This window comes from Leucobacter sp. UCD-THU (assembly GCF_000349545.1).
GTDB lineage: Bacteria > Actinomycetota > Actinomycetes > Actinomycetales > Microbacteriaceae > Leucobacter > Leucobacter muris.
Map to the genome: position 1 here is coordinate 284,760 of NZ_KB714601.1, position 57,671 is coordinate 342,430.

The window sequence follows — 57,671 nt, forward strand, 5'->3', positions numbered from 1 at the left end:
GCGCTCATCGACTTCGAGTCGTTCAAGGGTCTCACCGACGCGGTCGGCGGCGTCACCGTGCGCAACGACGTCGCGTTCACCTCGCGGCACGGCGGCTTCGCGTTCGAGCAGGGCGACGTCGAGCTGAACGGCGAGCAGGCCCTCGGATTCGTGCGGGAGCGCTACGCGTTCGCCGACGGGGACTACCAGCGGGCCCGCAATCAGCAGGCCTACCTCAAGGGGCTCACGCAGAAGGTGATGAGTTCGGAGACGCTGCGCAATCCCGGGCGGCTCGTCGACACCTTCCAGGCGCTGAAGCCCCACCTCATCCTCGATCAGGGCCTCGACCTCGGCGCCGCCGTCGCCCTCGGCTACGACATGCGCGATCTGCGCAGCGACGACATCGAGTTCTTCACGAGTCCCACACTCGGCACCGGCACCTCGGCCGACGGGCAGTCGATCGTGCTGCCCGATTGGGCCGAGATGGCGAACGTGCGGGCCGCGTTCCAGAGCGGCACCCTCGACGAGTACGCGGCGACGCGCGCGGCGGGGTCCGAGCTGCCGCAGAGCTGAGGCGGCGCCTCACCGGCACTCCCCCGCGCTCGTTCAGTCGGCCCCTTCGTACCGAGTCGGCCTATGATTCGCGCGAAAAGCAGGCCCTCTCGGCACGAGGAGGCCGTCCCGACGGACGAACGCTATCCCTGCAGCACGGCGACCGGGGCCGGTTCGAGGCGCGCCGCCGGCGTCTCGAGCAGTTCGAGGGCGCGACGCAGCGCGGTGCTCGAGGTGTGCGCGGTGTAGGGGAAGTAGACGACCTCGACGCCCACCCGGGCGAAGCGGCGCTCGAGCTGCAGCCCCTGCTCGGTGCCGCGCCAGTCGTCGCCCTTGAAGAAGTGGGTGAATCCCACCTCGCGCCACACCTCGAGCTTGTCGGGCACCCGCTCGACGTAGACCTCGTCGACGAAGTCGACGTGGCGCACGATCTCCTCGCGCTCGGCCGTGGGGATCACGGGCTCGCTGCCCTTCACCTCGCGCAGCATCTCGTCGCTCACCACTCCCGCGACGAGGTAGTCGCAGTGCTGCTTCGCGTGCCGCAGCAGGTTCAGGTGGCCGATGTGGAACAGGTCGAATGCTCCCGCTGCATAACCGATGCGCGTCATGGTGCTCCCCTTCGCCGAGCGCCGGCCGCCCCGTCGCGTACCGCGCGCTTCACGTCAGCGTAGGTTCGACGACGGCCGTTCCGCATCGGCGGGAACTACGTAACCTCCGCCCGCGGCGCGGGGCTCGGTCGCGGCGCGGGGCTCGATCGCGGCGCGGGGCTCGATCGCGGCGCGGGGCTCGATCGCGGCGCGGGGCTCGATCGCGGCGCGGGGCTCGATCGCGGCGCGGGGCTCGATCGCGGCGCGGGGCTCGATCGCGGCGCGGGGCTCGATCGCGGCGCGGGGCGCGCCTCCGCCGAGGCGCGCCACCGCCGACGGCTCCTCCCTCGCGGCGTCGCCTCCGCCGTCGACCTCGTCGTCCCGCTCCCGCAGCGCGAGCGCCGCCACCGCGAACGAGACGATGAGCCCGTTCGGCAGCAGACCGTAATAGGCGCTCTCGACCAGGGTCACGAGCTGCACGGTGTGCAGCACGAGCACCACGGGGCCGCGCCATCGAGCGGTCGCCACGACCAGCCAGGTGAGCGCGAGCATGAAGCAGAGCAGCGCGGGGAGGCCGTGCGAGAACATCACCATCCACACGTGCCCCTGGGTGCCCACCGACGGCGGCGAGGTGAAGGAGGGGCGCGGGGCGCCGTAGCCGAAGAGGGGCGAGTCGAGCGTGCGCACCCACGTCTCCTCGTAGATCATCGAGCGCGTCGTGGTCGATGCGCTCACCTCGACCCTGTCGGAGAGGCGGGAGAACAGGTCGAGGCCCACCGCGAGGCCGATGCCGAGCACGCCGAGCGCACCGAGCGCCAGCACCTCGCGCGTGCGGCCGGCCAGCACGAAGCGCACGAAGCAGTAGACGCCCCCGACGGCGAGGCCGATGAACATGCCCCGGTTGAGCGAGAGGATCGCGGGCACGAGCGACACCGGCACGGCGATGAGCACGCACCAGAACCGCCAGCCGCGCCGCACCTCGTCGAGGTAGGCGATCGCGAGCGGCAGCGTGATGGAGTACACGTTGCCCCACGCGTTCGTGTAGAGGAAGGGGGCGGAGGGTCGGGGCGCGAGCTCCAGCCAGCCGTCGGGGTTGTACTGGGCGGTGCGCCGCACGGCCATCTCGTCGATCAGCTCGTTCTGCAGCAGCGACTGCGGCAGCACGTAGGCGAGCGGCGACTTGAAGGAGAACTCGGGGAAGAACACCCCGGCGTAGCCGCCGAGCCACGTGTAGATCCAGAACGCGGTGAAGACGCCGAGCACGTAGCGCCTCGTGAGCTGCTCGCGCGCGTTGTAGACGTACACGAACACCAGCGTCACCACGAGGTAGAGCATCGCCCGGTAGACGAAGCCGATCAGACGCCCGCTCGTGTCGATGCCGATCACCGACACGAGCATGAGCACGAGGAAGAGCAGCCAGATCCCGAACCCGCGCGGCGCCCGGATGCCGCCCCGCCGGATCATGAGCAGCAGCATGCAGGCGGCGAGCGGGATCCACGCCATCTCGGCGATGCCGAGCACCCACCAGAGGGGGAACCAGACGATCATCGCGGTGAGGGGCCATCTCGGCAGCAGAGCGCGGTCGGCGCTCGCCCCGCCCCCGCTCACGGCCCCTGATCGCATGCTCTTCCCATTCCGCTGCTTTCCCTTAGGATAAGCACACCATCGGGTTCTCGGGCGGTTTGCCCCGAGATCCCCTGCCGAAGGAGGCGGAGAGTCAATGGGCGGCAGCGCAGCGTACGAGCAGACCCTCGGGGTCTCGCGGTATCTCTCGGTGCTGCGCCGGCAGCGCCGGGTGGCCGTCGCGGGCGTCGTCTTCGGGGTGCTCGCGGCCTGCCTCTACCTGCTGATCGCCCCGCACACGGTCACGGCGACCACGGCGGTGAACCTCAACGTGATCACCACCGAGCCCTTCAACCAGCAGCGGCCCGCCTCGGGGCTGCTCGACGCCCCGACCGAGGCCGACATCGCGAGCTCGCACGCGGTCGCCGAGGGGGCGGCCGAGCTGCTGGGCGGCGAGCTGACGGCCTCACAGGTGCGGCAGTCGTCGCAGGTCTCGTCCTCGGGCGGCGCGTCGGTGGTGCGCGTCGCGTTCACGGCGCCGACCGAGCAGGAGGCGGTGCGCGGCGCCGACGCGATCGCGCAGGCCTATCTCGAGTTCCGCAGCGATCAGGCCGAGCAGCGCATCGACACGATGCTGACCAGCATGAACACGCGCATCGAGAAGCTCAACGAGGCCCTGCTGCAGGCCAACCGCGAACTCGTGTCGGCCGAACCCGGCACGACCGACTACGCGCAGGCCGTCTCGCAGCAGCAGCAGATCCAGGTCGAGCTCGACAGCCTGCTCTCGCAGCGCAACGCCCTCACCAGTGTCGACACGACCGGGGGCATCGTGCTCACCTCCGCGCGCGACAGCCAGTTCGAGCGGAGCCCGTCGAGCAGGATGGCGCTCGCGACCGGGCTCGCGGGCGGGCTGGTGCTCGGGATCGTCGCGGCCTTCGCGCGCAACCCCTTCGATCGGCGGCTGCGTTCCTCGACCGACGTCGCGGAGGTGCTGGGGGCGCCCCTGCTCGCCGACCTCGAGCCGCGCAAGGGCGAGGTGTCCGACGACGACGCTCACGAGCAGATGCGCGTCATCTACGAGCGGCTGCGCAGCCTCGACTCGTCCGGCGGCCCGGTGATGGTGTTCGATGCGCGACGCTCCTCGGACGAGTCGCGCGCGCTGCGGCAGCTGCGGCAGATCTCGGACGGCGCGGTCGAGTTCGAGCGGATCGATGCGGGCGCGAGTCGCGCCGACGGCCTCGCGATGCTGCGGGAGGCGGCGGCCGTGCTGGTGCTCTGCTCGCATCGCACCGCGCTGGTCGAGGATCTGCGCTGGATCGCTCAGGAGGCGCAGCGCGCGGGCGCCCCGGTGGTCGGCTTCGTCTCAGAGGCGTGACCGCGCAGCCGAGGCTCGGGGACGGCCGCCGCGCAGCCGACGCGGCGGCGAGGCCGCCCGATCCGGCGTCCCGGATCACGCGGCCTCGCCGCGGTGCCGGCCCGGGTGACGGGCCTCAGAGCGCGCGCAGCTTGCGGTACTTGCGCCGCATCGACACGGCCGCGTACACGGCGTTCACCGCGAACAGCACCGCGTAGACGGCTGCGAACACGGCGGGCAGGCCCCACAGCGCGAAGCTCCAGCAGAGCGTGCCGGTGTCGGTCGGGATGAGGGCGATCGACTTGCGCACCCCCGACGGCTCGGGGGCCTCGCCGCCGCGCTGGCGCACCAGCTGCTCGGCGAGGATCTGACTCATGAACTGTCCGGCCGAGACCACCGCGTAGGCGAGGGCGACGCCGGCCAGCCAGATCAGTTCGGGCCGGTGCGCCGCGATGGCGACCGCCACCGCGACGTGGGTGAGCGGCGTGCGGATCGCATCGACGACGTGATCCACCCACTCCCCGGCCGGTCCGCCCGCACCCGTCAGTCGGGCGAGCTGCCCGTCCGCCGAGTCGCAGGCGAAGCCGAGCGCCAGCAGCAGCGCCACCGCGACGCCGACCCCGAGGCCGGGCTCGGCGACGACGAGCAGCACGAGCCCCGCCAGCGAGCAGAGCGCGCTGACCGCCGTCACCCCGTTGGGGGTGAGGCCGATCACCGCGGCGGCGGCCGCGATCCGGCGCCCGAGCCAGCGGTTCACCCAGCGCATGTAGGCGGGCACCCCGGCGCCGCTCTTCTGCGCGCTCCGCAGGGTCGCGACGCTCTCGCGGTACCTCAGCGGGCTGCGTTCGAGCATCATCTCACTCCTCTTCGGGAACCGCGGGGGCGGGGGCGATCAGGAATCGCCCCCAGCCCTCGGGCGAGGGTCCGCCGGCAACCGGGGGTACGGCTGGGGAAGATGCGGCGGGATCCTCTGTCTCCTCGGGTGATTGGGGGACCCGAGGGGTCGGGGTGGTCGGGGTTTCGGCCTGGGGCGCGACGGGGGCGGGTTCGCCGCCCTGCGTCGCGTCGGGCGCGACCTCGGCGGGCGCCTCGACCGGGGCCTCGGCCGGGGCCTCGAGCGGCGCGGGCGGCGCGACGGCCGCCCGCAGCGGGGTCGGGCTCACGGTGCCGATGGCCTGCAGCTCGAAGCTGTGACTCGGCGTCGTGCGGTAGCCCGAGTGCACGGACACGGCGATCACGTTGGTGCCGGTGACCAGCAGCTCGCCCGGAACGGTGATCGTCACCGGGTTCGCCAGCGCGGTCGCCGCGTTCGGCGAGCTCGTCGCGTAGTTGTTCACACCGGCCGGGTTCGCGGTGACGTTCTGCCGCCCCACTTCGGTGCCGTTCACGTAGACCACGATGCCGTCGTCGGCCCGGGTGGTGACCTGCATGGACTCCACCCTGGTCGCGTCGGCCACCTCGAAGGCCTTGCGGTAGAAGGAGGCGTAGGGCATCGGAGCCGGCGCCGACAGCGGCGTCGCGATGCCGGCGTGCCCCCAGCCGAACGGGGCGAGNTCGAAGGCCTTGCGGTAGAAGGAGGCGTAGGGCATCGGAGCCGGCGCCGACAGCGGCGTCGCGATGCCGGCGTGCCCCCAGCCGAACGGGGCGAGTCCCGTCGACCAGCCCGTCGTGTCGGCTCCGGCGCTCACCCAGTCGCCGCTCGGCCCGGCCGCGCTGTACAGGTACGCCCACTCGGAGGCGGGCGCCACGTACGAGACCGTCTCGTTGCGCACCGGCTCGGTGCTCAGCGTGCCGATCGCCTGCAGGTCGAAGCTGTGGCTCGGCGTCGTGCGGTAGCCCGAGTGCATCGACACCGAGACCACGTTGGCGCCCGCGACCAGCAGCTCGCCCGGAACGGTGATCGTCACCGGGTTCGCCAGCGCGGTCGCGGCGTTCGGCGAGCTCGTCGCGTAGTTGTTCACGCCCGCAGGGTTCGCCGAGACGTTCTGCCGCCCCACTTCGGTGCCGTTCACGTAGACCACGATGCCGTCGTCGGCGCGCGTGGTGATCTCCATCGACTCGACCCGCGTCGCGTCCTCGACTTCGAAGGCCTTGCGGTAGAAGGAGGCGTAGGGCATCGGAGCCGGCGCCGACAGCGGCGTCGCGATGCCGGCGTGCCCCCAGCCGAACGGNTCGAAGGCCTTGCGGTAGAAGGAGGCGTAGGGCATCGGAGCCGGCGCCGACAGCGGCGTCGCGATGCCGGCGTGCCCCCAGCCGAACGGGGCGAGCCCCGTCGACCAGCCCGTCGTGTCGGCCGAGATGCCCGTCCAGCCCGCGCTCGGGCCCGCCGCGTTGAAGAGGTAGGCCCACTCGTCGCCGGAGTTGATGTAGTTGACGGTGTCCGGCGTCTCGGGGGGCTCCTGCGCCAGCACGGCCGCGGTCGAGGCCGACTTGTTGCCCGCCGCGTCGACGGCTCGCACGAAGTACTTCGCCCCCGACGCCGCCGGCGGCAGCTCGGCGCTCGTGCCGGTGACCGTCGCGACGACCCGGTCGTCGCGCATCACCTCGTAGCCGGTGACGCCGGTGTTGTCGGCCGCCGCCTGCCAGCTGAGGGAGACCGCGGTGACGTCGCCGGTCGCGGTGAGCGCCGTGGGTGTCTCGGGCGGCGTGACGTCTCGCTGACCGTGCCGCGTGAAGCCGCTCGTCCACTGCCGCACGTAGCCGGCCCGCGTCGAGTACGACCAGTCGCCGCCCTGCCAGAGGGTGCCGTTCGAGTCGACCATGAGCGCCCAGGAACCGGCGCCGCGATAGGTGCTGAACGTTCCGTTGAACTGGGGGATCCGCTCGCCCGTGCTCGCGCTCCACGCGCCCGTGCCCCAGACCGCGTTGGCCGAGGTCCAGCCGGTGCCGATCTCGGGCCACCGGGTCTCGCCCTCGTACTGCGTCTCGAAGCAGTGGCAGCCGCCGTAGACGACGCCGTTGTACTCGGCGATGGCCTGGAAGTCGCCGCCCGCGTTGCCGATCGTGGTGCTCAGCAGCGAGAAGTCGTCGCGCGAGTAGCTGAAGAGCGAGTGCTCGGCGCCACCGAGCCACACCCGGTCGCCCACCTCTTTGACCGCCTGCTGGTAGCCGGTGCGGCCGCCGCTGCGGTTCGAGAAGAGCACGTTCCAGGTGAAGAGGTCGGTGCTCGTGGCCGAGATCGCGGCGGCCTTGTCGGAGTCGCGTCCGCGCGACTTGTTGAAGTGGCCGGCGAAGTAGGCGCGGTCGCCCCTCGGGGAGGCGTCGACTGCCATCACGGTGCCGTTGAACTCGGGGTTCCAGAGGTCGGGGGTGCCGTCGGTCACCGAGAGGCGCCCGCCGGCCCGCATATAGCGCTCCTGGGTGGTGGAGCCGCCGGTGCCGTGGGTGAAGGATCCGCCGACGTACAGCCAGCCGTCCTGCACGTCGAGGGCGCGCACGAGCGGGAAGCCCCCGCTCAGGTGGTTGATGAGCCGCCCGGTGAACTGAGGGTCGAGCTGGCCCGTGGTGCCGTTGAGCACCGCGAGGCCGTCGCGGGGCTCGCCGTTCACCTCGGTGAAGAAGCCGCCGACGGCGATGCGGTTGCCCGGCAGGGTCGCGAGGGCCCGGATCGCGTTGTTGAACGTCGGCCTGAACGCGGGATCCCACTCGCCCGTGTCGCGGTTGAACGCGGCGAGGTAGGACTGCTGCTGGGCGCTGCCTCCGGCCGCGGTCTTCTGCACGGTGGTGAAGTTGCCCCCGACGTAGACCTTGCCGTTGTCCTCGGTGAAGGCGGCCACCTCGTTGTTGCCCTCGATCGAACTGGGACCGTTGCCGATCCCGGCGACGCTCCACGGCTGCGGCAGCGCGAAGCTGTCGGCGACCGACGTGGTGGTGACGGCGGGGGTGCCGGTGTCGGGGATCGCCTGGTAGATGTCGCTGCTCTTGAGCTGGGGCCTGATGAAGACCTGGGTGAAGGGCCGCGCGTAGCCGGTGGAGGTGTCCTTCGACCAGAGGTAGCTCGTGGCGGCCGGGTTGCCGCGGATCTGGGACCCGAAGCCGAAGCCCATCTTCCATCCCTCGTTGCTGCCGGTGACGGTGCGCACCCGGTTGTACGAGTTGTCACTGCCGAAGTTGCTCGTCTCGCCGCCGGTGCGGGTCGTGCTGCCGATCTTGTAGCTGGCGACGCGCTGCTTGTTGTTGAACTGCCAGGTCCAGTCGGCGCGGGGGCTCGCGAAGGTGAAGGTGAGCTCCTGCCACGAGGTGCCCTGCTGGTTGGTGGCGCGCACGAGGCGGATGCCGTCGGGCAGGTTCTTGATGGGGGTGTTGTTCGCGAGCTGTCCGATGAGCTCGGACGAGAGCTGCCGGGGGAGGAACGCCTCGGTGCCGGTGACGGCGCTGCGCACCTGCTCCGGGGTGCCGGATCCGGCGTTCGCCACACCCCAGCCGTCCCTGCCGCGACCGACGAGCACCCAGCCGCCGCCGGCCCGCTCCTGGTCGCAGTAGAACTGCTGCGCTCCGCCCATGGCCGGTGTCGCGAGCCAGTAGACGCCGCTCGGAGCCGAGGGTGTGGTCTGCTTGATCTCCCAGCAGGACGCGGCGGCGGTCGCCTCGCTCAGCCCGTCGATGACGGGCGGAGTGGGGTCGGCCGCTGCTGCGGCGGTCGGGGCCGCGAGCAGGCTCGCGGCGAGCGCGCCGGCCAGTGCGAGGGCTGCGGTGAGCCTTCCCGTCCTCCAGCCCGGCAGGGGAACCGCCGGATTCACCGGCGGGGCTCCGCGGCCGTGCGCGGAGTGGCGGAGCAGGCGCTGCCCCGGGGCTGAGCCTGTCAGCGGTGTGCGGTTGTCGAACATCGTCGTGTCTCTTTCCTTGCTGCGGCTCAGCAGGCCGGATCGTCGGGGAAGTCGTGGTTCGTCACGCGCCAGACGTCGTCGTCTCCGCGTGTGAGGGTGAAGCGGTGCAGGGCGCGGTTGGTGCTCGCGGCGTCTGCGCCGATGGGGACTCCGGCCGAGTCGAGCATGCGCACCGCTGTGGCGTCGACGCAGCTCACGGCGACGGCGCTGCGCTCGTCGGCGGCGGTCTCGACCGAGGTCTTGACGATTTCGGGCGCGCCGGAGATGCTCCAGCCGTTGACCACGAGCTCCTGCCACTGCGCTTCGAGTTCGGCGGCGTAGGCGCCGGCCGCGAACCCCTCGATCTGCTTGGCGAGGGCTCCGTCGTCCCCGCTGCGGGTCAGAGGTGCGCTGATGGCTGCCGCGATGAGCTCGCTCGCGGTATCCTCGGTGATTGAACCCGCATCCCCCGAGCCGCCCGCAGTTTCAGGGGAGTTCGGCGTCTCGGAGGATGCGGGGGCTTCGGTGGGCGAGGCGGTGCCCTCGGTCTCGCGCTCGGTCCCGTCGACGGGTGAGGCGGATCCGTCCGGCTGCTCTGCCCCTGCCGTGCTCAGCCAGATGCCTCCGGCTGCGACGGCGAGTGCGGCCGCAATGGTCGCGGTCAGTGCCCACCGCCTGCGCGGGGGCCCTGCCGGGCCTGCTGGTTCGTGGTTCATGGTGTCCCTGATCTCTGCGTGTGGTGGTGCCGGGCGAGCGGATCGCCGGCGGTGGATTCCGGAGAGGTTCACTCCGGAGCTCTGGGGCCCCCCGGCAGTCTGAGCCGGGCTCGGGCGAGGCGGCCGCAGGCGGCGAAGAGCGCGAGACCGACGCCCGCTGCGACGACGAGGCCGACGAAGCCCGGTCCGAGCAGCAGCCTGGCGAGCAGGGCGGGGGCGCCGACGCTGCCCAGGCAGACGACGAAGGCGAAGAGCCCCGCGGCGGGGGCGATGCGCAGCCGCAGCACGAACCGGATCTCGCACCAGGCGAGCAGCGCGTCGACGACGCACGCGATGGTCCAGGCCCACGCGGCTCCGACGATGCCCCAGGCCGCGACGAACGGCGGGATCAGCGCCACGTTGATGGCGACGACCACGGCCTTGTTGATGGCGGCGAGGCCGCTGCGTCCTGCGGTGAGCAGGATCGTCTGCACGTTGCCCGCCAGGAAGGCGACCAGCGCGCCGAGGCACATCACGGCGAGCGTCGAGGCGCCCGAGACGAAGTCGGGGCCGAGCACCGCGAGGGCGACGGGGGCGAAGACGGCGAGCAGTATGAAGACGGGGGCGCTGAAGAGCACGAGCCAGCTCGTGGCGGTGCGGTGCAGCTCGCGCACGTCGTGCTCGGCTCCGCGGTGCTGCATGCGGCTGAAGATCGGGGCGAAGACCACGCGGATCGCCGAGTCGACGATCATGCCGGCGGCGACGAAGCGGCTCGCGGCGCCGTAGACGCCGGCGGCGGCCGGACCGGCGACGGCGCCCACGACGAGCACGGAGATCCAGAGCAGCATCTGCTCGAGCGCGGCCGAGATCACGCGCGGGCCGGCGAAGCCGAGGGTGCGGGCCGGCAGCGCGGTGCCGAAGAAGCGCGCGCCCCGCCCGTAGCCGAGGCCGCGCATCTGGCGCGCCACGACCGCGAGTGCGATGGCGAGCGCGGCCGCCGCGGGCAGCGCCCACGCCAGCACGACGCCGCTCAGCGTGAGGCCGAGCAGCATCGCCGCGAGCACCGCCAGCAGCCGGGCGGCGGGCAGCCCGACGCTGCCGATCAGCACGTACTCGGCGATGCGTCCCAGCGCTCGGCTCACGGCGAGCGACGTCAGCAGCATCGCCGCGAAGGGCAGGAGGACGGCGCTGATCCGGATCGCGGCGGGCAGCGGGTCCGAGGGGTTCGCCTCGGCGGCGAGCGCGGCGCCGATCCACACCGCCGCGGCGCAGACCGTGCCCGCGACTCCCGAGACCGCGATGAGGAACCAGGAGGTGGCGCGCACCTGCTGCGGCTGGTCGTCGGCGAGGCGCGGCAGCAGCCACACCGCGGTCGAGTCCATGCCGAAGCGCGCGAAGCCGAGCGCGATCATGAGGACCGCGATGGCCTGCAGCACGATCCCGGAGTCGGCGTCGCCGAGGAAGCGGGCGAGCACCACGACCAGCAGGAAGCCGAGCAGGGCGCTCGTCGCCGAGCCCGCGAAGCTGAGCATGCTGCGGCGGCCCAGGGTCCGCTCCTCGCGCAGGGGGGCCGCGACGGCGGTCATGCGATGCTCGCAGTCAGGCGCTGCCGCGCGAGTGCGGCGATGAACTGCACGTTGCCGAGCAGGTAGCGCTTGGCCAGACGCCTCGGTTCGAGGCCCAGCCGCCAGAACCACTCGAGCCCGGCGCGGATCATCCACCGCGGCGCGCGGCGGTTCGAGCCGCTCAGCCAGTCGAACAGCCCGCCGCAGGTGAGCACGGCCGGCGGCAGCAGCTCCTCGTGCTCCTGCACCCAGCGCTCCTGCACCGGGTCGCCCATGCCGACGAAGAGGATGCCCGTGCCGTGGTCGGCGATGTCGGCCGCGATGCGCGGCACGTCGTGCTCGCCGAAGTAGCCGTGGTGGGTGCGGATCCGCGCGCCCGGGATGCGGGCGCGCAACCGTTCGGCCGCCGCCTCAGCCACCCCTTCGGCCGCGCCGAGGAAGTAGACGGGGATGCCGGCGTCGGCGGCGGCCCGCAGCACGGGCTCCGCGACGTCGGTGGTCGCGAGGCGCTCGGGCAGGCGACGGCCGAGCAGACGCGCCCCCCACACGATCGACTGCCCGTCGGCGTACGTGGTGTGCCGCTGCAGGAAGCCGCGCAGCTGCGCGTCCTTGCGGGCCAGGTTGCAGACGTGGGCGTTCACGCCCACGGCGACATCGACGCCCGGCTTGCCGGCCCACTCGATGACGGTCTCGGCGAACGAGCGCTCCGTGAACGAGTCGACCGCCACGCCCGCCACCTCGACCGAGGCGCTGCCGTGCGGGTGCACGTTGAGGTGCGACATGATCAGTACGCTCCTTCGCGGTGCACCATGACGCGCGCGGTGCGCCACATGATCTGCAGGTCGTTCATCAGCGACCAGTTCTCGACGTAGCTGAGGTCGAGCCGCACGCTCTCGTCCCACGAGAGGTCGCTGCGACCGCTCACCTGCCAGAGGCCCGTGATGCCCGGCTTCACATAGAGCCGGCGCACGACGGTGCCGTCGTAGGCGGTGACCTCGGCGGGCAGCGGCGGCCGCGGGCCGACCACGCTCATGTCGCCGCGCAGCACGTTCCAGAACTGGGGCAGCTCATCGAGCGAGAGCTTGCGCAGCACCCGCCCCACGCGGGTGACGCGCGGATCCTGCTTCATCTTGAAGAGCGGGCCGGATCCCTCGTTCCGCTCCCGCAGCTCCGAGAGGCGCTGCTCGGCGTCGACCGCCATGGTGCGGAACTTGAACATGGTGAACACGCGCCCGTCGCGCCCCACCCGCTGCTGGGAGAAGAACACGGAGCCGGGCGAGTCGAGCTTGATCAGCAGCGCCAGCACGGGGGTGATGAGCGCGATCGCGGCGAGCGCGAGCGCGGCGACGCTCACGTCTAGGCCTCGCTTCAGCAGGTGGTGCCCGCCCTCGTAGGAGGGGATCTTGATCTGCAGCATCGGCAGCCCCTCGACCGGGCGGAACGAGATGCGCGGGCCGACCACGTCGGTGACCCGGTTCGAGAGCACGAGGTTCGCCGCCGTGCCCTCGAGCCGCCAGCTGAGCTCGCGCACGAAGGAGGGCGCGTTCTCCGGCTGACTGGCGACGATGATCGTGTCGGCCCCCGCCTGCGAGGCGACCGCGGCCACCTGGTCGGCGCTGCCGCGCACCTGGTAGCGCCGGCCGCCCACGACAAGCGGGCCCCGGTCGGCGCCGAAGAGCGTGGCCGCGACCACCTGGTAGCCGCTGCCGCGATCCGCCTGCAGCGTGCGGATCACGTACTCGACGTCGGCCCGCTCCCCCACGACGAGGGTGCGCGAGGCGTAGTGGCCGATGCGGCGCTGCTCGCGCAGCCAGCGCCGCCACTCCCAGCGCGAGACGAGCAGCGCGACGAGCCCGATCGGCAACGCGGCGAAGATGAGCACCCGGTCGCCGCTCCAGTCGGCGATGAGCGCGGCGATGGCGACCGCGCCGAAGGCGAGGCCGGTGCCGTGCGCCACCCGGCGGTACTCGAGCGCGCCCGCTCCGAGGCAGCCGAGGTCGCGGCTGCGCATGCCGGTGAGGGCGAGGATCCAGAGCGTCACGAGCGCGACCGCCACGACCGGGGTCGAGCGGCTCGTGCCCACGAGCAGCGACTGCAGCAGCAGCGAGGCCCCCACCGAGGCGAGGATCACCAGCGTGTCGGACGTGCGCAGGCACCACCGGAAGTTCCGCTCCCAGCGCCGCCTGCGCTCCAGCGTGGGCGTGCGCCGCGGCGACAGCGCCACCGCTCCCGTGAACGTATCCAGCCCGCTCTCCACCAGCATGCCGACTCCCCTAGCTTGCACTCCGTCGTGAAATTGGGATCATGCTAGGAAGCGGCGGGGGCGCCGCGGGGGCAAGTTACGCAAGCCCTACGCAGGGGTTCGGCGCGGTTCCCCGAGACTCTCGCGGGGAGTCCCCTCCCGCTACGCAATCCCCCGGCCCGGCCTCTACGCACGGCCTTCGATATGGGATCTGCCGAGAATATGACAGTTCCCGCCTCCCGGGCCATACACACGGCAGATCCCAGAGGAACGGCCGTTCCCGGAGCTCACCGAATGGAGCGCTCCCGCGCCTACCGGGAGACGTGCTCGCGTCGGAACCACTGCCGCAGTTCGTCGCGACCGCTCACCCGCAGCTTCGTGAACACGTGCCGCAGGTGCGTGTCGACCGTGCGCACCGAGAGGTGGAACTGCTCGGCGATCCATCGGCTCGAGTAGCCCAGCGAGGCGAAGAGCGCGATCTCCCGCTCCCGCGACGACAGCTCCTCGGTGAGGGGCAGCGGCATCCAGATGCCGTATTCCGTGAGCCGTCTCGACGCGGGGGTGTCCCACCCGTCCCGCCCGTCCAGCAGCTCCTCGCAGTGGGCGAGCAGGGCCTCGCCGAACGGGGGGTCCATCGAGGCCGCGAGAGCCTCGATGCGCCCCCGGTAGGGCGCCGCCTCGGCGCGATCCTCGACCGCGAGCAGGCGCAGCGCGCGCAGTTCGATCGCCTCGAGCTGCTGCGTGCGCGCCCACGAGGCGAGTCGCAGCGCGAGCTCCGCCTTCTCCTCGTCGCCGTTCCACTGGCGGGCCTGCAGGGTCAGCAGCCGCAGGTACCCGGTCACGGCCTGAGAGATGCCGGAGTGCCGGCTCTCGGCGAGGCGGATCGCCCGGCGGCTCGCCGCGTGCTCGCCGAGGGCGGCGAGCGCCAGCGAGAGGGCGGCGTTCACGAGCGCCGCGACGCCGTGCCGATCGTACGCCGCGAGCCGCTCGCGCAGGCGCTCCGCCCGCTGCGCGGCCAGCCGCCACTTGCCGTCGGAGAGGCTCATCAGCACCGCGCAGGTGTCGACGAGCCCCGAGTAGTGCACGTCCGAGAACGACTGCCGCACGGCCTCGCCGAGCATCTGCCGCGCCGACTCGAGGGCGCCGCAGCCCCACGCGCCGATGAAGCCGCAGAAGCGCAGCAGGTCGGCGCTGTCGATCTGCGGCTGCTCGCCGAGCGACGCGAACGACTCGGCGTACTCCGCCACCTGAACCGCGTCCTCCTGCCGCCCGCGCTGCGCGAGGATCAGCGACGAGATCGCGCGTCCGAAGGTGCGCTCCCACTCGATCGGCATCGTGCCGAAGCGGCCGGGATCCGGCACCAGCTCGGCCGCTTCGCGCAGGCGTCCCGAGCGTCCCAGGAAGAGCACGCGGGCGTTGCGCACGATCTCCACCACGCGCGCGTCGGCCTCGGCGAACTCCCGTTCGAGCTCGTCGAGCAGCGCCTCGGCGCCCTCGGCGTCCTCCCGGTCGAGCGTGAGGTGCTCGACGAGCGCGAGCCGCAGCTTCGCGCGCAGCAGCGCGGGCACACCCGAGACGCGTCGCGTGCGTTCGACCGCGGTGCGCACGTGGTCGAGGGCCTCGGCGAGACGGGCGCGATCCCCGATGAAGCGCGCGATCTGGCTCGCCTGCTGTGCGCCGATGGTCAGCTGCAGGGTGGACGCGTCGGGGTGCGCGGCGACCGCGAGCGCGACGCGCAGCCGCAGCTGCAGCTCGTGCCCGCTGCGCAGGATCTCGAGCGCCTCCCACAGCCAGCCGAGGGGCACGCTGCGATCGGCGTCGAGCCCCATCGCCACCATGCGGAACAGCAGGCGGGGCGAGCGGTACGGATCCTCGGACCCCAGCTCGTCGTGCAGCGCGTCGAACAGCTGATTGCTCACCTCGACCAGACGCGCGGGGGTCATCTGCTCCCGCACCGCCTTGGTGAGCAGCTGGTGCTTGAGGCTGAGCGTCAGCCGGCCGCTCGGCCCGGTGCCCGCGACCAGCAGTCCCTGCTCGGTGAGGTGCGCCACGTGCACCGGGTCGAGCAGCTGGATGAAGGCGTTCTCGAACATGGGCTCGACGTGCGCGACCAGCTCGAGCGTGCGCAGTTCGGCTGCGGTGCACGTGCTGTGCAGGAACTCGCGGAACTCCGTCGGCACCGCCTCGGCGCCCGGCAGCTCGTAGACGACTCCCCGCTTGCGGCCCACGAGGCCGCGACGGTCGAGGGTGAGCGCGAGCAGCGTGAGCGACAGCGAGTTGCCCTCGGTCACCCGGTACCAGCGGCGCAGCGTCTGCAGTTCGACGTACTCGGCCCCGAGCAGCTGCACGATGAAGCGCTGCGCCTCGGCCACCGAGAGCGGGGGCACGGAGATCTTGCGCACCTGGGGGTCGCGGGCGAGCTGACCCGCGGCGCCGCTGAGCTGGCGGGTGGTGCCGACGACGCGGATCCGATGCGAACGCACGAGCCGGTCGAGCATCATGGACGCCATCGGCGAGTACTGGTCGAGGCCCTGCGCGATGAGCAGCGGCGTGCCGTTCTCGCTGTCGCGCTCGACCGCCTCGATGAGCCGGGCGGCCAGCACCTCGGGCTCCTCGATGTTGAAGTGGTCGCTGTTCTCGAGCGCGTCGGAGGCGCCGAAGAGTTCGGGGAAGTGGAAGCCGAAGTGGGTGGCGATACCCGTGAGCGGGCTCGGCGGCGGCTCCAGCGCGATCACCGAGACCGGCTCGCCGAGCCGTCCCGCCAGGGCGCCCGCCGCCTCCTGGGCGAGCCGGTTCTTGCCCGTTCCGGCCTCGCCGATCAGCAGTGCGACGCTGCCGGGCGGCCCGAGGGCCTCCAGCAGCATCTCGAGACGTTCGGGAGTGCTGCTCTCCTCGACCGTCGCGCGCGATTCAGCTGAGATCGTGAATTCGCGCTCCACCCCGTCTGCATTGAATAGTTCCATCACTCGACTCCCCCAGGGGAGCCAGTCGGCCCCCACTGCCGCCCGAAAGCCCCCTCAGAGTAGGCCGAGTTTTTTCACCCTGCACTCGACATTACGTGTTTCGCACGTACGTAAGTCTCCGCCCGGAACTCGCGACACGTCAATGGGGGTTTTGGGAAATTGTTAACTATGTGATAAATGCGTCATGCTTTCGCAGCCAACGGTGGGCGGACATGCAAAGATGAGGGCCCGGTCATCACGATTCGAAGGAGAGTCATGGCCCAGCACGCAGACAGCGGCGAGGGGGCCGCGAGCGCCGAGCAGGCCGGCTCCGCCGCCGCGCGCGAGGCGGCGTCGCACCGCCCCGCTCACGCGGCGGGCTCCGCGCGGCCTCCCGCGGCCCTCGTGATCCTCAGCTCCGTGAAGTGGAACTTCGCCTGGCAGCGCCACCACTCGCTCGCTCGCGCGGCGGCGGCGTCGGGCACGGCGGTCGTGTTCGTCGAGCCGCAGCTCAGAGACGCGCGGCAGGTCGTGGCCCGGCTGCGGCGCGGCAGCGGTGCCGCTCCCCCGACGCAGCAGGTGCCCGAGGGCGTGCGGATCCTGCGCTGGTCGCCGGTCGACCTGCTGCCCGGCGCGACCCTGCGCCGCATCCGTCGGCTGCTGGGCTCCGCTGCGGCCGACGAGACGATGGTGCTGCAGTACGTGCCCTCGCGACGAGGTCTGGCGCTGGCCCGGCGGCTCGGCCGGGGCCGGCACGTCTACGACCGCGTGCTCGACTGGTCGAGGGTGCCCGCGAACTGGTTCCCGCCGCGCGGCTGGCGCCGGGTCGAGAACGCCCTCGAGCGCGAGGCGCGCCTCGTCACCGACTCCGCCGCCATGCAACGGAAGTGGGCCGAGCGAGGCCTCGACTCAATCCTCGTGCTGCCCGCCGCCGACGACGAGTTCACCCGGCACCCCTGGTCGAGCCCGCGCGCCGACGCCCCGATCGGCTACTTCGGCACGGTGCAGGAGGGCATCATCGACCTGCCCGCCGTCGCCGCCGTCGCGCGGGCGCACCCCGTCGAGGTCGTGGGCGAGGTCGACGAGGCCTCGCGGGCCGTGCTGCGCGATGCCGGCGCGATTCTCGCCGCTCCGGTGCCCGTCGCCGAGCTGCCGCCGATCATCGACCGCTGGAGCGCGATCCTGCTCCCCTACCGCGTGGGCGACCGCAGGGAGACCCTCGTGCCGGCGAAGATCTGGAACTCGCTCGCCAGCCGTCGCCCGGTGCTCACCCTCGGGCTGGCGCTCCCCGACGGGATCGCGCAGCACACCGTGCCGCTCGACGACGCGGCATCGGTCGCCGAGGCGGCGATCGCCGCGATCGAACGCGGCGGCGACGCGGCCCCCCAGCGGGTGCCCACCTGGGCCGACGCGTGGCGCCGGATCGTCGAATTCGCCTCGCCGATCGCCTGACGCCCTTGCATCCGCACGGGCGAGGCACCACGATGAGAGCATGAACTCCTCGCCGCTCCACGCCGTCCCCGACCGCAGCACCGCCATCGACGTCGACTTCGAGAACAGCGCCGAAGACCCCGCCTTCACCCTCTTCGCGGTGTTCCGCGTCAGCTCGTCGCACCCCGTCACGATCGACGGCCGCGACGTGCCGGACGCGGTGCAGGAGCTCGAGGGCGTGGTCGAGGTCATCGAGGAGGAGGGCGTCGCCCTGCGCGGCTGGTACGACGTCAGCGGCATGCGGTCCGACGCCGACCTCATGGTCTGGCTGCACGGCACTGCGGCCGAGGATCTGCAGTGGGCCCTGCGCGAGCTGCGCCGCTCGACGCTGCTCAGCCCGCTCATCCGCACGTGGAGCGCCGTCGGCGTGCACCGCGACGCCGAGTTCAACCGCGGCCATCTGCCGGGCTTCGTGCGCGGCGTGCCGGCTCAGCAGTGGCTCGCCGTCTACCCGTTCGTGCGGTCGCCTGAATGGTACCTGCTGCCTCCCGAGGATCGGCGCACAATGCTCGCCGAGCACGGCCGCGCGGGCGCGCAGCACGCGGGCGTCGTGTCGAACACGGTGTCGGCCTTCGCACTCGGCGACTACGAGTGGCTGCTGCCGATGGAGGCCGACGACCTCACCGAGCTGGTGGACATGATGCGGGATCTGCGCGGCGTGGACGCCCGCAACTACGTGCACCTCGAGACCCCGTTCTACACGGGTCGGCGCATCGAGACCGTCGAGATCGTCGAGGTGCTGCAGTAGCGACTGCGCTCCGCCCCGAGCGGGGTGAGTAGGAATCACGGCTTTTGTCCGCCCCCGCCGGGCACGCGACCTACCATCTGGCGTGTGGGAGCATTCGCAGTACAGCAGCAGACGGCCGTGCGCCCCGGCGCCAAGGCCGGGTACATGCACGAGATCGACGGTGTGCGCGGCATCGCGCTCACGCTCGTCATGCTGTTCCACGTCTTCGGCAACGGCCGGGTCTCGGGCGGGGTCGACGTCTTCCTCGTGCTGTCGGCCTACTTCCTCACGCGCAAGCTGCTCGGCTACTTCGACCGGCCCGAGCCGGGCGGCGGGCGCAAGCGACCTGCGGCCTGGCTGCGCAAGCACTTCATCGGCGTCTCGACGCGGCTGATCCCGAGCTCGGTCATCGTGCTCTCCGCGGTGCTGATCGGCACCTGGCTGTGGGTTCCGGCGACCCGGTACCTGCAGACCTTCCGCGAGGTGTTCGCCTCGGCGCTGTATTACGAGAACTGGGAGCTCATCTCGTCGCAGCTCTCGTACGGCGCCGCGGGGCCCGATTCGAGCCCCGTGCAGCATTTCTGGTCGCTGGCCGTGCAGGGGCAGTTCTTCCTGGTCTGGCCGTTCCTGGCGCTCGCGCTCTACGCGGCCTTCGGGCGCCGCAGGGGCGCCGGCGCCGGCGATGCCCGTGCCGCGGGTGCGGGCGGCTTCTCGTTCCGAGCGGTGTTCCTCGCGACGACCGTCGTGCTGACGGTCGTGTCGTTCGTCTGGGCGCTCATCCTGGTCGATGCCGATCAGACCGTCGCCTACTTCAACACGTTCAGCCGGTTCTGGGAGCTGGGTGCGGGGGCGCTGATCGCGTTCATCCCCGCTGCCTTCTGCGCTCGGTCGTGGGTGCGGGAGGGCGGCATCTGGGTCGGGCTCGGCATGATCCTCGTGTGCGGCTTCATCTTCGACGGCGCGCGCGAGTTCCCGGGGGTGCCGGCCCTCTGGCCGGTGGGGGCGTCGCTGCTCGTGCTCTTCGGCGCGACTCGCGGCGCCCCCGACGGGTGGGCCGCGCGGGCGCTCAGCGTGGGCCCCGTCAAGTTCCTCGCCAGGATCGCCTACCAGCTGTACCTCTGGCACTGGCCCGTGCTGGTCTTCACCATGCGCGCGCGGGACGAGACGTCGGTGGGCTGGGACGTCGCGATCTTCGTGGCGGCCGTGTCGTTCGTGCTCTCGATCCTCACCGAGCGGCTCGTCTCGTCGGTCTCGCGACGATCGCTGCAGGAGTGGTCGTGGCCGCGGGCCGCCGCCGTGCCCCTGGTGCCCCTCATGCTGCTCTCGACGGTGACCGTGGGGTGGGCGCAGGCCGTGAACCAGCAGCGCAAGGCGGATCTCGCGGCGGCCGCTCAGCTCTCGCCCGAGCAGGTCGGGGCGGGCGCGCTCGCCGGCCCGCACCCGGCGGTGCGGGTCGATCCCGAGGCGCGCTTCCTGCCCACGCCCACATCGGCCTTCATCGATCTCGCCCCGATCTACCACGAGGGCTGCATCCAGTCGCACCGCGACGAGCCCGGGGCGGGCGAGGTGCTGGTCTGCGACGTCGACGACTTCGGCGCCGAGCGCACGGTGGTGCTCACCGGCGGGTCGTTCTCGGTGCAGTGGTATCCCGCGCTGCGCAGCATCGCCGAGCAGCACCACTGGCGCCTGATCGTCATCGAGAAGGACGGCTGCCGGCTCACCACCGAGCAGACCGGGGACACCTGCAGCGACTGGAACGGCGACGTCATCCGCACGATCGCGTCGTATGATCCCGACCTCGTCTTCACTCTCGGCAGCGTCGTCTCCTTCGAGGCGGACACCCCGGAGGAGATTCCGACGGGCATGGTCGAGCAGGTCGAGAAGCTCGGCGAGCTCGGCATCGAGGTGGTGGGGATCCGGGGCACCCCGAAGTTCCCCTTCGACGTGCCCGAGTGCCTCGTCGAGCACGGGGGCGATCCCGAGGCCTGCTCCCTGCCCCGGTCGCAGAAGCTCGCCTCCGACTTCTTCGAGACGCTGGCGGCCGATCTGCCGGCGAACCTCAGCATCCTCGACCTCTCCGACGCGCTGTGCGGGCCGGTCGTCTGCGAGCCGATCGTCGGCAACGTGCTCGTCTACCGCGATGACGGGCACATGACGAGCACCTACGCCCGCACCACCGAGCCGGCGCTGCTCGATGCGCTGCGCGAGGCGGAGCCGCAGCTCTTCTCGGCACAGCCGGCGACGAACTGACGCGTGCGGTCGTTCCGCGCGGGCGGAGCGACCGCACGCGTCAGTTCGAGCGCGAGGGGGCGGGGGTTGGCGGCGCGGCCGGGGCGGCCGCGGGGATCCCCGCTTCGCGCAGCAGACGCCTGTCGCGGGCGGCGACGCAGACGCGCAGCAGCACCGCGAGGCCCACGCCGACGCCGGTGCCGGTCGTGTTCGCGACCACGTCGAGCACGCTGGCGAACCGCTCGGGCAGCAGTGCGAGCTGCGCGATCTCGACCGCCGCCGAGAACCCCGCGCCGAGCAGCGCCGCGAGCCAGGCGCGGCCGAGCGGCAGCAGCAGCGCCGCGAAGAAGCCGAGCGGCACGAACATCATGATGTTCGCGGTGAACTCGAGCGCCGCGTAGCCGAACCACTCGGGCACGCCGAGGCCGTGCAGCAGCGCGAGCGCCTCCCGCACCAGCGCCCGGTGGCCGCGATCGACGGGAGCCGGGTGCAGCGTGATCACCGTCACGAGCGCTGCTCCGGCGAGCAGCCCGAGGATCCCGGCCCACACTCGGGCGGTGATCGCCGGCCGGCGCGGCACGACCGCGGATCGAGCCGCGGGCGGGGCGGCGCCGCTCACCGCCAGGGGCGGTGCGTCGGCGCCGTCGCCCGACACGGGGTCACAACCCCGAGTAGGCGTGCAGGCCCTTGAAGAAGACGTTCACGATCGTGAAGTTGAAGATCACCGCGGCGTAGGCGATGACGTTCAGCCACGCGGAGCGGGTGCCGCGCCAGCCGCGCGTCGCACGCGCGTGGATGAAGCCGGCGTAGAGCACCCAGATCACGAACGTCCAGACCTCCTTCGTGTCCCAGCCCCAGTAGCGGCTCCAGGCGCGCTCGGCCCAGATCGCACCCGCGATGAGCGTGAAGGTCCAGAACACGAAGCCGATGATCGCGAGGCGGTAGGCCAGATCCTCGAGCCGCACCGCCCCGGGCAGGCTGCCCATGAAGGCGAATCCGCCGGGCTCTCCAGCTGCGACGCGGCTGTCGCGACGGGTCTGCAGCAGCTGCAGGATCGAGAGCCCGAACGACAGCGTGAGGAACGCCACGGCCAGCACGGCCACGAGGATGTGGATCACCAGCCAGTACGAGTCGAGCGCGGGCTGCAGGGGCACGATCTCGACGTAGTAGTTGATCTTGGTGATGCCGAGGAACAGCACCGTCATGCCCGTGATGAGCGTGCCGAGGAAGCGCAGATCGACGAAGAACTGCACCAGCAGGAAGACGAGCACGATCGCGCACGTCGCCGTCAGCGCGAACTCGTACATGTTGGCCCACGGCACGCGTTCGGCGGCGATGCCGCGCAGCACGGTGGCGCCGAGGTGCAGCAGGAAGGCGAGCACGGTGAGCGAGAAGCCGATGCGCAGCGAGCGGGAGCGGGGCTGCTTCGTCGCGGTGCGGGCGACGGGCGCGGTGCGGGTGAGCGTCGCGACGCCGCCCGCTCCCGCCGCCGCCTGCCGCGCGTCGCCGCGCACGGCCTGCTGCGCCGCGTCGCCGCTGCGGTTGGCGAGGTCGACCGCGTAGAAGACGAACGCGATCGAGTACACGATCATTGCGGAATACAGCGCGATCGTCGAGTAGTGTTCCAGCTCACTCAGCACAGTGCATCAGGGTACCCTGCGTGCCTGGGAACTCACAGGCGCCGGCCCCGGTGCGCACCCGCCCGGTCGGGCTCAGTCGCGCGCCGTCACCTCGACCGTGAAGGTGAGCGGCTGGATGCCGCCCTGCTCGTTCGTCATGGTGACCTCGGTCGAACCGGGCGAGAGCGCGGTGACGCCCGGATTGAACTCGGCGCTGTCGCCCACGCGGCCGGGGGTGAACTCGGCGATCTCGGGATCGGCGACCTCGCCGGTGTAGCTGTCGACTGCGAGGCTGTCGGTGTTGATGTTGAGCACTTGGCCGACCACGAGCTCGACGCGCGCGCCCTGCAGTTCGTTCGCGCTCATCGTGACGGGCGCGATCGTGTCCTTGCCGATCGGCTCGGAGGCGGTGCCGCTGCCCGAGTCGTCGGCGGTCTCGGTGCTCCCGCCGCTCCCGCCGCAGCCGGCGAGCGTCAGGGCCAGCAGGGCGGCGGCTCCGAGAGCGGCCCAGTTCTTCGTTCTCATGGCATCAGTGTGGCACCTCCGCAGCGCGCCCCCAAGCGGCCTCGGTGACTTCGCAGCATCGGGGGCGAGACGCACCCGGCCGGCGTCCGGGGCCACGGCCCCGGGCGGCGGTCTCCCGCGTCGAGTCCGACCGCCGCCGATCCGCAGCTTCCCTGCACATCGAATCATGGTTAACATTGGACACTATCCAAGAGTTGTCCGGAGATCACCTCCCGGGCCCGCGCACGACAGGGGAGCACCATGAGCATCACCGCCACCGACACCGCTGAATCGACGGCCGACGGCCCACGACCCGCCGGCTGCCCCGTCGCGCACGCGGGCGGCACGAGCGCGGCGAGCGCCCCCGGAGCCGCGGCGGGAGACCCCGCCAGCGCCCCCGCCGCCGACGACGGCTACTTCGGCCCGGGCAGCGTCAGCTGGCGGCTCTTCTCGGACCCCAGCTCGAAGCTCGGCGGCGTCGCCGCGCTGCTGCTCCAGTCGCTCAACCCGATGATGATGCGCGTGTTCGACGGGACGAGCGGGTACGCCTCGGACGCGGAGGGCCGCGCCGAGCGCACCGGCAGGTACATCGACACGACCGTCTTCGGCGATCGGGCCCACGCCGACGCGGCGGGCGAAGCGGTGCAGCGCCTGCATGCGGCGAGCGTCTGGACCGACCCGCGCACCGGCGAGGAGCTGCGCGCAGACACCCAGGAGTGGCTCGCCTGGACTCACAATGCGATCGTCTACGGCGTGCTGCGCGCCTCCGACGCCTTCGGTCCGACGCTCACCGTGGCCGAGCAGGATCGATTCGTGGTCGAGCAGCACGAGGCGGCTCGCATCGTCGGCATCACCGACGCGTCGCTGCTGCCGGGCAGCCGCTTCGAGCTCGACCGCTACATCCACGACAACCGGGGGTGGATGGCGCTCACGCTGCCCGCCGCCGAGCTCTCCCGAGAGCTGCGCGCACCCGCGCTCCGCGGAAACCCGGTCAAGGTGTGGGCCGCGGTCAACATCCAGGACGGCATCCTCTCCCTGCTGCCCGACTGGGCGCGGCTGCTGTTCGGCGTCGAGGGGCGCCCCATGAGCCTGCGCGCCGCCGCGCGCGTGACGCGGCGGCTCACCGCCGCGGCCCGCGCGGGGCGCTCGAGCGAGGATCTGATCTCCGAGGTGGCCGAGCGCGTGCAGACCCACCCCTATCGCAGGGTGCGCCGGCGCTGATCCCGCGCCCCGGGCCCGTACCGTCCCTGGGCGACCCATCGGCATCGCCCCGAGACGACCGTGAGCCCTGCGAGACCGGCGGCGCCGCAGCCGCAGTCCGCGCACGGGGCGCCGGGCCCGCGCACCCGTATCGCCATACACTGAGACCATGCAAATCGAGACACCGTCCAAACCCGGCATCTGGCGCGAGAGCGCGACGCTGTTCGTCCTGGGGTGGGGTCTCGTGCGCTCGGGCGGGACGCGGCTGCTCGGGCTGATCCTCGTCTCCCAGCTCGTCATCCTGGGAATCGCGCTGCCCGTGATCGGGTGGCTGTTCCGCGAGGCGCTGCGCGCGAGCGGCATGACGGGCCTCGATCTGGGCGCCCTCGCGCCCGGCCAGGGGCTCCCGCTCACGATCGGGCTGATCGTGGTGATCATCGCCCTCGCGTTCTGGCTGGTCTCGCTGCAGTTCACCGCTCTCGTGGTACTGCTGCAGTGGCCCGGCATCGGCTGGCGGGGCTTCGCGGCCGAACTCGGCCGGGTCGCGCGCAAGCTGCTGCGACCGAGCTCCCTCCCGCTGCTCTGCTACCTGTTCCTGCTGCTGCCCCTGACGGGCTTCGGCTTCACCTCGACCTTCACCCGGGGCATCGCGATCCCCTCGTTCGTCTCGGGCGAGCTGCTCAAGAGCGCGTCGAGCACGGTCGCACTCGGAGCCTTCCTGCTGGTGCTCGCGGTGCTCAACGTGCGTCTCGCGCTCACCGTGCCCGTCTTCGTGCTGACCGATGGCGGGCGGGCGTCGCGGTGCAGTTGGCGCCTGACCCGCGGCGTTCGGAGCTGGCTGCCGCTCGTGCTGGCGGTCGCCGCCGTGACGCTGCTCGCCGGTCTCGCGGCGCTCGCGCTGACCGTCGCCGCCGTGGTGCCGACCGCGCTGACCGACGAGCTCGCACCCGGCGCCTCGCCGTTCGTCGCGGCCTACTCGCTCGGGGCGGCGCAGGTGGTCGGCTTCCTGCTCAGCGGGCTGGCGACGGCGTTCGTCGCGTCGATCCTGATCATGAGCGTGCGGCGGAGAGCCGATCGGCTCGCGCCGGGCGTGACGCTCGTGGAGCGGGCGCGGCCCGCCCCCTCCCCCGAGGGCGATCCCGCGCGCCGATCGCGGCGCCCGGCGCTGCTCGTCGGCGCGCTCGCCCTCGTCACCGCGCTCGGTCTCGGCACGGTGGCCGTCGACACCATGCAGCGGCTCTCCGACGCCCCCGAGACCCTCGTGCTCGCGCACCGCGGCTTCTCGGACGGCGGCGTGGAGAACACCCTCGGCGGGCTCGATGCCGCGCACGCCGCGGGCGCCGACCTCGTCGAGATGGACGTCATGCAGACGGCCGACGGCGAGTTCGTCGCGATGCACGACGCGACCCTCGGCCGTCTCGCCGGGCGGCCCGACGCCGTGAAGGATCTCACCCTCGCCGAGCTGACCGCGATCACCGTGCACGATCAGCACGGGCACGAGGATCTCATTCCGAGCTTCGCCGACTACGTGACGCGTGCGCAGCAGCTCGGCATGCCGCTGCTCATCGAGATCAAGCTCGGCGGCGCCGACACCCCCGACCACGTCGAACGGCTGGTGGCCGAGCTCGAGGCGCTCGACGCGCTCGAGAGCAACATCTACCACTCGCTCGACGCCCCGAGCGTGGCCCGCCTGAAGCAGCTGCGCCCCGACCTCACGGTCGGCTACACGATGGCGTTCGCCGCTGTCGCGGCGCCCGACACCCCGGCCGACTTCATCGTGCCCGAGGAGTGGAGCGCGACCGAGCAGCTGCAGCGGTCGGCTGCCGAGTCGGGCCTCGGCTTCATGGTGTGGACCCTGAACGACGAGGCCGGCATGCGAGAGCAGCTGCGGCGCAGCGCCGACGGCATCATCACCGATCACCCCGACCGGGTGCTCGCCCTGCGCGCCGAGATGCAGCAGGAGACCGGGCTGGCCGACGTGCTGGTCGACGCCGTCACCCGCTTCGTGAAGGTCGTCTAGGCGCGGGCTCTCCGCGCACGGCCTAGACCCCGAGCACCTGGCCCTCGAGGCGCGCGTAGCTCGTCTCCATGCCGTCGACCATGCCGGTGGCGAGGATCATCTCGCGGGTCGCCTCGTCGGGGTAGGTGATGAGCAGCGACAGCAGGGTGCCGCCCTCGACGGGGGTGAGCGTCATCTCGTTGATCGTCTCGGCGCTGTTCGCCGCATCGGGGTCGTCGGGCGTCCACATCGCCTCGGTCGTGACCGAGCGGTACGGCGCCGACACCTCGCGGGCGACGCCGGTGAACCCGAACCGCTGGCCGTCGGCCGTGTTCTCCCAGCCGCTGCGGTACCGCTCGCCGGCTTCGGCGGCGACCTCGCAGATCGGCATGGTCCAGCCGTCGGGGCCGAGCTGCCAGCGCCGCAGCAGTTCGGGGTCCATGTGCGCCCGCCACACCTGCTCGACCGTGCCTCGGATCACCCGAGAGACGCGGGCCTGGCGGTCGCCGATCAGCTGCAGCTCGGTGCCGCGTCCGGCGGCGAACGACGCGAGATCCTCGACCACGGCGTCGATCTGCCCCATCGCGGCGCTCATGCCCTCGACCATGCCCATGCCCTGCAGCTGCTCGAGCTCGTCGAGCGAGCCGAAGTGCGTGGTCGTGGTGAGTCGCGAGCCGAGCGCGGTCTCGGCGAACTCGAACACCATGCGCATGCTCGGCAGGTCGGGGTTGGGCGTGCCGTCCTCGTGGGCGAAGCCGTCGCGCACCTCGAACGAGTGCGGCGCGTCGACGGCGTCCCACTCCCAGTAGCCGCAGCTGCGGTCGCCCTCGGGGCCGGTCATGTAGTACTGGCTGAGCCCGCCGGGGTGGGCGTCGTGACGCAGGAAGGTGGCGGGATACTCGGGCGGCCCCCAGAAGCGCTCGATCTGGCGCGGGTCGGTGTAGGCGTCCCAGAGTCTGCGCACGGGGACGGTGAAGTCGGCGATCACGGTGAGGGTGAGCGCTTCGGGATCGGTGGTGACTGCGGTGATGGGCATGATTCGGGCCTTTCGTGGTGCGCCGTGCGGGACGCGGGTGGGGGTCGGCGCCGCGTTGCGCCGGCCCGGGGTCAGCTGGCGGGCGGATCCTCGGCGAGGAGCGCGTCGAGACGTTCGATGCGCCCGCGCCAGATCTGCTCGAAGCGGCCCAGCAGCTGCTGGGCGCGGCGGATGGTGTCGGGGTTGCCTCGGATGATGCGCTCCCTTCCTCGGGGGATGCGTTCGACGAGGTCGGCGGCCTCGAGCACGGCGATGTGCTTCTGCACGGCCGCGAACGACATCTCGTAGCGGTCGGCGAGTTGCGAGATCGACGCCTCTGCGCCGAGCGTGCGGCGCACGATGTCGCGGCGCGTGGCGTCGGCGAGCGCCCGGAAGACGCGGTCGACCTCGGCGTCGTCGAGTTCGCCGATGGCGGTGGGCTGGCGGTCGGGAGCGGTCTTCATGAGCGCCTCCTCAATATGAAACCATTTAGTTGCATATCAAGTCACGCGGGCGCCCGGGTCAACCCCGGGCTCCCCGCGGCTCCCGCTTGCGCAAGCGAACTCGGCACCCGCCTCGTGCGGGGCTGTTCGGGCGCGTCGCTACTCGGCGGCCGGCGCCTGGGGGGACTCGGGGGCGGTTCCGCTCTTCGCCGCCCGGCGCTTCGCCCGCCACGACGAGAACGCGCGCCACATCTCGACCAGGATCGGGATGCCCGGGATCAGCACCAGCACGATGATGAAGACCTCGCTGTACTGCTGCACGAACGGGATCTGCCCGAGGAAGTAGCCGAGCAGCGTCACCCCCACCGCCCAGAGCAGCCCGCCGACCGCGTTGTAGACGACGAAGCGGCGGTACGTCATGTTGCCGACGCCCGCCGCGGCGGGCACGAACCCGCGGATGATCGGCAGGAAGCGCGCGATGATGATCGCCTTCGGGCCGTGCTTCTCGAAGAACGCGTGCGTGCGCGCCACGTTCTCGGGGTTGAAGAGCCGACTCTTCGGGCGGTTGAAGATGGCCGGGCCGATCTTGCGGCCGAGCATGAAGCCCATCTGGTCGCCCAGGAACGCGCAGATGAACAGCACCGTGCAGGTGATCCAGATCGGGATGTCGATGATCGGCACGCCGCCCGGCCCGGTCGCGCTGAAGAGCCCCACGGTGAACAGCAGCGAGTCGCCGGGCAGGAAGGCGAGCACCACCACGCCGGTCTCGAGGAACACGAACAGGCACGCGAGCACGAGCGCGGCCCAGCCCCCCGCCTCCAGCAGCGTCTCGGGGTCGAGCCAGTCGATGCCGAGCAGCGCGGGGACGACGAGTGCGCTCAGCGAAGAGGAGGTGAGAGTCACGTGTGGGGCTCTGCTTTCGATCGGATCAGGCGGGCACGACGCCTTCTAGTATGCCCGCCGCTGCTGTACGACCACTCCCGATGCGGAAGCGCCCGCGCCGCCGAACCGACGGAGGCCCCGGATCGCGTACGCTCCGGGGCCTCCGTCGGACGCGCGGCGGTCAGGCCCGCTCGGCCATCTCCACCACGTTCTGCAGCAGCAGCGCGCGCGTCATGGGGCCGACCCCCCCGGGGTTCGGCGAGACCCAGCACGCCACCTCGGCGACGCCCGGGTCGACATCGCCCACCACGCGGCTCTTGCCGGTCTCGGGGTCGGTCTTGCGCGAGACTCCCACGTCGAGCACGATCGCGCCGGGCTTCACGTGCTCGGCGGCGACGATGCCCTCGACGCCGGCTGCGGCGACGATCACGTCGGCGCGGCGCAGCTCGGCGGCGAGATCCTTCGTGCCGGTGTGCGTCAGCGTGACGGTCGCGTTGTACTCGCGGCGCGTGAGCAGGGGGCCGATCGGCCGGCCGACGGTCACGCCCCGACCCACGACCACCACGTGCTGACCGGCCCACGACAGGCCGTTGCGCTCGACCAGCTCGATCACGCCGCGCGGGGTGCAGGGGAGGGGGCTCGTGATCTCGGTGTTCGCGTTGAGCACGAGACGCCCGAGGTTCGTCGGGTGCAGACCGTCGGCGTCCTTGCCGGGATCGATGCGCTCGAGGATGCGGTCGGTGTCGATGTGCTTCGGCAGCGGCAGCTGCACGATGTAGCCCGTGCACTCGGGATCGGCGTTGAGCTCGTCGAGCACCGCCTCCAGCTCCTGCTGGGTCACCGTCTCGGGCAGCTCGCGCTTGATCGAGGCGATGCCGACCTCGGCGCAGTCGCGGTGCTTGCCCGCCACGTACCACTGCGAGCCGGGATCCTCGCCCACGAGCACGGTGGCGAGACCGGGCACAATGCCGCGCTCGCGCAGCGCGGCCACCCGCTGCGTCAGCTCGCTCTTGATCGCGGCGGCCGCGGCCGTGCCGTCGAGGATGTTTGCAGACATGACTGACTCCTCTTGTGAGCCGTGTCCGGGCCCGTCGATGGGCGGCGAGCGCCGCCCGCTTCGACGGGCCCGGCGAACGGGTTTACCAGGTCTCGAGGCCGCGGTACAGCGGGAAGGCCTCTGCGAGCGCGGTGACCCGGGCCTTGAGGGCCTCGATGTCGCCGGACTGCTGCAGGGTCTGCGCGATGATGTCGGCCACCTCGGCGAACTCGGCGTCGCCGAAGCCGCGGGTCGCGAGCGCGGGCGTGCCGATGCGCAGGCCGCTCGTGACCATCGGGGGCCGCGGGTCGAAGGGCACGGCGTTGCGGTTGACGGTGATGCCCACCGCGTGCAGCGCGTCCTCGGCCTGCTGGCCGTCGAGCTCGCTGTGGCGCAGGTCGGCGAGCACCAGGTGCACGTCGGTGCCGCCGGTCAGCACGTCGACGCCGGCGCTCTTCGAGGCCTCGCTCGTCAGGGACTCGGCCACGAGCTTGGCGCCCGAGAGGGTGCGCACCTGGCGATCCTTGAACTCGTCGGTTGCGGCGAGCTTGAAGGCGGTCGCCTTGGCGGCGATCACGTGCATGAGCGGGCCGCCCTGCTGGCCGGGGAACACGTTCGAGTTGAGACGCTTGTAGATCTCGAGGTCGTTCGTGAGGATGAAGCCCGAGCGGGGGCCGCCGATGGTCTTGTGCACAGTCGACGAGACGACGTGGGCGTGCGGCACCGGGTTGGGGTAGAGGCCCGCGGCGACGAGGCCCGCGAAGTGCGCCATGTCGACCCACAGGGTCGCGCCCACCTCGTCGGCGATCTCGCGGAACTTCGCGAAGTCGAGCGTGCGGGGATAGGCCGACCAGCCGGCGATGATCACCTTCGGCTTGTGCTCGAGCGCCTGCTCGCGCACGACGTCCATGTCGATGAGGAAGGTCTCGGGGTCGACGCCGTAGTGCGCGACGTTGTAGAGCTTGCCCGAGAAGTTGAGCTTCATGCCGTGGGTGAGGTGGCCGCCGTGGGCGAGCTCGAGGCCCAGGATGGTGTCGCCGGGCTCGGCGATGGCGCTGAGCACGGCGGCGTTGGCGCTCGCGCCCGAGTGGGGCTGCACGTTCGCGTACTTCGCGCCGAACAGCGACTTGGCGCGCTCGCGGGCCAGATCCTCGGCGACGTCGACGAACTCGCAGCCGCCGTAGTAGCGGCGGCCCGGGTAGCCCTCGGCGTACTTGTTGGTGAGCACGGAGCCCTGCGCCTCGAGCACGGCGCGGGGCACGAAGTTCTCGCTGGCGATCATCTCGAGGGTGCCGCGCTGGCGGCCGAGCTCGTTCTTGAGCACCTCGGCGATCTCGGGATCGACCGCCTCGAGCGGCTCGTTGAAGAATGCGGACTGGGTGGACATTGTGTGCTCCTTCTGTCTTCGTCTCCGTGGCACACGGAGATTCCAGAGAAATACGACCCAGGCGAGCGGCCAATTGATGCGAAACGTCGTTCCCCGATGGTGTCCCATCTGCACGCCAGTCACGACAGCCATCAGTTTAGCGCGGATCCACTACCCTTGTACTCCGTGAGCACCAACACGATCGCCCCCGCAGAGACCACCGACAGCACCCAGTGGGTGCTCACCCTCTCGTGCATCGACGGTCCGGGCATCGTGCACGCGATCAGCGGGGCGATCGTCGCCGCCGGCGGCAACATCGCCGAGAGCCAGCAGTTCGCCTCGGCCGACACGGGTCGATTCTTCATGCGTCTGCAGGTCGAGGCGGTGGCGCAGCCCGAGACCTTCGAGCAGCGGTTCACGGGCGCCCTCGCGCCCGTCACCGAGCGCTACCACATGACCTGGCGCCTCGACACGGTGGGCCGTCCCGTGCGCACCCTGCTCCTCGCCTCCACCGCGACTCACTGCGTCAACGATCTGCTCTACCGCCGCCGCGCGGGCCAGCTGCCGATCGAGGTGCCCCTCGTGCTCTCGAACCACGAGACCATGCGCGACATCGCCGAGTTCTACGGGGTGCCCTTCGAGCACCGCCCCATCGCGGGCGCCGACGACAAGGCCGCGTTCGAGCGTCGCGTGCTCGAGGCCGTCGAAGAGCTCGACATCGAGCTCGTAGTGCTGGCCCGCTACATGCAGATCCTGTCGCCAGAGCTGTGCGAGGCGCTCGAGGGGCGCGCGATCAACATCCACCACTCGTTCCTGCCCGGGTTCAAGGGCGCCAACCCCTACAAGCAGGCGCATCAGCGCGGCGTGAAACTGATCGGCGCGACCGCGCACTTCGTCACCACCGACCTCGACGAGGGGCCGATCATCGAGCAGGACACCACCCGCGTCGACCACTCCTACTCGCCGCGCGAGCTCGTGCAGCTGGGGCAGGACATCGAGGCGCGCGTGCTGCGGCACGCGGTCAACTGGTTCGCCGAGAACCGCATCCTGGCCGACGGCGACCGCACCATCATCTTCCAGTAGCGGGTCACGGCGTATTCGGCGCCGACGGCCTCACCGGTCCGGATCCGGCTTCCTCGCGCACGGCCGCGAGTTCGGCCCGCAGACCTGCGAGCAGCGCGCGGAGCCCCAGCTCGAACGCGGCGTCCGCGGGCCGCTGGCCGGCGGCCGCGAGCGCCGCACGCCGCGCTTCGTAGGCGACGGCGAATGCGGGCACGTCGGTGCGGGGGCCGGGATCGAGCATGTCGTCGGCGGCGGCGAGATCGAGAGCCGAGCCGAGTATGAACGATTCGAGCGCGACGAGCGCCGTGAGCGCGCGGTCCCGCGGCCAGCCGGCCCGCAGCATCGCGGCGATGACGGCCTCGTACATGCGCGTCGTCGCGGACTCCTCGGCGAGGGGCAGCACGGCGAGCAGCGCGACCGTCGAGGGGTGGGCGGCGAAGGCGTCGCGGTAGTGGTGGGCCCATTCCGCGAGCGCCTCGTCCCACGGCTCGTGCTCGAACACGCCGGTGGGGATGCGGTCGCTGAGCAGCTCCCGCACACCGGCGATGAGCTCGGCGCGGCCGGCGACGTGGTTGTACAGCGCGGACGGCCGCACGCCGAGTTCGGCGGCGATCGCGCGCATGCCGGCGCCGTCGGCACCGCGTTCGTCGATGAGCCGCAGGCCGGTCTCGATGATGAGACGTCGCGAGAGCACGCGCACGCTCGGCCGCCCGGCCCTGCGTCGCGCCGGAGCGGGCCGTTGGGGGGATCTCGCCCCGTCGGCTGCTGCTGCCATCGCACTCCCCCTCTGTCGCCGGTGCCGCTCCGAGCCGCCGTTCGCGGCGCTGAGCCGCGGCGCCCCCGCGGCCGCCGCGCCGGTCCCGGTTCACGCTAGCGCAACGCGCCGTTCCGTACTATTCTCGACGCGGCACCCGAAAAGAACCCCGTTCATTTTGCGTGCCGCGTCGCGGCGAGAGCGATTCGTCGCGAGGCCGAGCACACATCGAAGGAGATCCCGTGGCCGCTGCCCCCGACGCCGGCATCGCCGCTCGGCGCGCCGCTCTCGCCTTCGCAGCCCCCACGCAGAGAAGGACGCACCCATGAGCCTCACGATCTTCACCGGCGGCACCGTGCTCGTCGACCCCGCGGGCGAGCACGGCCCCGTCACGAGCACGGCGATCGCGTTCAGAGACGACCGAGTCGCGGCCCACGGCACGGCGGCCGAGGCGCTGGCCTCGGAGCCGGGGGCGGTACGCGTGGACCTCGCGGGCGGCGTGCTGGCGCCGGCGCCCGGTGACGGCCACGCCCACCCGCTGCTCGGCGGGCTCGAGGCGCTCGGGCCGAACGTGCGCGAGGCCTCCGATCTCGCGGGAATCCTCGAGGCCGTGGCGGCGTGGAAGGCCGAGCATCCCGAGGCCGAATGGATCGTGGGCGGCAGCTACGACGCCACCTTCGCCGAGGGCGGCCTCTTCGACGCGCGATGGCTCGACGAGGCGACGGGCGACACCCCCACGATCCTGCGCGCCTGGGACTACCACACCGCGTGGGCCAACTCCGCAGCGCTGCGGGCGGGCGGCATCACTGCCGAGACCCCGGACCCCGCCCTCGGCCGCATCGTGCGCCGCGAGGACGGCGCGCCGCTCGGCACCCTGCAGGAGGCCGCGGCGAACGACTTCCTCGCCGACGTCGTGCCTCCGTTCTCGCTCGCGCAGCGGGTCGCCGCCCTCGAGCAGGCCACCCTCGGCTACGCCGCCCAGGGCACCACCTGGGTGCAGGACGCGTGGGTCGAGCTCGACGCCCTGCCCGTCTACGTCGCCGCAGCCGAAGCCGGCCGCCTGCACACGCGCCTCAATCTGGCCTTCCGCGCCGACCCGGCCCGCTGGCGCCGGCAGGTCGAGGAGTTCGTCGCGGCCCGCGCCGAAGTGCGGGCGCTGGGCGCGGATCGCCTCACCGCGGAGACCGTCAAGTTCTTCGCCGATGGGGTGATCGAGAGCCACACGGCCGCCATGATCGCCCCCTACGCCGACCGTCCCGACGAGCGCGGCCTGCCGAACTGGACGGCCTCGGAACTCGCAGAGGCCGCCGCCGCGTTCGACGCCGAGGGGTTCCAGCTCCACATCCACGCCATCGGCGACGCCGCGAACCGCGACGCCCTCGACGCGCTCGAGGCGGCGACCCGAGACGATCCCGCCCGCGAACGGCACCACGTCGTCGCGCACGTCGCCGTGCTCGATCCCGCCGACATCGCCCGCTTCGCCGAGCTCGGCGTCATCGCCAACTTCGAACCCTACTGGGCGCAGTGCGACGCCGTGATGCGCGACCTCACCATCCCGCACCTCGGCCGCCCCCGCGACGAGTGGCAGTACCTCATCGGCTCGGTGCACCGCAGCGGCGCCACCGTGTCGTTCGGCAGCGACTGGCCCGTGACCACGCGCGACTGGCGCCCCGCGCTCTCGACCGCGATCACGCGGCACAGCCACGCAGAGCCCGGCGCCCCCGCCTGGCTGCCCGCCGAGCGCGTCGACGCGGGTACCGCCTACGCGGCGTACACCTCCGGCATCGCCCGCCAGGCCCTCGCGGGCGCAGATCGCGGCACCCTCGAGACCGGCCGCATCGCCGGCGCCGTGTGGCTCTCCGCCGATCCGCTCTCGATCGCCCCCGAGGCGATCGCCGACCTCGCCGTGCACGGCACCTGGCTCGCCGGCGACGAAACATACCGGGCGTAATCTTCATCACAACCGCTTCACTCGATTCAAAGGAGACACTGTGAGCGATTCATCCCAGCCGCATCTCAAGCGGGCACTCGGCCTCACCGGCCTCACGCTGTTCGGCGTGACCTACATGACGGTGATCACGGTCTTCACGACCTACGGCATCTTCAACCAGGTCACCGACGGCCACCTCCCCGCGGCCTACGTCGTCGCGGTCGTCACGATGCTCTTCACCGCCGCCAGCTACGGTGCGATGGTGCGCCGCTACCCCGTCGCGGGCTCCGCCTACACCTACTCGCAGCAGTCGTTCGGCGGTGCCGCAGGCTTCCTCACCGGCTGGGTCATGCTGCTCGACTACCTGTTCATCCCGATGATCAACTTCATGCTCATCGGCATCTACCTGAACACGCAGTTCCCCGCGATCCCCGCGTGGATCTTCACGCTCGCGGCGCTGCTCATCGTGCTCGTCTTCAACGTGCTCGGCATCACGCTCGTGAACCGGGCCAACATGGTGATCATCGCGCTCTCCGTGGTGCTCGTGGTGCTGTTCATGGTGCTCGCCTTCAAGCACTCGCTCGGCGGCAACACCGAGATCAGCCTCATCGAGCCCTTCACCTTCGGAGAGGGCGGGATCGGCGCGGTCGCCTCCGGCGCCGCGATCCTCGCGCTCTCGTTCCTCGGCTTCGACGCGGTCTCCACGCTCTCCGAGGAGGCCAAGCGGCCCCGCAAGGACATCCCGCGCGCGATCGTGCTCGCGACGATGGTGGGAGGCCTCTTCTTCATCCTCGTCTCGTGGGCCGGCGCCATGGCCTACCAGCCGGACTGGGAGTCGCTCACCGCGGGCGAGGTCGACGCCGCCGGCGTCACGGTGATGAACAACATCGGCGGCGAGGCGTTCACCGCGTTCTTCGTCGCGGTCTACGTGGTGGGAGCGTTCGGCTCGGGCATGACCGGCCAGGTGTCGGTCTCGCGCATCCTCTACGCGATGGGCCGCGACGGCATGCTGCCGAAGCCCCTCTCGCGTCTGCACCGTCGCTTCGGCACCCCGATCGTCGCCGCCGTCACCGTGTCGGTGTTCGCGCTGTCGAGCCTCTTCCTCTCGCTCGACACCGTGGCCTTCATGATCAGCTTCGGCGCGCTCGCGGCGTTCGCGATGGTGAACCTCTCGGTGATCCGCACCTACCTGTTCCCGAAGGGCGGTCGCAAGCAGCCCCTCACGGCGCGCGAGGTACTCACGCACGGCGTCGCGCCGCTCATCGGCTTCGGTCTCACGATCTGGCTGTGGACCTCGCTCGAGCCCGGCACCTGGCTCGTGGGCGGCATCTGGCTCGTCATCGGCGTCATCATCATCGCGATCGTCACGGGCGGGTTCAAGCGCCCGGTGCCCAAGATGGACTTCTCCGAGAACGATCCCACGACCGAGCAGATCGACCAGCTCGCCGAGGAGTACCCGCTCGATCCCCGCAGCTGATCGGAAGGGTGCGGGGCGCGTCCCCCTCCCGTGAGCGGTCGGTCCGAACGGCCCGGCGTCTCGAGACGCCGGGCCGTTCGGCGCGTGCGGGGCTCGACCGGCCCGATCGGGCAAGATGGAGCGCATGACGTTGCTGCGCATCGGAGAGACCGACCTCTACACGGAGGACTCGGGCACCGGCGAGCCCGTGCTGCTGCTGCACGGCGGGTTCTGCTCGCTCGAGTCCCTGCGGCACCAGGCCGAGGCCCTCGCGCCGGATCACCGGGTGATCGCGTTCGAACGCCCGGGCCACGGGCGCTCCGCCGACATCGACGGCGAGTACTCCTACGAGCGGGGCGTCGCGGAGGCTCTCGCCGTGCTCGACGCGCAGGGCGTCGAGGCGGCCCACGTGATCGGCTACAGCGACGGCGCGATCATCGGACTGCTGCTCGCCCGCGACCAGCCGCACCGGGTGCGCTCGCTCGTCTCGATCAGCGCGAACCTCGACCCCTCGGCCTTCACGCACTCCGCGGAGGCCGCGGGGGCGGTGGTGCTCGACGAGCGGGCGCGCTCCACGCGCTCGGAGACCGTGACCGCGGCGAGCGCGGCGGCGAGCGAGTCCGGCGGGGGCGGGGGCTCGGATCGCGACCCGAGCACCGAACCCGATGTCGAGCGCGCGCACTACGACCGGCTCTCCCCCGACGGTCCGCAGCACGCGGAGATCGTGCTCGGCAAGCTCCTGCGGCTCTGGACATCGCAGCCGCGCATCGACCCGGCGAGCCTCGCATCCGTCGCCGCGCCCGTGCTCGTGATGTCGGGCGACCGCGACACGATCCGCCCCGACCACAGTCTGCTCATCGCGGCGTCGATCCCGGGCGCCCGGCTCTGCATCGTGCCCGGCGCGTCGCACGGGCTCGTCGCCGAACGACCGGCGTTCATCGCGCGTGAGATCCGCGAGTTCCTGCACCCCGCGTGAGCGGGCGGCCGCCCTCGCCCGGCGGCGGTCCCGCGCTCCCCTCGGGGATCAGACCCGCGAGCGACGCAGCAGCCAGACGAAGTAGGGCGCTCCGACCAGCGCGATCATGAGCCCCGCGGGCAGCTGGGCAGGTGAGATGAGCGTGCGGCCCAGCACGTCGGCGACCCCCACGAGCAGCGCCCCGAGCAGCATCGAGACCGGGATGACGCGCCCGTGCCTCGCGCCGACCAGGGCGCGGGCGAGGTGCGGTGCGATGAGCCCCACGAACCCCACGACGCCCACCGCGACCACGCTGACCGCCGCGAGCACCGCGGCGATCCCGAGCAGCGTGAAGCGCGAGCCCTCGAGCCGCACCCCGAGGATGCGCGGGGTGTCGTCGTCGATGGCCAGCAGGTCGAGCCTGCGCTGCATGCCGAGCAGCACCGGCACCGCGATCAGCAGCGCCACCGCCACGGGCGCCGAGTCGGGGAGGGATCTGCCGTAGGTGGTGCCGGAGAGCCACGTGAAGATGCGGGGCGTGTCCCAGGGGTCAGCCCGCAGCAGCAGGAAGGTGCTGACGGCGCTCAGACTGTAGCCGCAGCCGATGCCGATCAGCACGAAGCGGTCGGGCAGCAGGCCGCCGCGCCAGGCGAGCAGCGCGATCACCGCGAAGGTCGCGAGGCCCGTCAGGACCGCCATCGCGATGAGCAGCGGGCGCCCGCCCGCCGCTCCGGACGTCACCACCGCCACCGCGCCGAGGCCGGCGCCGGCGGTGATGCCCAGCACGCCGGGCTCGGCCAGCGGGTTACGCACGGTGCTCTGCACGACGCAGCCGGCGAGCGCGAGGGCCGCGCCCGCGAGCACCGCTGCCGTCACCCGCGGCGCCCGCTCGTCGAGCGCTCGGGCCACGAGATCCGGAGCGGCGCCCTGCGCCCAGAGCGCGAGATCGCCCGTGCGCAGCCACAGGCTGCCGGCGAGCAACCCGATCAGCACGACCGCCGCGAGCAGCGCGACCGCGAGGCCGGCGACCATCAGGAAGCGACGCCGCGACCCGGCCCCGGCGCGCGCCTGCCTCGGCTGGCGGATCGGGCCGGAGTCGCGCAGCCTCAGCGCGAGCACCACGATGAGGATGCCGCCGAGCAGCGCCGTGGGCACGCCGGTCGGCACCGAGGCCGCCCCCTCGGCCCCCAGCGCGGCGCGCAGCCCGGCGTCGGCGAGCAGCACGAGCAGGGCGCCCATGAGCCCGGCCACCGGCACGAGCAGCAGGTGCCGGTTGAGCGATCGCACCCGGCCCGCGAGCAGCCGGGCCAGCACGGGGGCGCCGAGCCCGACGAACGCGATCGGCCCGGCGAGGGTCACGGCGGTGCTGCTCAGCAGCACCGCGCACAGCACCGCCGCGATGCGGGTCGAGCGGATCGGCACGCCCAGCGACGCGGCCGTGTCATCGCCGAGGCTCATCACGTCGAGCCTGCGCGAGAGCAGCAGCGCCGCGACCAGCACGACACCGATGAGCGGGGCCGCGCGCGCCGGCGCGTCGATGTTCAGCTGCGCGAGCGATCCGGCTCCCCACGCGAACAGCCCCGTCGTGTTCTCGCGGAACAGGATCAGCAGCATCGCCGTTGCGGCGTCGAGCGCCATCGCGGTCGCCGAGCCCGCCAGGATGAGGCGCGTGGTCGCACCGCCCGCGGCCCGGCCCGCGAGGCCGAGCACCAGCGCGGCTGCGAGCAGGCCTCCCGTGAACGCCACCGCGCCGGAGGCCCAGAACGGCACGGAGATGCGGAACGCGGCCGCGCACGCGAGTGCGAAGTAGGCGCCGGCGGTCACGGCGAGGGTGTCGGGCGCGGCGAGCGCGTTGCGGGTGACCGACTGCAGCAGCGCACCCGCGACGCCGAGGGCGAACCCCACCGCCACCCCCGCGAGCAGGCGCGGCAGTCGGGAGCCCGCCAGCACCTCGGTCACGGGCACTCCGCCGACGCGCTCGCCGGAGCCGCCGAGGGCGCGCAGCAGATCCCAGGCGCCGACTCCGGACGTGCCCTGCGTGAGATGCCACGCCCCGGTGAGCACCACCGCGACGAGCAGCGCCAGCAGCACGACGGCCCCGCCGACCGCTCCGCCCGGGCCCGAGCCGCCTGGCTCGGGCCCGAGCAGAGCCGGCAGGGGCCGTCGCGCTCCGCTCACTTCGCGGTGAGGATGTCGACGTAGGCGTCGATCGCCTGCTGGTTCGAGAGCGGGCCGCCCGCACCCCAGACGCCGGCCGGGAACGCGTGGGCGCGGCCCTCGACCACGGCGGGCAGGGAGGCCCAGATGCTGCTCTTCTCGAGTTCGGCCACGTAGCTGTCCGGAGTGGCGTCGTCCGAGTAGAACAGGTTGGCGTCGCCGACGGCGGTGAGCCCCTCGATGTCGGTCTGGGCCAAGCCGTACGACGGGTCCACCCCGCCGCTGCCGTACGCCTCGTCGATCTCGTCGGTCCACGCGGGAGTCAGGCCGAGCTGCTGGCCGAGTTCGGTGAAGAGCGCGCCCTGACCGTACGGGCGCACGACGACGTTGCCACCCTCGACCCATCCGTCGAAGAAGAGGAACTCCTTCGTGGGCAGGTCGACGTCGGCCACCTGCTGCGTGGCCTCGGCGAGGTGCTCGTCGAACTCCTCGAGCACCTGCTCGGCCCGTTCGGTGCGGCCGGTGGCCTCACCGATCATCGAGAAGACCTGCTTCATGTTGCCGATCTGATCGGAGGCGTCGGCGCCCACGGTGGCGAGCACCGGCACGTCTCTCTTCTCCAGCTGGGCGATGATGTCGTCGTCGGCGCTGAACGCCTCCACGATGATGAGGTCGGGATCGGCGGCGTAGAGGGCGTCGAGGTCGGGCTCGCCGCGCGTGCCCACGTCGACGACCCCCTCGGGAAGCTGCTCGGCGCTCACGTAGGTGGAGTAGCCCTCGGCGTCGGAGACGGCGACGGGCGCGACGCACAGCGTCAGCGCGTCCTCGATCTGCTGCCACTCGAGCACCGCGATGCGCTCCGCCGGCTCGTCGAGCTCGACGGTGCGGCCGAGGGCGTCGGTGAGCGACACGGGCCCGCTCGCGGTCTCGGTGGGGTCGTCGATGCAGGCCTGCGACATCGCCTGCGGCACCTCTCCGGCGGGGGCGTCGACGGCGGTCGTGCCGCAGGCCGTCGCGGTGAGGGCGAGGGCGACGACGGTCGCGGCGACTGTCGGGAGTCGGTGAACTCGGGTCATGGGTGAGCCTCTTTCGTGTGGGTTCTCGGTGCGGTTCGGGCCGCGCGCTCGGCGCGGCTGAGGGGGTCGATGCGCGGGCGCCCCGTGCGGGGGTCGACGACGACCTCGACGGGGATCTCGTAGACCTCGCCGATGTTCTGCGCGGTGAGCACCTCGGCGGGATCGCCGGCGGCGTGGATCCGCCCGGCGTCGAGCAGGATCAGGCTGTCCGCCACCCGGGCGGCGTGGTCGAGATCGTGGAGCACGATGCCGAGGGCGACGCCATGCTCGTCGGCGAGATCCCGCACCAGGTCGAGGGTCTCGACCTGGTAGCGCAGATCGAGATGGTTGGTGGGCTCGTCGAGCAGCACCACTCCGGTCTGCTGGGCGAGGCACGAGGCCAGCCAGACGCGCTGCATCTCTCCGCCGGACAGCTCTCCCACGGACCGATCGGCCATGACGTGCGTGCCGGTGACTCCGAGAGCGTGGTCGATCGCGCTGCGATCCCGATCGGAGAGCCGCGAGAAGCCCCGCCGGTACGGGTGCCTGCCGAAGGCCACCACCTCTCGCACGGTGAGCCCCTGAGGGGCCGGGCGCGCCTGCGAGAAGAGCGTCACCTCGCGAGCGAAGCCGCGCGCGCTCAGCGTCGAGACCTCGCGCTCCGGCCCGCCGTCGCGGGCGCCGAGCGTCACCCGGCCGTCCGACACGCGGTGCAGTCTGGCGAGTGCGCGCAGCAGCGTCGATTTGCCGCTGCCGTTCGGGCCGACCAGGGCGGTCACGCGGCCCGGTTCGAGAGCGATCGACGCGCCCTGCACCACGGCGGTTCTGCCATGGCTCAGCACGAGCCGCTCGCCGTGCAGGGCCGGGGGCTCGGACCGTGCGGGGGAGAGGCCCGCGGACGGTGCCGGGTCTGCATCGGGAGTCGTGTGATTCATGGATTCCGGGTTCGCGGTGACGGGAACGCCCCGTTGCAGACGGTCGCGCCTCCCCTGCGGAGCGGGTGGGCAGCAGACCGCCGACGCGGGGATCAGAAGTAAGGGTTACCTTGCCTTGATCAGACTATAGAGGTGCACCCGTGGCTGCAATCCGGAACTCAGGACAGATGGAGCGGTTTTCCGGACACCCTGTGGGGGCTCGATGAGCGGAATGAGAACGACCCCGGAGTCGCCCCCACTACCCTCCGGAAAGCTTCGATGAACGTGCTGGGCTGCGCATAGCCGAGCTGTTCGGACACCGATGCCACATCGAAGCCCTCCGCCAGCAGCTTGAGCGCGAGATGCACCCGGAGCACACGACGCCACTGGGCGAAGGACAGGCCCGTCGCACGGCGGAAGGCCCGGGTGACGGTGCGCTCGCTGAGCCCCAGCTCCAGCGCCCAGTCGTCGAGCCCGCGCCCGTCGCCCGCGTCGGCCAGCAGCGCCTCGGCGATCGGGTCGATCCTCGGATCCCCGGGCAGCTGCAGCGCGAACTGCTGCTCGGCGGGCTCCAGCACGTCGAACACGACGGCCTCCGCCCGCGCCCGCACCCCGGCGCCGAGCCGTTCGTCGGCGAGGTGCGCGAGCAGCGCCTCGAGCAGCGGGGGCATCGCGATCGCCGTGGGGCCGTCGAAGGCCACCGGCGTGCGATCGGGCGCGAAGAAGGCGTCCGAGAGCTCGGCGCCGGCCGTCAACCGGCCGGCGTGCTCGACCCCGGCGGGCAGCCACAGCCCCCGCCCCTCGGGCACGGTCAGCAGGCGGTCGCCGATCCTGACCGTCATCGTGCCGCCGCGCACCCACACGAGCTCGTGCATCGGGTGCGCGTGGGGCTCCCACTCGAGCGGCGCCTCGGCCACCTGCGACTCGGCGACGATGACGAACGGCCCGACCGGATCGGCGGGCGCCGCGGGCGCCGGCCTCACCACGGTGCTCGGCTCGCGCCGCCACGCCCCGGGGCCGGGATCGTCGCGCAGGGGTACCGCCATGGAACCGAGTGTACGGCCGCGCGCCGGAGCCGAACTCAGCGCAGGTGCTCGACGTCGCCCGCCGAGACCGTGAGTACGCCGCCAGTCGGCACGTCGACCACCAGCGAGCCGTCGTCGGCCAGCGCGCGTGCCCGCCCGTCCACGATCTCCCCGCCCGGCAGGTGCACCCGCACCTCGGTGCCGAGGGTGAGCGACTGCCTGGCGACGCGGGAGCGGGCGGCGTCGGGATCCGCGGCCGCGAGGTCGACGAGGCGCAACAGCTCGGCGGCGTAGGCCGAGAGCACCCGATCGGCAAGATCCCGCCCCGCGTCGTGGGCGAGCGTCGGCTCCTCCCCCTCCGCCCCGGCTCCCACATCGGCGCCCGCCGCCAGCAGCGAGGTCGCCCGCTCCGTCGGCAGCTCCCACTCGGGGATCAGCAGATTGACGCCGGTGCCCACCACCACCGCCCCATCGCCGAGCAGCTCGCAGAGGATTCCGCAGAGCTTCTTGCCCGGGCGCCCCGCCATCGCGTCATGCTCGTCGCGCACGTGCACGTCGTTCGGCCACTTCACCCCGACGCGCATCCCCTCACCGAAGAGCGGCTGCAGCGCCGACGCCATCGCGGATCCCGTGAGAAGCGGCAGCCAGCCGATCCCGAGCCCGCTGCGCCCGAAGCCGCGCACCAGCAGCGAGGCGGCGATCGCGGTGTCGGGGGGCGTCACCCAGCCGCGATCGAGGCGGCCCCGGCCCGCGGTCTGGTTCGAGGTGACGAGCAGCGTTCCGTGCGGCAGGGCGCCGCCCGCGGGAGCGCTCGCGAGATCCCGCAGCTCGGCGTTCGTCGAGGGCGAGCTCTCGCGCCAGATCACCTCGGGCAGCAGTTCGCGAGTGCGCGTCAGTTCCATAACTCCCACGGTATCGCCCCGGCTCGCCCGCCCCGCACCGCGGTGCTCCGCCCGGGAACGGCGGGGCGCAGGGCAGCCCCTCCGCTCGTAGGGGATCGACTACGAATTTCCGACTCCGTTGGAGGTGTCCATACACCATCGACCAGGGGGCCGCGCTAGGCTGGCAGGCGTGACCGAAGAGAACGCCACCGCAGCCGCGACCGCTCCGCAGGGAGCGCAGTCGCTCGCGAGCACCGCGGGCCGCATCGCAGACCACCGCCGCAAGTACCAGGAGGCCGTGGGCGACCGCGACGCCGCCGCCGCCGCGAAGCAGCACCCCCGAGGCAAGATGACGGCGCGCGAGCGCATCTCGGCACTGCTCGACCCCGGCTCCTTCGTCGAGTTCGACAAGTACGTGAAGCACCGCACCCACGGCTTCGGCATGGAGAACACCCGCCCCTTCGGCGACTCCGTCGTCACCGGAGCCGGCACCATCCACGGCCGCCAGGTCGTCGTGTTCTCGCAGGACTTCACGACGTTCGGCGGATCCCTCGGCGAGGTCGCGGGCGAGAAGATCGTCAAGGCCATGGAGTTCGCTCTGAAGACGGGCGCCCCGCTGCTCGGCATCCTCGACTCGGGTGGCGCTCGCATCCAGGAGGGCGTCGTCGCGCTCAGCAAGTACGCCAAGATCTTCCGCCTCAACACGGCGTGCTCGGGCGTCATCCCCCAGATCTCGATCGTGATGGGCCCGTCGGCCGGCGGCGCCGTCTACTCCCCCGCGCTCACCGACTTCGTCATCATGGTCGACAAGACCAGCCACATGTTCGTCACCGGGCCCGACGTCATCAAGACCGTCACGGGCGAGGACGTCGGCTTCGAAGAGCTCGGCGGCGCGCTCACCCACAACAAGACGAGCGGCGTGAGCCACTACCTCGCGAGCGACGAGCTCGACGCGCTCGACTACGCGCGCACGCTCATCAGCTACCTGCCCGACAACAACCTCGCCGAGGCCCCCGTCTACGACAGCGACACCGCGCTCGAGATCACGAGCGCCGACCGCAAGCTCAACACCGTCATCCCGGACAGCCCGAACCAGCCGTACGACATGAAGGTGATCATCGAGGCGATCCTCGACGGCGGCGACTTCCTCGAGGTGCAGCCGCTGTTCGCCCCCAACATCCTCATCGGCTTCGGCCGTGTCGAGGGCCGCACCGTGGGCGTCGTCGCCAACCAGCCCAACCAGATGGCGGGCACGCTCAACATCGACGCCAGCGAGAAGGCCGCCCGCTTCGTGCGCTTCTGCGACGCGTTCTCGATCCCCATCCTCACCCTCGTCGACGTCCCCGGCTACCTGCCCGGCACCGACCAGGAATTCCAGGGCGTGATCCGCCGCGGCGCGAAGCTGCTCTACGCTTACGCCGAAGCCACCGTGCCGCTCGTCACCATCATCACGCGCAAGGCCTACGGCGGCGCGTACATCGTGATGGGGTCGAAGGAGATGGGCGCCGACTTCAACATCGCCTGGCCCACCGCCGAGATCGCCGTCATGGGCGGCGCCGGCGCCGTGAACATCCTCTACCGCAAGGAACTGGCGGCCGCGGCCGAGCGCGGCGACGACGTCGAGGCGCTGCGCGCCGAGCTCACCGCGAAGTACACGGCCGACGTGTCCTCGCCGTTCCTCGCGGCCGAGCGAGGCGAGCTCGACAACGTGCTCGAGCCCGCCGGCACCCGCCTCGCGGTGATCAAGGCCCTGCGCGGTCTGCGCGGCAAGCGCGACGAGCTGCCGGCGAAGAAGCACGGCAACATCCCGCTGTAGGGCCGCACGCGGCAGCGCACCGCGCCTCATCCAGGTATTCTCGAGGGATCGCGCTCAGCCGCGCCCTCGACCGAGAGGAACCCACCGTGAACGATCCCCTGCTGCCGCCCGACGCCGCGGCGCGCGACGCCGCCCGACGCCAGGCGCTCGGAGAGCTCGACGACGCGCTGCACGGCGACGACATCCGCTTCGCGACCCGCCGGGTGAGCGACGACGAGCGGGCCGCGGTGATCGCGGTGCTCACGCGGGTGCGCAGCGAGGAGACCCAGCGGCGCAAGCGCGTGGCGCGGCGGGACCGCGAGCCGTGGTCGCGCTCCCAGCGGGTGCCCGAGGGCATCGCCGAGCTGCTGATCGAGGGCTGACCGGAACAGGAGCGCGGCAGGCATGGGCAGGACGGTCGCCGACGCGGAGCGCGAGCTGCGCGAGCTGATGCTCCGCGGCTTCTCGTTCCCCTTCGACCCCCAGGGCGCGCTCTCCGACCGCCCGCTGCGCCGCTCGGCGGTGCTGATCCTGTTCGGCGCCCTCGACCGCACCCCCGCGTCGCACACCCGCGCGGAGGCGAGCGGCATGCCCGCCGAGCTCGACGTGCTGCTCATCAGACGCGCCACCGGCATGCGTCACCACGCCGGCGAGATCGCTTTTCCCGGCGGCGGCGCGGAGCCGGTCGACGGCGGCGATCCCGCCCGCACCGCCCTGCGCGAGGCCGTCGAGGAGACGGGTCTCGTGCCCGAAGGAGTCGAGGTGCTGGGCTCGCTGCAGCAGGTGCACATCCCCGTGAGCAACAACCTCGTGACGCCGGTGGTCGGATGGTGGCGGCTGCCGAGCGACGTCGCGGCCGATCGCACCGAATCGGTCGACGTGTTCCGCGCGCCCGTCGCGGAGCTGCTGGACCCAGCGGCGCGCGGCACCTCGATGCTGCGGCGGGGCGCCTCCACCTACCGGGGCCCCGCGTTCCGGCTGCACGACCGCCTCGGCGGCCACGTCGTGTGGGGCTTCACGGGGATCCTGCTCGCCGCGCTCTTCGAGGAGCTGGGCTGGGCCGTGCCGTGGGATGCCCGACAGGTGTTCGCCGTCGATCCCTGAACCCGCCCACCCGCCTCCCGCCTGCCCCGACCCATGGACCTCGCAGGCGAGCCGCAATACACTCCGAGTGTGGACAGCGCGCGGATCCGAGCTCGAAGATGGCTCGTCGGGGCGGCCCTCGGTGCGACATGGGGGCTGCTCTCGGGAGCCGCGGCGTGGGCGACCTCCCCGGTGCCCCTCGGCGACACGTATGTGACCGACACCGCCGACGTGCTCGACGCTTCGGACGAGCAGCGCGCGAACGCCCGCCTCGCCGAAGCCTTCGATCAGACCGGCAGCGACCTCTACGTGGTCTTCGTCGACGAGTTCACCGACCCCGCAGACCGCATCGCGTGGGCGAACCAGACCGCCGACCTGAACGGGCTCGGCGAGTCGCAGTACCTGCTCGCGGTGTCGACCGAGGGCCGCCAGTACTTCATCTCGGCTCTCGACGGCGGGCCGCTCAGCGACGCGCAGGTCGGCCGGATCGAGGAGGAGATCCTGCCCGAGCTGCGCAACAGCGACTGGCTCGGCGCGGTCGAGGCCGCGGCCGACCGGCTGGAGTCGGAGCACGGCGCCGGCGGCCGGACGGCGGCGATCGTGGTCGGCTCGGTCGTGGGCATGGCAGGGATCGCGGGCGCCTCATTCGGCGTCGTGAAGATGCGCCGCGGCAAGCGCGCCAGACAGGAGGCGCAGCAGCAGCTCGCGCACCTCGAACAGACCTCGGGCCTCGCGCTCGTGGCCGCCGACGACGCGGTGAAGACGAGCGAGCAGGAGCTCGAGTTCGCGCGGGCGCAGTTCGGCGACGCGGCCGTCGCGGAGTTCGCGACGGCCCTCGACGGCGCCAGGGCGCAGCTCATGGAGGCGTTCTCGCTGCGGCAGCAGCTCGACGACGAAGTATCCGACACCGACGCCCAGCGGCGCGAGTGGCTGGGCCGCATCATCGAACTGTGCGGGGCGGCCGACGCCGCACTCGACGCGCAGGCCGGGGCCTTCGCCGAGCTGCGCGACATCGAGCGCGACGCCCCCGCCGCCCTCGAGGCGGCGAGGGAACGACTCGCGACCGCCGACGACGGATCCATCGCAGCCGAGCTGGTGCGGCTGGGCTCGACCTACGCCGCCGACGAGATGCTCGCGGTCGCCGGGCACGACGAGCAGGCCTCGGGTCTGCTCGCCTTCGCGCGAGAGCGCACCGCGGCGGCCGAGCGAGCGATCGGCGCGGGTCGCTCGGGCGAGGCGGCGGTCGCCATCCGCGAGGCCGAGACGGCAGCGGCGCAGGCCGATCAGCTGCGGCAGGCGGTCGCCTCGCACGGCGAGGCCATCGCCGCGGTCGAACAGCGCTGCGCCGAGCTGATCGCCGACCTCGAGGGCGACGTGGCAGCGGCCCGCGGCATGACCGACACGAGCGGCGGCATCACCGCCGCCGCCCTCGCCACCGAGCAGCAGCTCGCGAGCGCGCGGGCCGACCTCGACGGCGCGGCGCGCCGTCCGAGCCGCGCCCTGCAGACGCTCGAGGCGGCGAACGCGCACATCGACGGCGTGCTGCAGGCGGCTCGCGACGAGCAGCGCGCGCGGCAGTTGCTCGGAGCCCGGCTCACGCAGGCCGACGACGACGTGCGCCAGGCCGAGCACTACATCGCCTCGCGCCGCGGAGCCGTCGGGGCCGTCGCGCGCACGCGCGTCTCCGAGGCACGCGCAGCGCTCGCGCAGGCCCGGTCGGTGCAGGGCGCCGACGCGCGCGCAGCGCTGAACGAGGCCCAGCGCGCGATCCGGCTCGCGGCCGAGGCGCTCACCTCGGCGCAGCTCGACGTGAGCGGCTACGACGGCTACGACGGCCTCGGCGGTCGGGGAACCGTCTCGTCGGGCGACCTCGGCTCCGATCTCGCCGCAGTGCTCGGCGGCATCCTGGGCAGCGGCCGGGGCGGCTACGGCGGCTCGGGCGGCTCCTGGGGCGGCGGCGCCTGGGGCGGCGGCTCCCGCAGCGGATCCCGCAGCAGCGGATCGAGGCGCAGCAGCTCCGGCGGATCCCGGCGCAGCAGTTCCCGCAGCGGCGGCGGTTCGCGCCGCAGCAGCGGAGGCGGCCGCTTCTGACACCGGTCTCGCCCACCCGATCCGATCTCTGCGAACTCCGAGCACCGATCCCTAGACTCACCCCAAGGCCCCCCGGCGAAAGGAACCCAGCATGACCAAACAATCCATCTTCGGGCGCATCACCACCCTCGTGCGCGCGAACATCAACTCGATCCTCGACTCCGCCGAGGATCCGCAGAAGATGATCGACCAGCTCATCCGCGACTACACCAACAACATCGCCGACGCCGAGTCGGCGATCGCCGAGACCATCGGCAACCTGCGGCTGCTCGAGCAGGACTACCGCGAGGACGTCAAGACCGCCGAGGAGTGGGGCCGCAAGGCGATCGCGGCGAGCGGCAAGGCCGACGAGCTGCGCACCGCGGGCAACACCGTCGACGCCGACAAGTTCGACAACCTCGCCAAGGTGGCGCTGCAGCGCCAGATCTCGGCCGAGAACGAGGCGAAGACCGCCGAGCCCACCATCGCCGCCCAGCAGGAGGTCACGGCGAAGCTCAAGGACGGCCTCAACGGCATGAAGGAGAAGCTCAAGCAGCTCCACTCGAAGCGCGCCGAGCTGGTCGCCCGCGCCAAGACCGCCGAGGCCCAGAACCGCGTCGCCGACGCCGTCAAGTCGATCGACGTGCTCGACCCCACCAGCGACCTCGGCCGCTTCGAGGAGAAGATCCGCCGCCAGGAGGCCCTCGCCCGCGGCAAGCAGGAGATCGCCGCCTCGACCCTCGACGCCCAGTTCAACGAGCTCGAGAACTTCGAGGCCGTCACCGAGGTGGAGGCGCGCCTCGCCGCGCTCAAGAGCGGACGCACCGCGCAGGCGATCGAGCAGTAGCCGGCCGGGGCGGGAGGGCGGGCGCGCGGCGCCTCCCTCCCGCCGCCGTTCCGGAGGGCGGTGCGACGGGACCGGGGGGCTGCCCGACCGGTGCCCGGGGCCCGGTCGGGATCGCGGCTCGATCCCGACGTTGCGGTGTGGAGCAGAGAAGCATCGGGGGCGACCCCGTTCGAGGATCGGAGAGAACGTGGCTTTCTGGGGGCGCAGGACGCGCGAAGAGCAGGGCCAGCAGGACACGGCGGACACCGAGCTCTCGCGCCGCGCGCGCACCGCGCTCGTCGCGGCCGACGAGCGCATCCGCGCCACCGGCGACGAGCTCGCCTTCGCCGCCGCCGAACTGGGCGACGCGGCCACCGCCGACCTGCGCGCCGGCCTCGAAGCCGTGCGCACGCACCTGACCGAGGCCTTCCAGCTGCACCAGCTCAACCACGACGAGGTGCCCGACACCCCCGAGGAGCTGCGCACCCGCAACGCCCGTATCGTGCAGCTGTGCGACTGGGCCGAGGGGGTGCTCGACGAGCGCACCTCGGCGCTGCAGGAGCGCATCGCCCGCGTGCGGCGGGCGCCCGAGATCCTGCAGCGGGTGCGCGCCGACGTCGCTCGGCTGCGCGAGCGGCTGCCCGAGACCGCCGCGACCGTCGAACGGCTCGCCGAGCGCTACAGCACCGCAGCGCTGCAGCGGCTGCGCATGACCACCGGCGAGGTCGAGCAGCTGCTCGACTTCGCGCAGCACTCGGCCGGCGTCTCGGAGCGGCGGCGCGCCGCGGGCAAGCCCGAGGACGCCAACCTGGCGCTCGAGGCGGCCACCGAGACCGTGCGCCGCGCCGAGTCGATCATCGACGAGGTCGACGGATTCGAGATCGAGGCGCTGCGCGCGCAGACCACGCTCTCCGACGTCATCGCCGACTCGCGCGGCGACCTCGCGGAGGCCCGCCGCGGGTCGCGCACCGGGGCCGTCGACGACGCCGTCAACCGTCTCGAGGCGGCACTCGCGAGCGTGGCCGCGGGAACGCGCCGCGACCCCTTCGCCGACCTGGCCCTGGTCTCAGAGGCGAACGCCGCGCTCGACGCCGCCCGTGAGCGCGCCGCCCGACCGATCCCGTCGCGCCAGCACGTGCAGCACGACGTCGACACCGCCGACCGCTCGATCGGCGTCGCCGCCGGCCTGATCAACGGGCACCGCGGCTGGATCGGCGCCGACGCCCGCACTCGGCTCGCGGAAGCCCAGCGGCTGCGCGCCGAGATCGGCGGCGTGCCCGACTCCGAGGAGACCCGCGAGCACGTGCAGCAGCTCGCCCGCCGCACCGCCCACCTCGCGAACGAGGCCGTGCAGCTCGCGCAGCGCGACATCGACTCCTCCCGCCCCGACAACGACGACTGGGGCTGGGGCAACCGCGGCAGGAACCAGGGCGGGGGCGGCGGAGCCGCCGGGATCCTCGGACCCGTCATCGGCGGGGTCATCCTGGGCGGCCTGCTCGACGACATCTTCGATTGAGCCCGCCCCCGGGCAGATGCCCGGCCGCGCCCCACCGCGATGCGCCGTCGGCCGCGAGCGCTCGCGCCCCGCGCCCGGCTCGTTCAGGCGTGGCGGGCGCCGTCGTCCGGGAACACCGTGCCGGTGTCTCCCAGCTGCAGCGCGAGCGCCGTGGCCTGGGCCGCGTCCTCGAGATTGAGGGCGCGGCGATAGGCCATCTCGACCGTGCCCGCCACGACCGAGCAGCCGTGATGGCGCATCACGACGCAGTCGTGATGGCGCAGCTGCTCGGCGGCCGTGTCGGCGAGCTCGTCGGTGCCGTTGTGGAAGAACGGGGTGACCCCGATGGAGCCGAGGTAGTAGGCGTGGTCGAGGGTGAGGCGCCGGATCTCACGGCCCAGGCTCGCGAGCACGATCGCCGTGCGCGGATGCAGGTGCAGCACGCACTCGACGTCGGGGCGAGCGCGGTAGGCGCGATGGTGCAGCTTCCACTCGCTCGAGGGCGTCACGCCGTTCACGGCGGCGCCCGTCTCGAGGTCGTCGAGGCCGAGCTCGACGAAGTCGTCCGGGGTGAGACGGTCGAACCACGCGCCGCTCGCCGACACCACGAAGCGGTCGTCGGCGACGCGGGCCGAGAGGTTCCCGGCGCTCGCCAGCACGAGGCCGCGCCGCGAGGCATCGCGCCCCACCTCGATCAGCTCCTGCACCAGCCGGTCCCGATCACGTTTCGCACTCATGCCACCAACCGTACCCCTCCCGCGCACCCGCTCCGGCCGCAAGCGCCCGCGCCGTGTGCGGCGCCGCGCCCCGGCATAACGCTGGCGCGTTCTGCTCAGGCCGCCACCCCGCGCTGCGCTCCGTGGGCCGCGCCGTGTGCGGCGCCGCGCCCCGGCATAACGCTGGCGCGTTCTGCTCAGGCCGCGCCCGTCAGCTCGCGATGCGTCGAGATCGCCTGCTGATCGGTCAACGACGCCACGTAGTCGAGAATCGCCCGCGTGCGCCCCTGACGCCGCAGCCCCGGATCGCTCGTGTCGCCCGACAGCAGCTCGGGCCGGTCGCCGCGCAACTCGAAGTACGCGGCGACCGCCTCGTCCGCCCACTCCAGCAGACGCCGCGGCGCCCGCCCCGCGTCGACCCGGTCGGAGAGCCACGCGTCGAAGCCCAGCACGAGATCCTCGACCACGCGGGCCTGCCCGCGCTGCGGCTGACCCAGCTCGGGCCGTTCGAGCACGAAGTGCGCGTGCACGAACTTGAGCACCATCACCTCGTGCCACGCCTGCTGATCGAGCCGCACGTAGCCGCTGCGCACATGCGGCCGCTCCTCGACCACGATCGAGGTGCGCAGGTGCTCGATCCAGCGCCGGGTGAAGTCGGAGACCGCGCGCTCGCTGTCGATGCCGCCGTCGTAGGGCACCCCGAGCAGCGCGTCGCCCACCTCGGCGCTCACGCGGTGCACCGCGGCGGTGAACGCCTCGCGGTCCGCGATCCATGCGTCCTTCAGGGCGAGACGCCGCCACAGCTGCTCGAGCGCGTGGCCGGGCACGCGCAGCGCCCCCGACCCGGCGAGCTCCTGCGGCGCCATGCGCGCGAAGCGGCCCACGTCGGCGAGCCAGGCCCGGAACTCCCCCGCGACCGCGGCCTGCTGCAGCACCCCCGCGCGGGTGAAGTCGTCGAGGTCGTGCACAGCGTAGGCGATGTCGTCGGCGAGGTCCATGACGGCGCACTCCACGGTCTGCATCCCCTCGGAGACCCGCGGGAACGCGGCGAGCGCGCCCTCCATCTCGACCGCGTCGAGCGCGTAGGCCGAGAACTTCTCGGCGCCGTGCACCGCATCGGCCCCCACCCCGCGCGGTCGCTCGGTGACGGGGCGCTGCGCTGCGGTGACACCGATCCACGACGCCCGCGTCCACGGGTACTTGAGGGTGGCCGCACGGGTGGCGGCGGTGAGGTTGAGTCCCGGGAAGTCGCGCCCGAGCGTGTCGAGCTGGGCGAGGATGCGGAAGCTCTGCGCATTGCCCTCGAAGCCCTCGAGCAGGCCGAGCCGCTCGCGCGCCACACGATCCAGCACCCGCTCCCCCAGGTGCCCGAAGGGCGGGTGTCCGAGGTCGTGCGCGTGCGCCGCGGCCTGCGCGACCACCGTGTCGCAGCCGCCGAGCCGAGCCACGATCGCACCCGTCGCGTCGTCTTCGCCGCGCACCCCGCTCAGGTGTGCGCGGTGCCGGGCCTCGTGCCCGGCGAGCTGCGCCGCGATGACCCGCGCGACCGCGCTCACCTTGAGCGAGTGCGTGAGCCGGTTGTGCATGACGGGTCCCACGCCGGATCGCGGCACGACCTGGGTCACGTCGGAGAGGCGGGCGAAGTAGGAGGAGAAGCGGATGCGCTCGAGATCGATGCGGTACTCCTGGGCGCCCGCCAGCTCGGGGCTCGCGGCGTCGGTGGCGGCGACGGCATCGCCGCCCTGCACCCCGTGCACGTCGCTCTCGCTGTCGGGCCTCGCGGGGGCCGCGGATCCCGCCGCTGCGACGGCCTCGAGCGTTCCGGCGGCGGGGCCCGTCCCCGGCGCCCAGGCACCCGCCCCGGCCGGGCCCCCCGCGTGCTCGCGGGAGCCGTCGTCGATGCCCGCCGAGCGGTGCTGCGACGAGACGTGCTCGACGTGCCGGCGCGCCTCGCGGTTGCTCTCCTCAGTCATGCACCCCATTCAAGCATCCGCCGTGCGCCGCGCCGCCATCGAGGGGCGCCCGTCGCACGAGCGCACGAGCGCACGCCGATCGTACGACGGGACGCCGACGCACGACGGGATGCCGGTCGCTGCGCGGAACGGGCGCCCGCTCTCGACCGAGATCTCCCCCGGTCGCGCCGAGCAGCGGTACCCTGATGCCATGACCGCCGCAGCGCGCACCGACTCCGCAGCCGAAGACCGGCCCGGCAACCGCACCCGGGCGGGCAATGTGCCCGCCCTCGAACGGGCGACCGGCCGCCCCTGGCACGAGTGGTTGCGCATCTTCGAGGCGGCGGGCGCGAGCGGCCTCGGGCACGCCGGGATCGCCGACGTCGCCCGGGCCGCGATGCCCGCCGAGCTGCAGAACCCCGACTGGTGGGCGCAGGGCGCCGCCATCGCCTACGAGCAGCACGCCGGACTGCGCGTGCCCGGGCAGTCGTCGTCGGGCGGCTTCCGGGTGGGGGCCAGCCGCACGCTCCCCCTCGACCGGGACGCCGCGATCGAGGCCTGGGACGCCGCGCACGGCGACCGCGCCGAGCACCTGGGGCACGCCGCTGGCGAGCCGCGGCGATCCCGCACCGACAAGCGCAGCTTCCTGCGCTTCGATCTCGACGGGGCGGGCCGCGTCGAGGTGGCCGCGACGCCGAAGGGCGAGAAGACCTCACTGGCCGTGTCGCACGACGGCCTCGCCGACGGCGAGCGCATCGAGGAGTGGCGGGCGCACTGGAAGTCGCTGCTCGCCGAGCTGTAGGCGCCGAACGGTCGGCGCCGAGCCGCAGGCTCGAGGTCGCGATCCCGACCGCGGCTGCGGATCCCGGTGCCGGGGTCACGAGGACCGAGCATCCGGCGCCGCAGCCCCACCGAGCAGCGCACACCCGAACACCGCACCCGAACCCCAAACCCCGAACCCCGAACCCCGAACCCCGAGGAGAACACCCATGAGCGAGAAGGTCGGGATCGTCTGGAACCCCTCGAAGGTCGAGGGCGAGAAGCTGCGCGCGGCGCTCGACCGCGCCCTCGCGAGCGCCTTCGCGGCGCCGCACGAGCGCCCCGAGTGCCTGTGGTTCGAGACGACCGAGCAGGATCCGGGCCAGGGAGCCGCGTCGACCGCGCTCGAAGCAGGATGCACGGTCGTGATCGCGGCCGGCGGCGACGGCACGGTGCGCGCGGTGGCCGAGCGGCTCGGGGAGTCCGGATCGCCGGCGGCCGACCTGGGCGTCGTGCCCCTCGGCACCGGCAACCTGCTCGCCCGCAACCTGGGGGTGCCGCTCGGCAATCCCCGGGCGGCGTTCGCGCGGGCGCTGACCGGCACCGGATCTCCGCTGGATCTGGGCGAGGTGCGCATCGCGCGCGCCGAGGGCGGCGGGCGCGAGGTCGTTTCCGAGCGCCACGGCTTCGTGGTGATGGTGGGCTTCGGCATCGACGCGCAGATGATCGTGGAGACCGACGACGAGCTCAAGGCGAAGACCGGCTGGCTGGCCTACGTCGAGTCGCTGGGGCGCGCCGCGACGGGCACCGAGGTCGTGGAGCTCTCGCTGCGGCTCGACGACGACGAGCCCGCCGTCGAGAACGCCCACACGGTGCTGGTCGCGAACTGCGGCAGCATCCAGGGCGGGATCACGCTGCTGCCCGACGCGCTCCCCGACGACGGCGAACTCGACCTGCTCGTGCTGCGCGCCGACGACGCCGGCGCGTGGCTCGACACGATGAAGAACATGGTGTGGGACAACGGCCTCAAGCGGCTCATCAGGGGCGGGGGCACGGCCGAGAGCTCGGGATCCACCGCGCACCTGCGCGCCCGCACGGTGCGCGCCGAACTGCCGCAGCCGCTCGCATTCGAGGTCGACGGCGACGATGTGGGCGAGGTGACCGCGTTCGAGGTGCGGATCCTGCCGTCCGCGCTGCGGGTGCGCTGAGCCCGGGCCATCCGCGACTCCCAGCCGGCTCTCCAGCGGTTCCGAGCTTCCTCATCGGGGCGGCTGCGAGGGTGGGATGCATCCCGCCCATCGCAGATCGTCCGCAGCGCAGAGGAGCAGCCCGTGCAGAAGTCCCAGAAGATCCTCATCGGCGCCGGAGCCGGCGTGCTCGCGCTCGCCGTGGCCGCGGCCGTCGCGGGGCCCATCATCTACCGCGACTTCATCGCCCCTCCCGCCGCCGATGCGCCGAGCCTCAGCGGCGACTCGAGCATGCTGGAGCCGACCGGCGGACCGCTCGACCCCGCCGCCCTGGTCGGGGAGTGGAGCGTCGCAGACGGTTCGGAGGCGGGGTACCGCGTCGACGAGGTGCTGAACGGCACCGACGTCACGGTGACCGGGCGCACGAGCGACGTCTCGGGGACGTTCACGGTCGGCGAGGACGGCCTCACCCTCGAGGCCGCCGAGCTCACGGTCGACGTCGCCTCGATCAGCACCGACAGCCCGCAGCGCGACGCGTACTTCCGCGACAGCGCGCTGCGCGCCTCCGAGCACCCGACGGCCACGTTCACCCTCACCGAGCCCGTCACCCTCGACGCGGCCCCCGAGGAGGGCGACGTGGCGCAGGCCACCGCGACCGGCGAGCTCACGATCGCCGGGGTCACGCAGCTCGTCACCGCCGAGGTGCAGGTGCGGGGCTCCGCGGGAGTCGACGGCGCGGGCGCCGTGGCCGAGATCGCGGGCAGCATCCCCATCGTCTTCGCCGACTTCGGCGTCGAGGCGCCGAGCCTCGGCTTCGTGCAGGTGGAGCCCGAGGGCTTCGTCGAGTTCCAGCTCACCGCCGAGCAGGGGTGATCGCGCTCCCCCGAGTTCGCCGACTCGGCCTATTCGTATCGAGTCGGCCTATGATTTGCGCGAAGAACAGGCCGGCTCGATACGAATAGGTCGACTCGATGGAGCGACCCCGCGTGAGCCCTATCCGTCCGCGAGATCCTGCGCCGACTTCGGCAGCTTGCGCACGCGGGCGCGCCGCCGGCGGCGCTCGGGGATCATCGAGCGCATCTCCTCGAGCCTGCCGAAGCACAGCAGACGGTCCTCGGCCTCGAGCACCACGTGCTTGCGAGGGTTCGGGATCACCTGCACCCCGCGGTGCAGCGTGAGCACGGTGATGTCGCGATCCCACAGCCCGAGATCTCCGAGCGTCTTGCCGACGTGCTCGGAGCCGTGCATGGTGAGCTCGGCCACGCCGTACCCGGTGGAGACGCTCAGGCGCTGCCGCACGTCGATCTCGGGGAAGTCGACCTGCCCCCCGATGTAGTCGATGATCGCGCCGGCGACGTCGAGGCCGGTGGCCTGCTCGATGCCCTGCAGCCCCGGCGAGGAGTTGACCTCCATCACGAGCGGGCCCTCATCGCCCTCGAGCATGTCGACGCCCGCCACGCGCAGCCCCATGATCTGGGCGGCGCGCACGGCGACCTGCTCGTAGGCGGGGTCGAGCTGCACGGGCTCGACGGTGCCGCCGCGGTGCACGTTCGAGCGGAACTCGTCCCCGCTGGCGCGGCGGCGCATGGCGGCGACGACACGATCCCCGACCACGAGCGCGCGCACGTCCCGCCCGCGGCTCTCGGCGACGAAGCGCTGGATGAGCACGTTCTGACGAGTGGAGTGGAGCGTCTCGATGATGGCCTCGGCCACCTTCACCTGCGGCGCGAGGATCACGCCGATGCCCTGGGTGCCCTCGAGCAGCTTGATCACGACGGGCGCGCCGCCCACGCTCTCGATCGCCGCCCGCACGTCGGCGCGGTTGCGCACGAACGCGGTCGCGGGCATGTCGATGTTGTGGCGGGAGAGGATCTGGATGGCGCGCAGCTTGTCGCGCGCGTTCGAGATGCCGCCCGCGGTGTTCGGGGTGTAGACGTCCATCTGCTCGAACTGGCGCACGACCGCGGTGCCGAAGTAGGTGATGGAGCTGCCGATGCGGGGCAGGATCGCGTCGTAGTCGCTCAGCTGTTTGCCGCGGTACAGCAGATCGGGCTCGTCGCCGGCGAGGTCGATGGCGAAGCGCAGCGTGTTGAGCACCCTGGCCGTGTGTCCGCGCTGCTCGGCTGCTGCCTGCAGCCGCTGCGTCGAGTACGCCTGCGGGGCGCGCGAAAGAATCGCGAGTTTCACCGTGATTTCCTGCCAAGATAGATGCGTGACCGTACCCGACCATTCAAGCACCCTCACGGGCTGGCGTGAATGGGTGTCGCTGCCGGGTATCGGCGTTCCGTGGGTCAAGGCGAAGGTGGACACCGGCGCGCAGACCTCGGCGCTGCACGCGACGGAGATCGAGGAGTTCGAGCGCGACGGCGAGTCGTGGGTGCGATTCCTGGTGCAGCCGTGGCAGCTCACCGAGGAGGACGCGGTCGCGGTCGAGCTGCCGGTGCACGACCGCCGCACGGTGCGCAGCTCGTCGGGGCACTCGCAGCTGCGACCGGTGGTGCTGATGGACGTCGGCCTCGCGGGCCGGGTCATCGAGGCCGAGGTGACGCTGACGGATCGCGACGAGATGGTGTTCCGCATGCTCATCGGCCGCGAGGCGCTGCGCCGGGGGTTCGTCGTCGACTCGGCCGCGTCGTTCCTGGGCGGCAAGCCGCCGCGGGGCGTCCGGCGCCGCAATCGCGGCCGCGCCTAGGGGTCGACCGGTGCGCTACGTCGGCGTCGACCTCGCGCGCTTCCTCGCCATCGTCGGCATGATGGCGGCGCACCTCGTCGGCTTCGCCGTCTGGGATCCCGCCGCCTCACAG

48 protein-coding genes and 1 riboswitch (2 of these 49 cut by a window edge) are annotated in these 57,671 nt (G+C 72.3%); of the genes, 22 read left to right on the top strand and 26 right to left on the bottom strand.

Features of this window, described 5'->3' with window-relative positions; translation table 11 throughout:
• Window positions 1-552 carry the 3' portion of an LCP family protein gene (locus tag H490_RS22340; RefSeq protein ID WP_017883676.1) on the top strand. The gene continues 528 nt to the left of window position 1, outside the view, so the window shows 552 of its 1,080 coding nt (coding positions 529-1,080); its start codon lies off the left edge, out of view; it ends in the stop codon at window positions 550-552.
• 122 nt (window positions 553-674) lie between these two features.
• On the opposite strand, the gene H490_RS22345 is transcribed toward H490_RS22340, so the two are convergent.
• Both H490_RS22345 and H490_RS32325 read right to left on the bottom strand, forming a co-directional pair.
• Window positions 675-1,139, bottom strand: coding sequence for an adenylyltransferase/cytidyltransferase family protein (locus H490_RS22345; protein ID WP_017883677.1), 465 nt, complete (start codon window positions 1,137-1,139; stop codon window positions 675-677).
• A 54-nt stretch (window positions 1,140-1,193) separates the two neighbouring features.
• Window positions 1,194-2,741: an O-antigen ligase family protein gene (locus tag H490_RS32325; RefSeq protein WP_017883678.1), complete on the bottom strand. Its 1,548-nt coding sequence runs from the start codon at window positions 2,739-2,741 to the stop codon at window positions 1,194-1,196.
• Between the two features lie 97 nt (window positions 2,742-2,838).
• On the opposite strand from H490_RS32325, the gene H490_RS22355 reads away from it, so the two are divergent.
• Window positions 2,839-4,056: a hypothetical protein gene (locus H490_RS22355; protein ID WP_017883679.1), complete on the top strand. Its 1,218-nt coding sequence runs from the start codon at window positions 2,839-2,841 to the stop codon at window positions 4,054-4,056.
• Between the two features lie 115 nt (window positions 4,057-4,171).
• Here H490_RS22355 and H490_RS22360 read toward each other — a convergent pair whose 3' ends face one another.
• From H490_RS22360 to H490_RS22390, 7 genes are all read right to left on the bottom strand, one after another.
• Window positions 4,172-4,888 (bottom strand): CDP-alcohol phosphatidyltransferase family protein, encoded by a 717-nt coding sequence (locus H490_RS22360; RefSeq protein ID WP_238560319.1) that lies wholly within the window; start codon window positions 4,886-4,888, stop codon window positions 4,172-4,174.
• Between the two features lie 4 nt (window positions 4,889-4,892).
• Window positions 4,893-8,774, bottom strand: a complete 3,882-nt coding sequence (locus tag H490_RS32825; RefSeq protein WP_152424220.1) for a fibrinogen-like YCDxxxxGGGW domain-containing protein — start codon at window positions 8,772-8,774, stop codon at window positions 4,893-4,895.
• Window positions 8,775-8,887: 113 nt separating this feature from the next.
• Window positions 8,888-9,556 carry a hypothetical protein gene (locus H490_RS22370; protein WP_017883682.1) on the bottom strand — a complete coding sequence of 223 codons (669 nt, stop codon included), beginning with the start codon at window positions 9,554-9,556 and terminating at the stop codon, window positions 8,888-8,890.
• A gap of 68 nt (window positions 9,557-9,624) precedes the next feature.
• Window positions 9,625-11,121, bottom strand: a complete 1,497-nt coding sequence (locus H490_RS22375) for a lipopolysaccharide biosynthesis protein (protein WP_017883683.1) — start codon at window positions 11,119-11,121, stop codon at window positions 9,625-9,627.
• Complete coding sequence (locus H490_RS22380; RefSeq protein WP_017883684.1) at window positions 11,118-11,882, bottom strand: WecB/TagA/CpsF family glycosyltransferase; 765 nt, start codon at window positions 11,880-11,882, stop codon at window positions 11,118-11,120. Before H490_RS22380 ends, H490_RS22375 begins: the two co-directional genes overlap by 4 nt.
• A 2-nt stretch (window positions 11,883-11,884) precedes the next feature.
• Window positions 11,885-13,363 carry a sugar transferase gene (locus tag H490_RS22385; RefSeq protein WP_017883685.1) on the bottom strand — a complete coding sequence of 493 codons (1,479 nt, stop codon included), beginning with the start codon at window positions 13,361-13,363 and terminating at the stop codon, window positions 11,885-11,887.
• Window positions 13,364-13,653: 290 nt separating this feature from the next.
• The gene (locus H490_RS22390) at window positions 13,654-16,305 is read right to left on the bottom strand and encodes a LuxR C-terminal-related transcriptional regulator (RefSeq protein WP_081611618.1); all 2,652 of its coding nucleotides are present in this window, start codon (window positions 16,303-16,305) and stop codon (window positions 13,654-13,656) included.
• Between the two features lie 255 nt (window positions 16,306-16,560).
• On the opposite strand from H490_RS22390, the gene H490_RS22395 reads away from it, so the two are divergent.
• From H490_RS22395 to H490_RS22405, 3 genes are all read left to right on the top strand, one after another.
• Complete coding sequence (locus H490_RS22395) at window positions 16,561-17,736, top strand: hypothetical protein (RefSeq protein ID WP_017883687.1); 1,176 nt, start codon at window positions 16,561-16,563, stop codon at window positions 17,734-17,736.
• 40 nt (window positions 17,737-17,776) lie between these two features.
• Window positions 17,777-18,523 (top strand): hydrogen peroxide-dependent heme synthase, encoded by a 747-nt coding sequence (hemQ, locus tag H490_RS22400; protein ID WP_017883688.1) that lies wholly within the window; start codon window positions 17,777-17,779, stop codon window positions 18,521-18,523.
• Window positions 18,524-18,607: 84 nt separating this feature from the next.
• Window positions 18,608-20,752: an acyltransferase family protein gene (locus H490_RS22405; protein ID WP_152424221.1), complete on the top strand. Its 2,145-nt coding sequence runs from the start codon at window positions 18,608-18,610 to the stop codon at window positions 20,750-20,752.
• 40 nt (window positions 20,753-20,792) lie between these two features.
• On the opposite strand, the gene H490_RS31075 is transcribed toward H490_RS22405, so the two are convergent.
• From H490_RS31075 to H490_RS22420, 3 genes are all read right to left on the bottom strand, one after another.
• On the bottom strand, window positions 20,793-21,386 hold the full coding sequence (locus H490_RS31075) for a VanZ family protein (protein ID WP_017883690.1): 594 nt from the start codon (window positions 21,384-21,386) through the stop codon (window positions 20,793-20,795).
• Window positions 21,387-21,390: 4 nt separating this feature from the next.
• The gene (gene ccsB, locus H490_RS22415) at window positions 21,391-22,323 is read right to left on the bottom strand and encodes a c-type cytochrome biogenesis protein CcsB (RefSeq protein WP_017883691.1); all 933 of its coding nucleotides are present in this window, start codon (window positions 22,321-22,323) and stop codon (window positions 21,391-21,393) included.
• A 120-nt stretch (window positions 22,324-22,443) separates the two neighbouring features.
• Entirely contained in the window at window positions 22,444-22,875 is a 432-nt protein-coding gene (locus H490_RS22420) for a pilus assembly protein N-terminal domain-containing protein (RefSeq protein ID WP_017883692.1), read from the bottom strand.
• A gap of 240 nt (window positions 22,876-23,115) precedes the next feature.
• On the opposite strand from H490_RS22420, the gene H490_RS22425 reads away from it, so the two are divergent.
• Complete coding sequence (locus tag H490_RS22425) at window positions 23,116-24,075, top strand: oxygenase MpaB family protein (RefSeq protein WP_017883693.1); 960 nt, start codon at window positions 23,116-23,118, stop codon at window positions 24,073-24,075.
• 148 nt (window positions 24,076-24,223) lie between these two features.
• Window positions 24,224-26,074, top strand: coding sequence for a glycerophosphodiester phosphodiesterase family protein (locus tag H490_RS22430; protein ID WP_017883694.1), 1,851 nt, complete (start codon window positions 24,224-24,226; stop codon window positions 26,072-26,074).
• 22 nt (window positions 26,075-26,096) lie between these two features.
• Here the strand turns inward: H490_RS22430 and H490_RS22435 are convergent, their stop codons facing one another.
• The 5 genes from H490_RS22435 to glyA all read right to left on the bottom strand — a co-directional run bounded on the left by H490_RS22435 (window position 26,097) and on the right by glyA (window position 30,816).
• Entirely contained in the window at window positions 26,097-27,089 is a 993-nt protein-coding gene (locus H490_RS22435) for an SRPBCC family protein (protein ID WP_017883695.1), read from the bottom strand.
• A gap of 71 nt (window positions 27,090-27,160) precedes the next feature.
• A complete protein-coding gene (locus tag H490_RS22440) occupies window positions 27,161-27,532 on the bottom strand; it encodes an ArsR/SmtB family transcription factor (RefSeq protein WP_017883696.1) in 372 nt (123 codons plus the stop codon).
• 138 nt (window positions 27,533-27,670) lie between these two features.
• The gene (locus tag H490_RS22445; RefSeq protein WP_017883697.1) at window positions 27,671-28,414 is read right to left on the bottom strand and encodes a VTT domain-containing protein; all 744 of its coding nucleotides are present in this window, start codon (window positions 28,412-28,414) and stop codon (window positions 27,671-27,673) included.
• 160 nt (window positions 28,415-28,574) lie between these two features.
• Entirely contained in the window at window positions 28,575-29,450 is an 876-nt protein-coding gene (locus H490_RS22450) for a bifunctional methylenetetrahydrofolate dehydrogenase/methenyltetrahydrofolate cyclohydrolase (RefSeq protein ID WP_017883698.1), read from the bottom strand.
• Window positions 29,451-29,532: 82 nt separating this feature from the next.
• Complete coding sequence (gene glyA / locus H490_RS22455) at window positions 29,533-30,816, bottom strand: serine hydroxymethyltransferase (RefSeq protein ID WP_017883699.1); 1,284 nt, start codon at window positions 30,814-30,816, stop codon at window positions 29,533-29,535.
• Between the two features lie 48 nt (window positions 30,817-30,864).
• Window positions 30,865-30,949: riboswitch (ZMP/ZTP riboswitch) on the bottom strand.
• 23 nt (window positions 30,950-30,972) lie between these two features.
• On the opposite strand from glyA, the gene purU reads away from it, so the two are divergent.
• Window positions 30,973-31,878, top strand: coding sequence for a formyltetrahydrofolate deformylase (gene purU, locus H490_RS22460; RefSeq protein WP_017883700.1), 906 nt, complete (start codon window positions 30,973-30,975; stop codon window positions 31,876-31,878).
• Window positions 31,879-31,882: 4 nt separating this feature from the next.
• Here purU and H490_RS22465 read toward each other — a convergent pair whose 3' ends face one another.
• The gene (locus H490_RS22465) at window positions 31,883-32,632 is read right to left on the bottom strand and encodes a TetR/AcrR family transcriptional regulator (protein WP_069187459.1); all 750 of its coding nucleotides are present in this window, start codon (window positions 32,630-32,632) and stop codon (window positions 31,883-31,885) included.
• Window positions 32,633-32,936: 304 nt separating this feature from the next.
• Here H490_RS22465 and H490_RS22470 point away from each other — a divergent pair, with 304 nt between their 5' ends.
• The 3 genes from H490_RS22470 to H490_RS0115810 all read left to right on the top strand — a co-directional run bounded on the left by H490_RS22470 (window position 32,937) and on the right by H490_RS0115810 (window position 36,973).
• The gene (locus tag H490_RS22470; protein WP_017883702.1) at window positions 32,937-34,562 is read left to right on the top strand and encodes an amidohydrolase; all 1,626 of its coding nucleotides are present in this window, start codon (window positions 32,937-32,939) and stop codon (window positions 34,560-34,562) included.
• A 40-nt stretch (window positions 34,563-34,602) separates the two neighbouring features.
• Window positions 34,603-36,018, top strand: a complete 1,416-nt coding sequence (locus tag H490_RS22475; protein WP_017883703.1) for an APC family permease — start codon at window positions 34,603-34,605, stop codon at window positions 36,016-36,018.
• Window positions 36,019-36,142: 124 nt separating this feature from the next.
• Complete coding sequence (locus H490_RS0115810) at window positions 36,143-36,973, top strand: alpha/beta fold hydrolase (protein ID WP_017883704.1); 831 nt, start codon at window positions 36,143-36,145, stop codon at window positions 36,971-36,973.
• Window positions 36,974-37,021: 48 nt separating this feature from the next.
• Here H490_RS0115810 and H490_RS22480 read toward each other — a convergent pair whose 3' ends face one another.
• The 5 genes from H490_RS22480 to H490_RS22500 form a co-directional block, all read right to left on the bottom strand.
• The gene (locus H490_RS22480) at window positions 37,022-39,130 is read right to left on the bottom strand and encodes an iron ABC transporter permease (RefSeq protein WP_017883705.1); all 2,109 of its coding nucleotides are present in this window, start codon (window positions 39,128-39,130) and stop codon (window positions 37,022-37,024) included.
• Window positions 39,127-40,185: an iron-siderophore ABC transporter substrate-binding protein gene (locus H490_RS32670; protein WP_017883706.1), complete on the bottom strand. Its 1,059-nt coding sequence runs from the start codon at window positions 40,183-40,185 to the stop codon at window positions 39,127-39,129. The genes H490_RS22480 and H490_RS32670 overlap by 4 nt, the downstream gene beginning before the upstream one ends.
• Entirely contained in the window at window positions 40,182-41,099 is a 918-nt protein-coding gene (locus tag H490_RS22490; RefSeq protein ID WP_017883707.1) for an ABC transporter ATP-binding protein, read from the bottom strand. Before H490_RS22490 ends, H490_RS32670 begins: the two co-directional genes overlap by 4 nt.
• 158 nt (window positions 41,100-41,257) lie before the next feature.
• Window positions 41,258-42,124 (bottom strand): helix-turn-helix transcriptional regulator, encoded by an 867-nt coding sequence (locus H490_RS22495; RefSeq protein ID WP_017883708.1) that lies wholly within the window; start codon window positions 42,122-42,124, stop codon window positions 41,258-41,260.
• 35 nt (window positions 42,125-42,159) lie between these two features.
• Complete coding sequence (locus tag H490_RS22500; protein ID WP_017883709.1) at window positions 42,160-43,005, bottom strand: biotin--[acetyl-CoA-carboxylase] ligase; 846 nt, start codon at window positions 43,003-43,005, stop codon at window positions 42,160-42,162.
• Window positions 43,006-43,174: 169 nt separating this feature from the next.
• Between H490_RS22500 and H490_RS22505 the strand changes: the two genes are divergently transcribed.
• The 6 genes from H490_RS22505 (at window position 43,175) to H490_RS22530 (ending at window position 50,274) form a co-directional block, all read left to right on the top strand.
• Window positions 43,175-44,800, top strand: a complete 1,626-nt coding sequence (locus H490_RS22505) for an acyl-CoA carboxylase subunit beta (protein WP_017883710.1) — start codon at window positions 43,175-43,177, stop codon at window positions 44,798-44,800.
• An 86-nt stretch (window positions 44,801-44,886) separates the two neighbouring features.
• Entirely contained in the window at window positions 44,887-45,162 is a 276-nt protein-coding gene (locus H490_RS22510) for a hypothetical protein (RefSeq protein ID WP_017883711.1), read from the top strand.
• A 22-nt stretch (window positions 45,163-45,184) separates the two neighbouring features.
• Complete coding sequence (locus tag H490_RS22515) at window positions 45,185-45,883, top strand: NUDIX hydrolase (protein WP_017883712.1); 699 nt, start codon at window positions 45,185-45,187, stop codon at window positions 45,881-45,883.
• 69 nt (window positions 45,884-45,952) lie between these two features.
• The gene (locus tag H490_RS22520; RefSeq protein WP_193743395.1) at window positions 45,953-47,953 is read left to right on the top strand and encodes a TPM domain-containing protein; all 2,001 of its coding nucleotides are present in this window, start codon (window positions 45,953-45,955) and stop codon (window positions 47,951-47,953) included.
• A gap of 91 nt (window positions 47,954-48,044) precedes the next feature.
• Window positions 48,045-48,779: a PspA/IM30 family protein gene (locus H490_RS22525; RefSeq protein WP_017883714.1), complete on the top strand. Its 735-nt coding sequence runs from the start codon at window positions 48,045-48,047 to the stop codon at window positions 48,777-48,779.
• 187 nt (window positions 48,780-48,966) lie between these two features.
• Window positions 48,967-50,274 carry a hypothetical protein gene (locus tag H490_RS22530; RefSeq protein ID WP_017883715.1) on the top strand — a complete coding sequence of 436 codons (1,308 nt, stop codon included), beginning with the start codon at window positions 48,967-48,969 and terminating at the stop codon, window positions 50,272-50,274.
• 83 nt (window positions 50,275-50,357) lie between these two features.
• Here H490_RS22530 and H490_RS22535 read toward each other — a convergent pair whose 3' ends face one another.
• Entirely contained in the window at window positions 50,358-50,990 is a 633-nt protein-coding gene (locus H490_RS22535) for a class II aldolase/adducin family protein (protein WP_031289914.1), read from the bottom strand.
• Window positions 50,991-51,166: 176 nt separating this feature from the next.
• The gene (locus tag H490_RS22540; protein WP_017883717.1) at window positions 51,167-52,942 is read right to left on the bottom strand and encodes a deoxyguanosinetriphosphate triphosphohydrolase family protein; all 1,776 of its coding nucleotides are present in this window, start codon (window positions 52,940-52,942) and stop codon (window positions 51,167-51,169) included.
• A 190-nt stretch (window positions 52,943-53,132) separates the two neighbouring features.
• Here H490_RS22540 and H490_RS0115815 point away from each other — a divergent pair, with 190 nt between their 5' ends.
• From H490_RS0115815 to H490_RS22550, 3 genes are all read left to right on the top strand, one after another.
• On the top strand, window positions 53,133-53,723 hold the full coding sequence (locus H490_RS0115815; RefSeq protein ID WP_051066169.1) for a hypothetical protein: 591 nt from the start codon (window positions 53,133-53,135) through the stop codon (window positions 53,721-53,723).
• Window positions 53,724-53,910: 187 nt separating this feature from the next.
• Window positions 53,911-54,888, top strand: coding sequence for a diacylglycerol/lipid kinase family protein (locus H490_RS22545; RefSeq protein WP_017883719.1), 978 nt, complete (start codon window positions 53,911-53,913; stop codon window positions 54,886-54,888).
• A gap of 123 nt (window positions 54,889-55,011) precedes the next feature.
• A complete protein-coding gene (locus H490_RS22550; RefSeq protein ID WP_017883720.1) occupies window positions 55,012-55,740 on the top strand; it encodes a YceI family protein in 729 nt (242 codons plus the stop codon).
• A 120-nt stretch (window positions 55,741-55,860) separates the two neighbouring features.
• Here the strand turns inward: H490_RS22550 and H490_RS22555 are convergent, their stop codons facing one another.
• Window positions 55,861-57,054, bottom strand: coding sequence for a RimK family alpha-L-glutamate ligase (locus H490_RS22555; RefSeq protein WP_017883721.1), 1,194 nt, complete (start codon window positions 57,052-57,054; stop codon window positions 55,861-55,863).
• A gap of 25 nt (window positions 57,055-57,079) precedes the next feature.
• On the opposite strand from H490_RS22555, the gene H490_RS22560 reads away from it, so the two are divergent.
• On the top strand, window positions 57,080-57,559 hold the full coding sequence (locus H490_RS22560; RefSeq protein ID WP_081611621.1) for an ATP-dependent zinc protease: 480 nt from the start codon (window positions 57,080-57,082) through the stop codon (window positions 57,557-57,559).
• Between the two features lie 10 nt (window positions 57,560-57,569).
• Window positions 57,570-57,671 carry the 5' end (the start) of a heparan-alpha-glucosaminide N-acetyltransferase domain-containing protein gene (locus tag H490_RS22565; RefSeq protein WP_017883723.1) on the top strand. It continues 1,128 nt past the right edge of the window, so 102 of the gene's 1,230 nt are visible here — the first part of the coding sequence; the start codon lies at window positions 57,570-57,572; its stop codon lies beyond the right edge, outside the window.

Coding starts and splice junctions, on each gene's coding strand:
- H490_RS22345 (WP_017883677.1), bottom strand. CDS start 1,139: ATGACGCGCATCGGTTATGCAGCGGGAGCATTCGACCTGTTCCACATC.
- H490_RS32325 (WP_017883678.1), bottom strand. CDS start 2,741: ATGCGATCAGGGGCCGTGAGCGGGGGCGGGGCGAGCGCCGACCGCGCT.
- H490_RS22355 (WP_017883679.1), top strand. CDS start 2,839: ATGGGCGGCAGCGCAGCGTACGAGCAGACCCTCGGGGTCTCGCGGTAT.
- H490_RS22360 (WP_238560319.1), bottom strand. CDS start 4,888: ATGCTCGAACGCAGCCCGCTGAGGTACCGCGAGAGCGTCGCGACCCTG.
- H490_RS22370 (WP_017883682.1), bottom strand. CDS start 9,556: ATGAACCACGAACCAGCAGGCCCGGCAGGGCCCCCGCGCAGGCGGTGG.
- H490_RS22375 (WP_017883683.1), bottom strand. CDS start 11,121: ATGACCGCCGTCGCGGCCCCCCTGCGCGAGGAGCGGACCCTGGGCCGC.
- H490_RS22380 (WP_017883684.1), bottom strand. CDS start 11,882: ATGTCGCACCTCAACGTGCACCCGCACGGCAGCGCCTCGGTCGAGGTG.
- H490_RS22385 (WP_017883685.1), bottom strand. CDS start 13,363: ATGCTGGTGGAGAGCGGGCTGGATACGTTCACGGGAGCGGTGGCGCTG.
- H490_RS22390 (WP_081611618.1), bottom strand. CDS start 16,305: ATGGAACTATTCAATGCAGACGGGGTGGAGCGCGAATTCACGATCTCA.
- H490_RS22395 (WP_017883687.1), top strand. CDS start 16,561: ATGGCCCAGCACGCAGACAGCGGCGAGGGGGCCGCGAGCGCCGAGCAG.
- hemQ (WP_017883688.1), top strand. CDS start 17,777: ATGAACTCCTCGCCGCTCCACGCCGTCCCCGACCGCAGCACCGCCATC.
- ccsB (WP_017883691.1), bottom strand. CDS start 22,323: ATGATCGTGTACTCGATCGCGTTCGTCTTCTACGCGGTCGACCTCGCC.
- H490_RS22420 (WP_017883692.1), bottom strand. CDS start 22,875: ATGAGAACGAAGAACTGGGCCGCTCTCGGAGCCGCCGCCCTGCTGGCC.
- H490_RS22425 (WP_017883693.1), top strand. CDS start 23,116: ATGAGCATCACCGCCACCGACACCGCTGAATCGACGGCCGACGGCCCA.
- H490_RS22430 (WP_017883694.1), top strand. CDS start 24,224: ATGCAAATCGAGACACCGTCCAAACCCGGCATCTGGCGCGAGAGCGCG.
- H490_RS22435 (WP_017883695.1), bottom strand. CDS start 27,089: ATGCCCATCACCGCAGTCACCACCGATCCCGAAGCGCTCACCCTCACC.
- H490_RS22440 (WP_017883696.1), bottom strand. CDS start 27,532: ATGAAGACCGCTCCCGACCGCCAGCCCACCGCCATCGGCGAACTCGAC.
- H490_RS22450 (WP_017883698.1), bottom strand. CDS start 29,450: ATGTCTGCAAACATCCTCGACGGCACGGCCGCGGCCGCCGCGATCAAG.
- glyA (WP_017883699.1), bottom strand. CDS start 30,816: ATGTCCACCCAGTCCGCATTCTTCAACGAGCCGCTCGAGGCGGTCGAT.
- H490_RS22465 (WP_069187459.1), bottom strand. CDS start 32,632: ATGGCAGCAGCAGCCGACGGGGCGAGATCCCCCCAACGGCCCGCTCCG.
- H490_RS22470 (WP_017883702.1), top strand. CDS start 32,937: ATGAGCCTCACGATCTTCACCGGCGGCACCGTGCTCGTCGACCCCGCG.
- H490_RS0115810 (WP_017883704.1), top strand. CDS start 36,143: ATGACGTTGCTGCGCATCGGAGAGACCGACCTCTACACGGAGGACTCG.
- H490_RS32670 (WP_017883706.1), bottom strand. CDS start 40,185: ATGACCCGAGTTCACCGACTCCCGACAGTCGCCGCGACCGTCGTCGCC.
- H490_RS22490 (WP_017883707.1), bottom strand. CDS start 41,099: ATGAATCACACGACTCCCGATGCAGACCCGGCACCGTCCGCGGGCCTC.
- H490_RS22495 (WP_017883708.1), bottom strand. CDS start 42,124: ATGGCGGTACCCCTGCGCGACGATCCCGGCCCCGGGGCGTGGCGGCGC.
- H490_RS22500 (WP_017883709.1), bottom strand. CDS start 43,005: ATGGAACTGACGCGCACTCGCGAACTGCTGCCCGAGGTGATCTGGCGC.
- H490_RS22515 (WP_017883712.1), top strand. CDS start 45,185: ATGGGCAGGACGGTCGCCGACGCGGAGCGCGAGCTGCGCGAGCTGATG.
- H490_RS22525 (WP_017883714.1), top strand. CDS start 48,045: ATGACCAAACAATCCATCTTCGGGCGCATCACCACCCTCGTGCGCGCG.
- H490_RS22535 (WP_031289914.1), bottom strand. CDS start 50,990: ATGAGTGCGAAACGTGATCGGGACCGGCTGGTGCAGGAGCTGATCGAG.
- H490_RS22540 (WP_017883717.1), bottom strand. CDS start 52,942: ATGACTGAGGAGAGCAACCGCGAGGCGCGCCGGCACGTCGAGCACGTC.
- H490_RS0115815 (WP_051066169.1), top strand. CDS start 53,133: ATGACCGCCGCAGCGCGCACCGACTCCGCAGCCGAAGACCGGCCCGGC.
- H490_RS22545 (WP_017883719.1), top strand. CDS start 53,911: ATGAGCGAGAAGGTCGGGATCGTCTGGAACCCCTCGAAGGTCGAGGGC.